General features: G+C 70.2%; 53 protein-coding genes (1 of these 53 cut by a window edge). 19 read left to right on the top strand and 34 right to left on the bottom strand.

What is annotated here, in order from left to right:
- The 9 genes from BLQ73_RS02055 to rimP form a co-directional block, all read right to left on the bottom strand.
- Positions 1 to 147, bottom strand: partial view of a bifunctional riboflavin kinase/FAD synthetase gene (locus BLQ73_RS02055; RefSeq protein WP_176955251.1) — the start only. Its footprint begins 810 nt before the window's first position; only the first 147 of its 957 coding nucleotides appear in the window; the start codon lies at positions 145 to 147; the stop codon falls past the left edge of the window.
- Between the two features lie 133 nt (positions 148 to 280).
- Positions 281 to 1180 carry a tRNA pseudouridine(55) synthase TruB gene (truB, locus tag BLQ73_RS02050; RefSeq protein WP_093167656.1) on the bottom strand — a complete coding sequence of 300 codons (900 nt, stop codon included), beginning with the start codon at positions 1178 to 1180 and terminating at the stop codon, positions 281 to 283.
- Positions 1177 to 2226 carry a DHH family phosphoesterase gene (locus BLQ73_RS02045; RefSeq protein WP_245690718.1) on the bottom strand — a complete coding sequence of 350 codons (1050 nt, stop codon included), beginning with the start codon at positions 2224 to 2226 and terminating at the stop codon, positions 1177 to 1179. Before BLQ73_RS02045 ends, truB begins: the two co-directional genes overlap by 4 nt.
- Positions 2223 to 2696 (bottom strand): 30S ribosome-binding factor RbfA, encoded by a 474-nt coding sequence (rbfA, locus tag BLQ73_RS02040; RefSeq protein ID WP_093167654.1) that lies wholly within the window; start codon positions 2694 to 2696, stop codon positions 2223 to 2225. Before rbfA ends, BLQ73_RS02045 begins: the two co-directional genes overlap by 4 nt.
- Positions 2697 to 2803: 107 nt before the next feature.
- Positions 2804 to 3103, bottom strand: a complete 300-nt coding sequence (locus tag BLQ73_RS02035) for a DUF503 domain-containing protein (protein WP_093167652.1) — start codon at positions 3101 to 3103, stop codon at positions 2804 to 2806.
- A 139-nt stretch (positions 3104 to 3242) separates the two neighbouring features.
- Positions 3243 to 6365, bottom strand: coding sequence for a translation initiation factor IF-2 (infB, locus tag BLQ73_RS02030; protein ID WP_093167650.1), 3123 nt, complete (start codon positions 6363 to 6365; stop codon positions 3243 to 3245).
- A gap of 141 nt (positions 6366 to 6506) precedes the next feature.
- Positions 6507 to 6812: a YlxR family protein gene (locus BLQ73_RS02025; protein ID WP_093167648.1), complete on the bottom strand. Its 306-nt coding sequence runs from the start codon at positions 6810 to 6812 to the stop codon at positions 6507 to 6509.
- Positions 6796 to 7788, bottom strand: coding sequence for a transcription termination factor NusA (gene nusA / locus BLQ73_RS02020; RefSeq protein ID WP_218125594.1), 993 nt, complete (start codon positions 7786 to 7788; stop codon positions 6796 to 6798). The genes BLQ73_RS02025 and nusA overlap by 17 nt, the downstream gene beginning before the upstream one ends.
- Before the next feature lie 24 nt (positions 7789 to 7812).
- The gene (rimP, locus tag BLQ73_RS02015; RefSeq protein ID WP_093167643.1) at positions 7813 to 8313 is read right to left on the bottom strand and encodes a ribosome maturation factor RimP; all 501 of its coding nucleotides are present in this window, start codon (positions 8311 to 8313) and stop codon (positions 7813 to 7815) included.
- 230 nt (positions 8314 to 8543) lie between these two features.
- Between rimP and BLQ73_RS02010 the strand changes: the two genes are divergently transcribed.
- Positions 8544 to 9038, top strand: a complete 495-nt coding sequence (locus BLQ73_RS02010) for a hypothetical protein (RefSeq protein ID WP_093167640.1) — start codon at positions 8544 to 8546, stop codon at positions 9036 to 9038.
- Positions 9035 to 9598, top strand: coding sequence for a ferritin-like domain-containing protein (locus BLQ73_RS02005; RefSeq protein ID WP_245690717.1), 564 nt, complete (start codon positions 9035 to 9037; stop codon positions 9596 to 9598). The genes BLQ73_RS02010 and BLQ73_RS02005 overlap by 4 nt, the downstream gene beginning before the upstream one ends.
- A gap of 109 nt (positions 9599 to 9707) precedes the next feature.
- Here BLQ73_RS02005 and BLQ73_RS02000 read toward each other — a convergent pair whose 3' ends face one another.
- The 3 genes from BLQ73_RS02000 to BLQ73_RS01990 form a co-directional block, all read right to left on the bottom strand.
- Positions 9708 to 11453: a proline--tRNA ligase gene (locus tag BLQ73_RS02000; protein ID WP_176955225.1), complete on the bottom strand. Its 1746-nt coding sequence runs from the start codon at positions 11451 to 11453 to the stop codon at positions 9708 to 9710.
- Between the two features lie 120 nt (positions 11454 to 11573).
- Positions 11574 to 12227 (bottom strand): hypothetical protein, encoded by a 654-nt coding sequence (locus BLQ73_RS01995; RefSeq protein ID WP_093167638.1) that lies wholly within the window; start codon positions 12225 to 12227, stop codon positions 11574 to 11576.
- Positions 12228 to 12386: 159 nt separating this feature from the next.
- The gene (locus BLQ73_RS01990) at positions 12387 to 12887 is read right to left on the bottom strand and encodes a hypothetical protein (protein WP_143020081.1); all 501 of its coding nucleotides are present in this window, start codon (positions 12885 to 12887) and stop codon (positions 12387 to 12389) included.
- Between the two features lie 274 nt (positions 12888 to 13161).
- On the opposite strand from BLQ73_RS01990, the gene BLQ73_RS01985 reads away from it, so the two are divergent.
- Complete coding sequence (locus tag BLQ73_RS01985; protein ID WP_093167636.1) at positions 13162 to 14484, top strand: FAD-dependent oxidoreductase; 1323 nt, start codon at positions 13162 to 13164, stop codon at positions 14482 to 14484.
- 119 nt (positions 14485 to 14603) lie between these two features.
- On the opposite strand, the gene BLQ73_RS01980 is transcribed toward BLQ73_RS01985, so the two are convergent.
- The 3 genes from BLQ73_RS01980 to BLQ73_RS01970 all read right to left on the bottom strand — a co-directional run bounded on the left by BLQ73_RS01980 (position 14604) and on the right by BLQ73_RS01970 (position 17150).
- On the bottom strand, positions 14604 to 15284 hold the full coding sequence (locus BLQ73_RS01980; protein ID WP_093167633.1) for a copper homeostasis protein CutC: 681 nt from the start codon (positions 15282 to 15284) through the stop codon (positions 14604 to 14606).
- Between the two features lie 182 nt (positions 15285 to 15466).
- Positions 15467 to 16165: a GNAT family N-acetyltransferase gene (locus BLQ73_RS01975; RefSeq protein ID WP_176955224.1), complete on the bottom strand. Its 699-nt coding sequence runs from the start codon at positions 16163 to 16165 to the stop codon at positions 15467 to 15469.
- Between the two features lie 235 nt (positions 16166 to 16400).
- On the bottom strand, positions 16401 to 17150 hold the full coding sequence (locus BLQ73_RS01970; RefSeq protein WP_093167631.1) for a GntR family transcriptional regulator: 750 nt from the start codon (positions 17148 to 17150) through the stop codon (positions 16401 to 16403).
- Positions 17151 to 17741: 591 nt separating this feature from the next.
- Here BLQ73_RS01970 and BLQ73_RS01965 point away from each other — a divergent pair.
- The gene (locus tag BLQ73_RS01965) at positions 17742 to 19049 is read left to right on the top strand and encodes a DUF2252 domain-containing protein (protein WP_093168117.1); all 1308 of its coding nucleotides are present in this window, start codon (positions 17742 to 17744) and stop codon (positions 19047 to 19049) included.
- A gap of 181 nt (positions 19050 to 19230) precedes the next feature.
- Here the strand turns inward: BLQ73_RS01965 and BLQ73_RS01960 are convergent, their stop codons facing one another.
- The 4 genes from BLQ73_RS01960 to BLQ73_RS01945 form a co-directional block, all read right to left on the bottom strand.
- Positions 19231 to 20055 carry an ATP-grasp domain-containing protein gene (locus BLQ73_RS01960; protein WP_093167628.1) on the bottom strand — a complete coding sequence of 275 codons (825 nt, stop codon included), beginning with the start codon at positions 20053 to 20055 and terminating at the stop codon, positions 19231 to 19233.
- Positions 20056 to 20183: 128 nt separating this feature from the next.
- Entirely contained in the window at positions 20184 to 20438 is a 255-nt protein-coding gene (locus BLQ73_RS01955) for a hypothetical protein (RefSeq protein ID WP_093167625.1), read from the bottom strand.
- Between the two features lie 292 nt (positions 20439 to 20730).
- Entirely contained in the window at positions 20731 to 22236 is a 1506-nt protein-coding gene (locus tag BLQ73_RS01950) for a glycoside hydrolase family 3 protein (protein ID WP_093167623.1), read from the bottom strand.
- A 161-nt stretch (positions 22237 to 22397) separates the two neighbouring features.
- Entirely contained in the window at positions 22398 to 23828 is a 1431-nt protein-coding gene (locus tag BLQ73_RS01945; protein ID WP_093167621.1) for an alkaline phosphatase D family protein, read from the bottom strand.
- A gap of 154 nt (positions 23829 to 23982) precedes the next feature.
- Here BLQ73_RS01945 and BLQ73_RS01940 point away from each other — a divergent pair, with 154 nt between their 5' ends.
- Positions 23983 to 24666, top strand: coding sequence for a TetR/AcrR family transcriptional regulator (locus BLQ73_RS01940; protein WP_176955223.1), 684 nt, complete (start codon positions 23983 to 23985; stop codon positions 24664 to 24666).
- 7 nt (positions 24667 to 24673) lie between these two features.
- Here the strand turns inward: BLQ73_RS01940 and BLQ73_RS32035 are convergent, their stop codons facing one another.
- Positions 24674 to 24847, bottom strand: a complete 174-nt coding sequence (locus BLQ73_RS32035; RefSeq protein ID WP_176955222.1) for a hypothetical protein — start codon at positions 24845 to 24847, stop codon at positions 24674 to 24676.
- Here BLQ73_RS32035 and BLQ73_RS01935 point away from each other — a divergent pair.
- The 3 genes from BLQ73_RS01935 (at position 24846) to BLQ73_RS01925 (ending at position 29120) form a co-directional block, all read left to right on the top strand.
- Positions 24846 to 25850, top strand: coding sequence for an N-acetylglucosamine kinase (locus tag BLQ73_RS01935; RefSeq protein WP_176955221.1), 1005 nt, complete (start codon positions 24846 to 24848; stop codon positions 25848 to 25850). The two genes, BLQ73_RS32035 and BLQ73_RS01935, sit on opposite strands and share 2 nt — an antisense overlap.
- A 104-nt stretch (positions 25851 to 25954) precedes the next feature.
- Positions 25955 to 27175 carry a serine hydrolase domain-containing protein gene (locus BLQ73_RS01930; RefSeq protein ID WP_245690715.1) on the top strand — a complete coding sequence of 407 codons (1221 nt, stop codon included), beginning with the start codon at positions 25955 to 25957 and terminating at the stop codon, positions 27173 to 27175.
- 265 nt (positions 27176 to 27440) lie between these two features.
- Complete coding sequence (locus tag BLQ73_RS01925; protein ID WP_093167618.1) at positions 27441 to 29120, top strand: serine/threonine-protein kinase; 1680 nt, start codon at positions 27441 to 27443, stop codon at positions 29118 to 29120.
- On the opposite strand, the gene BLQ73_RS32030 is transcribed toward BLQ73_RS01925, so the two are convergent.
- Positions 29117 to 29827, bottom strand: coding sequence for a PaaI family thioesterase (locus BLQ73_RS32030; RefSeq protein ID WP_176955220.1), 711 nt, complete (start codon positions 29825 to 29827; stop codon positions 29117 to 29119). The two genes, BLQ73_RS01925 and BLQ73_RS32030, sit on opposite strands and share 4 nt — an antisense overlap.
- Before the next feature lie 379 nt (positions 29828 to 30206).
- On the opposite strand from BLQ73_RS32030, the gene BLQ73_RS01915 reads away from it, so the two are divergent.
- On the top strand, positions 30207 to 32147 hold the full coding sequence (locus BLQ73_RS01915) for a CHAP domain-containing protein (protein ID WP_176955219.1): 1941 nt from the start codon (positions 30207 to 30209) through the stop codon (positions 32145 to 32147).
- Positions 32148 to 32193: 46 nt separating this feature from the next.
- On the opposite strand, the gene BLQ73_RS01910 is transcribed toward BLQ73_RS01915, so the two are convergent.
- On the bottom strand, positions 32194 to 32799 hold the full coding sequence (locus tag BLQ73_RS01910; RefSeq protein WP_093167614.1) for a TetR/AcrR family transcriptional regulator: 606 nt from the start codon (positions 32797 to 32799) through the stop codon (positions 32194 to 32196).
- Positions 32800 to 32931: 132 nt separating this feature from the next.
- Entirely contained in the window at positions 32932 to 33192 is a 261-nt protein-coding gene (locus BLQ73_RS34815; protein ID WP_093167612.1) for an HGxxPAAW family protein, read from the bottom strand.
- 201 nt (positions 33193 to 33393) lie between these two features.
- On the opposite strand from BLQ73_RS34815, the gene BLQ73_RS01900 reads away from it, so the two are divergent.
- Complete coding sequence (locus tag BLQ73_RS01900) at positions 33394 to 33576, top strand: hypothetical protein (RefSeq protein WP_093167610.1); 183 nt, start codon at positions 33394 to 33396, stop codon at positions 33574 to 33576.
- Positions 33577 to 33625: 49 nt separating this feature from the next.
- Here BLQ73_RS01900 and BLQ73_RS01895 read toward each other — a convergent pair whose 3' ends face one another.
- Entirely contained in the window at positions 33626 to 34372 is a 747-nt protein-coding gene (locus BLQ73_RS01895; protein WP_176955218.1) for a C40 family peptidase, read from the bottom strand.
- Positions 34373 to 34992: 620 nt separating this feature from the next.
- Here BLQ73_RS01895 and BLQ73_RS01890 point away from each other — a divergent pair.
- Entirely contained in the window at positions 34993 to 35499 is a 507-nt protein-coding gene (locus BLQ73_RS01890) for a ribonuclease domain-containing protein (protein WP_176955217.1), read from the top strand.
- A gap of 108 nt (positions 35500 to 35607) precedes the next feature.
- Complete coding sequence (locus tag BLQ73_RS01885; protein ID WP_176955216.1) at positions 35608 to 36036, top strand: barstar family protein; 429 nt, start codon at positions 35608 to 35610, stop codon at positions 36034 to 36036.
- Between the two features lie 60 nt (positions 36037 to 36096).
- Here BLQ73_RS01885 and BLQ73_RS01880 read toward each other — a convergent pair whose 3' ends face one another.
- Positions 36097 to 36672, bottom strand: a complete 576-nt coding sequence (locus BLQ73_RS01880) for a TetR/AcrR family transcriptional regulator (protein WP_093168109.1) — start codon at positions 36670 to 36672, stop codon at positions 36097 to 36099.
- 113 nt (positions 36673 to 36785) lie between these two features.
- Here BLQ73_RS01880 and BLQ73_RS01875 point away from each other — a divergent pair, with 113 nt between their 5' ends.
- From BLQ73_RS01875 to BLQ73_RS01865, 3 genes are read left to right on the top strand one after another with little or no spacing between them, the layout of a single operon-like run.
- Positions 36786 to 39032 carry an MMPL family transporter gene (locus BLQ73_RS01875; RefSeq protein WP_093167602.1) on the top strand — a complete coding sequence of 749 codons (2247 nt, stop codon included), beginning with the start codon at positions 36786 to 36788 and terminating at the stop codon, positions 39030 to 39032.
- A 43-nt stretch (positions 39033 to 39075) separates the two neighbouring features.
- Positions 39076 to 39897 carry a HipA family kinase gene (locus BLQ73_RS01870; protein WP_245690711.1) on the top strand — a complete coding sequence of 274 codons (822 nt, stop codon included), beginning with the start codon at positions 39076 to 39078 and terminating at the stop codon, positions 39895 to 39897.
- Positions 39894 to 40274: a DUF3037 domain-containing protein gene (locus BLQ73_RS01865; protein WP_093167600.1), complete on the top strand. Its 381-nt coding sequence runs from the start codon at positions 39894 to 39896 to the stop codon at positions 40272 to 40274. The genes BLQ73_RS01870 and BLQ73_RS01865 overlap by 4 nt, the downstream gene beginning before the upstream one ends.
- A gap of 2 nt (positions 40275 to 40276) precedes the next feature.
- On the opposite strand, the gene BLQ73_RS01860 is transcribed toward BLQ73_RS01865, so the two are convergent.
- From BLQ73_RS01860 to dxr, 4 genes are all read right to left on the bottom strand, one after another.
- On the bottom strand, positions 40277 to 41119 hold the full coding sequence (locus BLQ73_RS01860) for a GNAT family N-acetyltransferase (RefSeq protein WP_093167597.1): 843 nt from the start codon (positions 41117 to 41119) through the stop codon (positions 40277 to 40279).
- Between the two features lie 96 nt (positions 41120 to 41215).
- A complete protein-coding gene (locus tag BLQ73_RS01855) occupies positions 41216 to 42892 on the bottom strand; it encodes an alpha/beta hydrolase (RefSeq protein ID WP_093167594.1) in 1677 nt (558 codons plus the stop codon).
- 239 nt (positions 42893 to 43131) lie between these two features.
- Positions 43132 to 44304, bottom strand: coding sequence for a flavodoxin-dependent (E)-4-hydroxy-3-methylbut-2-enyl-diphosphate synthase (gene ispG, locus BLQ73_RS01850; RefSeq protein WP_093167592.1), 1173 nt, complete (start codon positions 44302 to 44304; stop codon positions 43132 to 43134).
- 154 nt (positions 44305 to 44458) lie between these two features.
- Positions 44459 to 45628 carry a 1-deoxy-D-xylulose-5-phosphate reductoisomerase gene (gene dxr / locus BLQ73_RS01845; protein WP_093167590.1) on the bottom strand — a complete coding sequence of 390 codons (1170 nt, stop codon included), beginning with the start codon at positions 45626 to 45628 and terminating at the stop codon, positions 44459 to 44461.
- Between the two features lie 387 nt (positions 45629 to 46015).
- On the opposite strand from dxr, the gene BLQ73_RS01840 reads away from it, so the two are divergent.
- Positions 46016 to 47080: a trypsin-like serine peptidase gene (locus tag BLQ73_RS01840; RefSeq protein ID WP_093167588.1), complete on the top strand. Its 1065-nt coding sequence runs from the start codon at positions 46016 to 46018 to the stop codon at positions 47078 to 47080.
- Between the two features lie 66 nt (positions 47081 to 47146).
- Here BLQ73_RS01840 and BLQ73_RS01835 read toward each other — a convergent pair whose 3' ends face one another.
- Complete coding sequence (locus BLQ73_RS01835; RefSeq protein ID WP_093168107.1) at positions 47147 to 48574, bottom strand: aldehyde dehydrogenase family protein; 1428 nt, start codon at positions 48572 to 48574, stop codon at positions 47147 to 47149.
- A gap of 234 nt (positions 48575 to 48808) precedes the next feature.
- Here BLQ73_RS01835 and BLQ73_RS01830 point away from each other — a divergent pair, with 234 nt between their 5' ends.
- On the top strand, positions 48809 to 49453 hold the full coding sequence (locus tag BLQ73_RS01830) for a TetR/AcrR family transcriptional regulator (protein WP_093167586.1): 645 nt from the start codon (positions 48809 to 48811) through the stop codon (positions 49451 to 49453).
- Here the strand turns inward: BLQ73_RS01830 and BLQ73_RS01825 are convergent.
- Positions 49422 to 50864: a PucR family transcriptional regulator gene (locus tag BLQ73_RS01825; RefSeq protein WP_338056584.1), complete on the bottom strand. Its 1443-nt coding sequence runs from the start codon at positions 50862 to 50864 to the stop codon at positions 49422 to 49424. The two genes, BLQ73_RS01830 and BLQ73_RS01825, sit on opposite strands and share 32 nt — an antisense overlap.
- Before the next feature lie 121 nt (positions 50865 to 50985).
- Here BLQ73_RS01825 and gabT point away from each other — a divergent pair, with 121 nt between their 5' ends.
- Entirely contained in the window at positions 50986 to 52335 is a 1350-nt protein-coding gene (gabT, locus tag BLQ73_RS01820) for a 4-aminobutyrate--2-oxoglutarate transaminase (protein ID WP_093167582.1), read from the top strand.
- A 375-nt stretch (positions 52336 to 52710) separates the two neighbouring features.
- On the opposite strand, the gene BLQ73_RS01810 is transcribed toward gabT, so the two are convergent.
- The 3 genes from BLQ73_RS01810 to BLQ73_RS33055 all read right to left on the bottom strand — a co-directional run bounded on the left by BLQ73_RS01810 (position 52711) and on the right by BLQ73_RS33055 (position 55802).
- Positions 52711 to 53934, bottom strand: coding sequence for a saccharopine dehydrogenase family protein (locus BLQ73_RS01810; RefSeq protein ID WP_093167580.1), 1224 nt, complete (start codon positions 53932 to 53934; stop codon positions 52711 to 52713).
- Positions 53935 to 54067: 133 nt separating this feature from the next.
- Positions 54068 to 55252, bottom strand: a complete 1185-nt coding sequence (locus BLQ73_RS01805; protein ID WP_143020078.1) for an extracellular solute-binding protein — start codon at positions 55250 to 55252, stop codon at positions 54068 to 54070.
- A gap of 241 nt (positions 55253 to 55493) precedes the next feature.
- On the bottom strand, positions 55494 to 55802 hold the full coding sequence (locus BLQ73_RS33055) for a hypothetical protein (protein WP_218125582.1): 309 nt from the start codon (positions 55800 to 55802) through the stop codon (positions 55494 to 55496).
- 445 nt (positions 55803 to 56247) lie between these two features.
- Between BLQ73_RS33055 and BLQ73_RS33050 the strand changes: the two genes are divergently transcribed.
- Positions 56248 to 56818: hypothetical protein (locus tag BLQ73_RS33050; RefSeq protein ID WP_218125581.1), on the top strand; the 571-nt coding region annotated here is incomplete at its 3' end.

Here is a 56818-nt window from a genome sequence, read left to right as displayed (position 1 = left end):
CGAGGGCAGGCCCAGCGCACGGGCGAGCTCGACCGTGCGCCCGATCAAGTGCCGGTGCCCGAGGTGCACACCGTCGAACACGCCCACCGTGACGACGGATCTGCCCCAGTCGTCGGGCATGTCCCGCAGCCCGTGCCAGCTGAGCACGTTGACCTCGTTCCTCACGTCGGTTTCAGCCCCCCAAGACTGCCATGGACAGCACAGCTCGCCCCAATCGGGTCGGCCCCAGCCGGACCCCCGCCGCCGGACAGCGCACGGCCGGACGTCCCGCCGCCAGATACTACGGTGCGAACACCGCGAGCGGCTTGGCGCCCCGCTCGTCTTCGGTGACGAGGGCCAGCAGCGCGCCGTCGGGCGCGAACACGCCGATGGGCCCGGATCCGAGACCCGAGGGCGCCAGGCGCCCGCCGTGGGAGACGAGCCGCGCCTCCTCAGCGCTCACATCCCGGCGCGGGAAGGCGGCCGAGACGGCGTCGGCGATCGGAAGGATCTCGCACGCCTGCGCGAGCTCGTCGAGCGTGCGGGCCTGTTCGAGCCCGTAGGGGCCGACCAGCGTACGGCGGAGCGCGGTCAGATGCCCCCCGACCCCGAGCGAGGCGCCGAGGTCGCGGGCGAGCGACCGGATGTAGGTGCCGCTCGAACAGGCCACCACGGCGTCCACGTCCACGACGGCGCCGCCGTGCCGTACGGCTGTCACCTCGAACGAACCCACCGTGACCGGCCTGGCCCGCAGCTCGACCTCTTGCCCGGCCCTGGCCCTCTTGTAGGCGCGCTCGCCGTTCACCTTGATGGCGCTGACCTGCGGCGGAACCTGCATGAGCCGCCCGGTGAGAGCGGACGTCCCCGCTGCGATCCGCTCGGCCGAGACCTCGGCAGCGGACACCTCCGCGAGGATCTCGCCCTCGGCGTCATCGGTCGTGGTCGTCACGCCCAGCCTGATCGTCGCCTCGTAGACCTTGTCGGTCAGGGCCAGGTGCCCGAGCAGACGGGTGGCCTTCTCCACGCCGATCACGAGAATCCCGGTGGCCATGGGGTCCAGCGTGCCCGCGTGCCCGACCTTGCGAGTGCCCGCGATGCCGCGAAGCTTGGCCACGACGTCATGGGACGTCCACCCGGCGGGCTTGTCGACGACGATCAGTCCGCTCGGCGGAGGGGTGCGGCGGGGCCTCTGGCTGCTCATTGCGGAATCCTCAAGAGACTGCGGAATCTGGCCATGGTGGTGTCGACCGTCTCGTAGGAGGTGAAGCCCGCCGCGGAGACATGGCCGCCACCTCCCAGGGCGGTGGCGATCTTAGCGACGTCCACGGCGCCCTTGGACCGGATGGACACCTGCCAGGCGCCCTCGTCGTCCTGTTTGAGCACGACCGCCACCTCGGCCTCGTCCGCACGCCGTACAACGTCGATGACGCCCTCCACCTCGTCGTACGGCAGGCCGTACGCGGCCCGGTCCGCATGCGTGATGTAGGTCCACACCAGCCCGAGCCCGCCGGCCGCCTCCCGGTCGAGGACGACCCTGTTCATGGCGGCCCCGAGCACCTTCAGGTAGCCGAAGGGGGAACGGTCCCACAGTTCACGGGCGATGACCTCCGTGCGCAGGCCCGTGGAGATCAACCTCCCGGCCATGGCGTGCGCGGACGGAGAGGTGGAGGAGTATTTGAACGATCCAGTGTCGGTCGCGAGCCCGGTGTAAAGGCACACGGCGATGTCCCGGTCGATCGGCACGCCGAGGCGGCGGATCAACTCCTCCACCAGTACGGCTGTCGCCGCGGCCGAGGGGTCGACCACGCAGAGCGTGCCGAATCCGGTGCAGGACGGGTGGTGGTCGACGACGATCAGCTCCCCGGCCCGGTCGGCGGACCGGCTCAGCAGACCGAGCCGGTCCGCCGTCGAGGCGTCGAACGTGAGCATGAGCTCCGGGGCGGAGGGATACGCGGACGGCGGGACCAGAAGGTCCTGTCCCGGGAGGAAGCGGAGCAGCCTCGGCACCCGGAAGACGCGGTCGCCGAAGGAGGCGACCACCCGCTTCCCGAGCACCCTCAGGGCCTGGCCGAAGGCCAGCATCGACCCGAGAGCGTCGCCGTCGGGCGCCACATGGCACGCCAACGCGATCTCATCGGCCGACTCGACCAGCGTGACCGCACGCTCCCAGTCACCCTCGGTGATCTTCCACTCGGGGTGTTCACGTGAGTCGCGGGCGGCCCGCCCACCGTGTGCCTGGGGTGTCACGTCGCCGGCGATCCCGCACGGCCGGACGGCTCGCCCTCCGGCTCCTCGTCGTCCGATTCCGGCTTGCGGTACGGGTCGGCGTCGCCGGCGTGGCTCGCGCCCTCCGCACGCCTGGCGATCTCCTCGTCCCTGGTCTTCGCCTCCACCAGGAGGTCGTCGATGTGCTTGGCGCTGCCGGGCAGAGGGTCGTGGGTGAAGGTCAGGGTGGGCGTATGGCGAAGGCCGGTCTGGCGGCCCACCTCGGAACGGATCACACCCCGCGCGCTCTCCAGCGCGGCGGCGGTGTCGGCCCGCTCGGCCTCCGAGCCGAACACGGTGTAGTAGACCGTCGCGTCTCGCAGGTCTGCCGTGATGCGGGCGTCCGTGACGGTCACGAACCCAAGGCGCGGATCCTTGATCCGGCGCTCCAGCATTTCGGCCACAACCTGTTGGATGCGGTCGGCGAGTCTGCGCGCACGCGCGGCGTCCATAGGCGCTCCCCCTATTTCAGAGTATGTGAGGAAGAGGGCGCTTCAGGTTCCGCGCCCTTCCCCGATGCGGGGGCCGGTGTGCAGGGCGGCTCCACACCGGCGGTGGGTCATTCGTCTTCGTCGTGAAATAGCCGCTGCCTGGCCGACAGGAGTTCGATCTCCGGGTGGAACGCCACCGCGCGTTCGCAGGCATCGAGCACCTCGCCGCAGTTGCCCGCCGTCGCGGACACCACGGCGATGCCGATCTGGGCCCGGCGATGGAGGTCGAGGTGGCCGGTCTCGGCGACGGCGATGGCGGGGAACCGCCTTTTCAGCTCGGCGACGAGGGGACGCACCACGGAGCGCTTCTGCTTCAGCGAACGGACGTCACCGAGCAGGATGTCAAGGGACAGGGCACCGACATACATCGTGGTTTGACCACCGCGTGGGTCAGGTATTGCCAGGGGAACGCACGCCCGGGCTGCCGACGGGCCGCGGCGGTAACCCTGCCGGAGCCCCGGCGTGCGAGAGGCGTCCGGCGGCGGACCCGCCGGACGCCTGTGGACCTTAGGCCCTCGGCTTCTCCCGCATCTCGAACGTCTCGATGACGTCCTCGATCTTGATGTCGCTGAAGCCGACCCCGATGCCGCACTCGAAGCCCTCGCGGACCTCGGTCGCGTCGTCCTTGAAGCGACGCAGCGACGTGACGGTGAGGTTGTCGGCCACGACGACACCGTCGCGGATGATCCGGGCCTTGCTGTTGCGTGTGATCGTGCCGGAGCGGACGATGGCACCCGCGATGTTGCCGATCTTCGGCACCTTGAAGACCTCGCGGACTTCGGCGGTGCCGAGCCTGGCCTCCTCGAACTCGGGCTTCAGCATGCCCTTGAGCGCCGCCTCGACCTCCTCGATCGCCTGGTAGATGACCGAGTAGAACCGCAGCTCGACGCCCTCGCGGTCGGCGAGCTCCTGGGCGTTGCGCTCAGGCCGCACGTTGAAGCCGATGATGATGGCGTCACCGGTGATGGCCAGGTTGACGTCGTCCTGCGTGATCGCGCCGACACCGCGGCGGATGATGCGCAGGCCGACCTCCTCGCCGACGTCGATCTTGACCAGCGCGTCTTCCAAGGCCTCCACAGAACCCGAGACGTCACCCTTGAGGATGAGCACGAGCTCCTGCGTCTCGCCGCGCTCCATGTCCTTGAAGAGGTCCTCAAGGGTACGGCGGGCGCGGCGCGAGGCCATCTCGGCGTTGCGCGCACGGGTCGTGCGCTGGTCGGCGATCTGCCGGCCGGTCCTGTCGTCCTCGACCACGAGGAAGTTGTCTCCCGCACCGGGCACGGCGGTGAGGCCGAGCACGAGCACGGGCCGGGACGGCGGAGCCTCGGTGACCGGCGTGTTGTTCTCGTCGAGCATCGCGCGGACACGGCCGTAGGCCTGACCGCAGACGATCGAGTCGCCCACGCGCAGCGTGCCGCGCTGCACCAGCACGGTCGCCACGGGACCACGGCCCCGGTCGAGGTGCGCCTCTATCGCGACGCCCTGAGCCGGCTGCGAGGGGTTGGCCCGCAGGTCGAGCTCGGCGTCGGCGGTGAGCACGACGGCCTCGAGGAGGCTGTCGATGCCGATGCCGCGCAGGGCCGAGATGTCGACGAACATGGTCGAGCCGCCGTATTCCTCGGCGATCAGACCGTATTCGGTGAGCTGCGCCCGCACCCGGCTCGGGTCGGCGCCCTCCTTGTCGACCTTGTTGACCGCGACCACGATCGGCACACCGGCCGCCGTCGCGTGGTCGATCGCCTCCGTGGTCTGCGGCTTGACGCCGTCGTCGGCGGCGACCACCAGCACCACGAGGTCGGTGGTCTCGGCACCGCGGGCACGCATGGCGGTGAACGCCTCGTGACCCGGGGTGTCGATGAAGGTGATCTTGCGCTCTTCCCCGTCGACCTCGGTGGCCACCTGGTAGGCACCGATGTGCTGGGTGATGCCGCCGGCCTCGCGCGCCACCATGTTGGTGTTGCGGATGGCGTCGAGCAGCTTCGTCTTACCGTGGTCGACGTGACCCATGACGGTCACGACCGGCGGACGCGCCACGAGGTCGGCCTCGTCGCCCTCGTCCTCACCGAACTCGATGTCGAAGGACTCGAGCAGCTCGCGGTCCTCGTCCTCGGGGCTCACGACCTGGATCGCGTAGTCGAGCTCCTGGCCGAGAAGCTGGAGCGTCTCCTCGTTCACCGACTGGGTGGCGGTCACCATCTCGCCGAGGTGCATCATGATCTGCACCAGGGACGCCGGGTTCACACCGATCTTGTCGGCGAAGTCGCTCAGCGAGGCCCCGCGGGGAAGCCTGATGGACTGGCCGCCACCGCGCGGGATGGAGACGCCGCCGATCGCCGGCGCCTGCATGTTGTCGAACTCTTGACGACGCTGGCGCTTGGACTTGCGCCCGCGGGTCGGACGTCCGCCCGGACGCCCGAACGCGCCCGCCGTGCCGCCGCCGCGACCGCGGCCACCGCCGCCACCGCCACCGGGACGACCGGCGAAACCGCCGCCGCCACCGGGACCGCCCGTGCCGGGACCGCCGGGACGACCGCCTCCGCCGGTGCCTCCACGGGGGGCGCCGACACCGCGTCCGCCACCACCACCGGGACGACCGGCACCGCCGCCCGGACGGCCACCGCCGCCGGGGGCTCCGGGACGGCCACCGCCGCCGCCGGAGGCCGGACGCGAGGGCATCATCATCGGGTTGGGACGCGGACCGCCGGGACGGGGACCGCCGCCGCCCGAGGCGCCGCCGGGACGGGGACCGCCCGGAGCAGCCGGACGCGGACCGCCGGGACCGGCGGGCGCGCCGCCACGGCCGCCCGCCGGACGCGGCGGAGCACCGTCGCGCGGGCCCCTGTCGTCACGGCGCGGCTCACGGGTGCCGGGGCCACCGCCGCCCGGACCGCGGTCGTCGCGGCCGGGCCTCGGCGGACGGGGCTGCCCCATGCCGCTCGCGGTCGACGAGAACGGGTTGTTGCCGGGACGCGGGCCGCGAGGGCCTGGACGCGGACCGGGCTTCGGACCCCCTGAGCCACCCTGGCGCTGCTCACGCTGCTCACGCGGCTCACGCGGCTCACGCTGCTCACGCGGACCGGCGGGGCCACCGCCCGAGGGACCGCCCTGAGCGGGACCCTGCTGGCGCGGCCCGGGACGCGGACCGGGCTTGGGGCCCGGACGCGGACTGTGAGCCGCCGGACGCGGAGCGTCCGCGCGAGCGGCGTCGGGACGCGGCTGCGGCGGCTGCGGCGCGTGCGGCATCGGCACCGGCGGCCGAGGCGCGGCCGGGGCCGGGCTCGGAGCCTGGACCTGAGCCGGGCTCGGAGCCTGCGGCTGAGCCGTCGGGGGCTGAGGCCGGGGACCCGGACGGGGACCCGGCTTGGGCATGCCCTGCCCCGGAGGGGCGGGCACGGGAGCGGCGCCCTGGCCGCCTCCCGGACGCGGCCCCCTCGGCGCCGGCCTGCCTGACCTGTCGGACGAGCCCTTGGACCCGCCCTGGAAAGCTTCCGTAAGTTTACGGACCACCGGCGCCTCTATCGTGGAGGACGCCGATCGGACGAACTCGCCCATTTCCTGGAGCTTGGCCATCACGACCTTGCTCTCGACCCCGAACTCCTTGGCGAGTTCGTAGACCCGGACCTTCGCCACTGCACTCCCTAACTCGGCCCGGGAGGCTCGCAGTGCCGCCGGACCGTCGCTACATGGACGTCTTCATCGCCGCGTGCTCATCAGGCGCTCATCGCAATCTGACCCATCAACTCGGCGTCCTACATGACCGTTGGCAACCACTCACCCGGCTTCTCCTTCACGTTGAAGCTCCTCAAGGCAGACCCGCACGCGCGACGTGTCAAGGGCCTCGGTGCCGCGAAACGCGCGCGAAAAGGCCCGGCGTCGCTCGGCGAGCTCCAGACACTTCAGAGTCGGATGCAGCGAGGCACCCCTCCCGTGAAGCCGTCCTCGCAGGTCGGGGACTATGACGCCCTCAACCTGCACCAGGCGGAGCAGCTCGGACTTAACCGTGCGAACCCGACAGCCCACGCATGTTCTCAGCGGGGCTGTCTGGCCACCATATTCCAGCTTACCTTGTGGACGCATCTGCGGAACCGGCTGCGCCTTCCGCTTGGGCGTCCGATCGGATGTCGATCTTCCATCCCGTGAGCTTCGCGGCAAGGCGTGCGTTCTGCCCCTCCTTGCCGATCGCCAGCGAAAGCTGGTAGTCGGGAACGGTCACCCTGGCCATCCGCGCGTCGTAGTCGACGACCTGGACCCGCGACACCCGCGCAGGTGAGAGGGCATTGCCCACGAACTCCGCGGGATCGTCCGACCAGTCGATGATGTCGATCTTCTCACCGTGGAGCTCGGTCATCACGTTCCTGACCCGAGACCCCATGGGACCGATGCAGGCGCCCTTGGCGTTGACCCCGCTGCGCCGCGAACGCACCGCGATCTTCGTACGGTGACCCGCCTCGCGCGCCACCGCGGTGATCTCCACCGTGCCGTCGGCGATCTCGGGGACCTCCAGCGCGAACAGCTTCTTCACCAGGCCCGGGTGGGTCCGCGACAGCGTCACGGACGGGCCCTTCGAGCCCTTCTTCACCTGGAAGACGAAGCAGCGGATGCGCTCGCCGTGAATGTATTCCTCTCCGGGAACCTGCTCGTTGCTCGGCAGGACCGCCTCGATGCGGCCGAGGTCCACCAGCACGACGCGGGGATCGCGCCCCTGCTGGATGACGCCGGCCACCAGCTCGCCCTCGCGGCTGGCGAACTCACCGAAGTTGATCTCGTCCTCGGCGTCCCGCAGCTGCTGGAGGATCACCTGCTTGGCGGTTGTGGCCGCGATGCGGCTGAAGTTTCCAGGAGTGTCGTCGAACTCCCGGACGATCTCGCCGCCCTCTCCCAGCTCGGCGGCCCAGATCGTCACATGCCCACTATCCCGGTCAAGCTGGGCCCGCGCCTTCGGCGCGGCCCCCTCCGTGCGGAAGTAGGCGATCAGCAATGCGTCCTCGATCGCCCTGACGACCAGGTCGAAGGAGATGTCCTTCTCCCGCTCCAGGCTGCGAAGGACACTCATGTCAATGTCCACGAGGCTCTCCCCTTAGCCTTCGTCGCCGTCGTCGTCCGCGTCATCGGCGTCGCCCGCGCGGCGGAATTCCACCTGCACCCGACCTCGGGCCAGGTCTTCGTATTCGATCTTGCGAGACGAGCCCGCCACATCCAGCTCCACACCGGTGCCGTCGGCCCCGGCCACCCGGCCCTCCAGCACACCGCCGTCGCTCAGCTCGGCCTTCACCAGCCGTCCCTTCGCACGACGCCAGTGGCGGGGCAGGGTGAGCGGGCGGTCCACTCCGGGGGAGGTGACCTCAAGGACGTAGGGGGTCGCTCCCATGGCGTCCTGATCGTCGAGCGCCGTGGAGACGGCGTGGCTGACCTCGGCGACGTCGTCGAGGCTCACGCCGCCGTCACGGTCGACGACGACGCGCAGCATGCGCCGCTTGCCCGCCGGGGTGACCGTGACGTCCTCCAGGTCGAACCCCTCCGCGCCGACAACGGGCTCGAGAAGCTTCATCAGGCGCTCCTGGGAGAAGGCGCTGCCCACCTCGACCTCCTCTTGTCACAATCTTCGACGGGCGTATCTCGCCCATGCCGTAAACCCTATCCACACCCAGGCATGGAAAGAGCGCCAGTCGGCCGCCCACCGGTTGGCGAGCCGTACGATGCTGTGTGGTGCCGCGCGCAAGCGACTCGCGCGCCGGGGCCCGCCCCGCGAGCGGGCCGCCGGGGCGGCCCGCCACTGTCGACCCGTCCCACCGGCTTGGGAGGCCACCCGTGCGTCCGCGTCCCTTCAGCAGGCGCGCCCTGCTGTCCGGCGGGGCACTCGGCCTGGCATCCGTCGCCCTGTCCGGCTGCGCCTCCGAGCCCACCGGCCCGGCCACGCCCTCCGCGGCCCCCGACCCCGACGCCGCCCTGCTGCGCGAGCTGATCGCCGAAAAGACGTCCGTCATCGCGCTGTACGGCCAGGCCCGGGCTCCGGGTGACGAGCTCCGGCCGTTCGTCGAACGCCACGAGACCCACCTCGCCGAGCTGCGCCGCCGACTCACCGGCGGCACCGCGGCCCCCTCCTCCCCCGCCGCCGCGGCGTCCCCCACCCCCGGTGGGTCGCCGGGCGAGGTGAGCCTGTCGCGCCTGCGCGACACCGAGCGCCGCTCCGCCGCCGAACGGCCACGTCAGATGGCCGCGGTCTCCCCCTCTCTCGCCCAGCTCATCGCGAGCATCGGCGCGTGCGAGGCCGTTCACGTCTCAGCTCTGTCGAGGCTCATGTGAGATACGAACCAGCGCGCGACCCGGCGCGCGCCACCGGCCGCCATCCCGGCGGAGCCACCCTGCGGGCCGCGGCGGTCCAGACGGGCCCCGCGGACGGCGCCACGGCCGCGGCCACCGGGCCCCACAGCGCGACCACCGGGCCCCACTCGATCGACGAGGCCAAGGCGCTCGACAAGGCCCTCGCCGCCGAGCACGCGGCCGTCTACGCCTATGGCGTCGTGGCCGCACGTTCCAAGGGGCGCACGCGACGCACCGCCACCGCGGCGTTCGACGCGCACAGGGCGCGCCGCGACCGGCTGCGCGGCATGATCAAGAGCCGGGGCGGCACCCCTCCCGAGGCCGAGGCGGCCTACTCCCTGCCGGTGGTCCCCCGCAGTGAGCGTGACGCCGTGGACCTCGCCCTCGACGTCGAAGACGGCATCACCGCGGCATACATCGAGCTCGCCGCCGTCAACGACCCCTCCATCAGAGAGCTCGCGGCCCTCGCCGTCCAGGAGTCCGCCACCCGGCGCTTCGCCTTCCGCCCCGAGATCCCCACCGCCCTGCCCGGCCTTCAGTGACCCGCTCTGCCCGCTAAGGCCACGGTCACGCCCGGCCCGCGCTCACGGCCGGCCGTACGGCCCTGGGCCGGGGCGGGCGCACGGCGGCGCCCGCCCCGGAGGGTGTGCGTCAACTCCGGCAGGCTTCGGCGACGATGCCGGCGGCCTCCCCGAGCGGGATCTCCTGCTTGGCGCCGGTCGCGCGGTCGCGGAGCTCGACGACGCCCTGGGCGAGGCCGCGGCCGATGACGACGATGGTCGGCATGCCGAGGAGCTCGGCGTCTTTGAACTTGACACCCGGGGAGACGCCGGGGCGGTCGTCGACGAGGACGCGCAGGCCCCTGCGCTCAAGCTCGTCGGCGAGGCCGAGGGCGACCTCGATCTGGTTCTCCTTGCCGGTGCCGACGATGTGGACGTCGGCGGGGGCGACCTCACGGGGCCACACGAGGCCGAGCTCGTCGTGGCGCTGCTCGGCGATCACGGCGACGGCGCGGGACACGCCGACGCCGTAGGAGCCCATGGTGACCCGGATGGGTTTGGCGTCCGGGCCGAGGGCGTCGAGGCCGGCGGCATCGGCGTATTTACGGCCGAGCTGGAAGATGTGCCCAATCTCAATGCCGCGGTCCATGAACAGCGGCGACGAGCATCGGGGGCACTCGTCCCCGGCGCGGACCTCGGCGGCCTCGATGGTGCCGTCGGGGTGGAAGTCGCGGCCGGCGACCACGTCGGCCGCGTGGCGGCCCGGCTGGTTGGCTCCGGTCACCCAGGAGGTGCCGGTGACGACGCGGGGGTCGACGAGGTAGCGGATGCCGAGGTCGGCCAGCACCTGCGGACCGATGTAGCCGCGCACGAGGCCGAGGTTGGCCGCGAAGTCGGCCGCCTCGAAGATCTCCGGCTCGCCCGGCGAGAGGGCGGCCTCCAGCCGCTTGAAGTCGACCTCCCGATCGCCGGGCACGCCGATGACGAGGGTCTCCTTCTTGTCGGAGCCGGGCATGGCGACCTTGACCACGACGTTCTTGAGCGTCTGGGCGGCGGTGATGCCGAGGCCGTAGTGCTCGTTGACGTAGGACACGAGGGATTCGATCGTCGGCGTGTCCGGGGTGTCGAGCACCTTCAGGGCGGGCAGGCCGTCGAGCTCGCGCGCGGGCGGGGCGGGCGTGGTCACGGCCTCGGCGTTGGCGGCGTAGCCGCAGCTGCGGCAGGCGACGAAGGTGTCCTCACCGGTCTCGCAGGGCGCGAGGAACTCCTCGGAGGCGGAACCTCCCATCGCCCCGGACATGGCGAAGCAGATCTTGTAGTCGATGCCGAGCCGGTCGAACAGGCGGATGTAGGTCTCGCGGTGCTGCTCGTAGGAGCGCTTGAGGCCGTCGTCGTCGAGGTCGAAGGAGTAGGAGTCCTTCATGACGAACTCACGGCCGCGCAGGATGCCCGCCCGCGGGCGGGCCTCATCGCGATACTTCGTCTGGATCTGGTAGAGCGTCACCGGATAGTCCTTGTAGGACGAGTATTCGCCCTTGACCATGTCGGTGAACATCTCCTCGTGGGTGGGACCCAGGAGGTAGTCGGCGCCCTTGCGGTCCTTGAGGCGGAAGAGCGCGTCGCCGTACTCGGTCCAGCGGTTGGTGCGCTCGTAGTAGTCGCGGGGCAGAAGCGCGGGGAACAGCACCTCCTGCGCCCCCATGCGGTTCATCTCGTCGCGCACGACGCGGGTGACGTTCTCCAGCACCGCCTTGCCCAGCGGGAGCCACGAGTAGACGCCGGGCGCCACCCGGCGGACGTATCCGGCGCGGACCAGCAGCTTGTGGCTCGGGACTTCCGCGTCTGCCGGGTCGTCCCGCAGGGTGCGAAGAAACAACGACGACATGCGCAGTAGCACGGCCACTCCTAAACCCGGCCCGATGTGGGCCACCTGATGAGGACATACAGGCTACCCAGTCCGGCGGCCCCGCGGCCCGCGCATTCCCACCTGTCGCCCCTGTCGCCCGTACGGCGTGCCTCAGAGCGTGATCGCGGCGGTGGCGCCGGCCATGGTGGCCGCGACGGCGAACGCCCGGGCCCGGCCGGCCGTCCTGCGCCGCATGACGAAGACCATGGCGACGGTGATCAGCCCCACGAGTGCGGCGGGCCACGGCCAGAAGTCCCTCCCCGCGGAGGAGGCCAGGCCGGGCGTGGCACGGTCGACGATATCGGCGAGCACGAGGCCCCCGGTGAGGCCGACCGCGACGTCTCCCCACACGTCCCGCCTCCGGGCGGCGTAGGCCAGAAGCGAGAGCGCGAACAGCCCCGCCAGGACGAGGTTGAGTCCGAGCGCACTGCCTCCGACGGAGTCGAAGTCCCACTGGCCTGTCACGGCGATCCCGCCCATCACGGCGACGAGCGGGGCGAGCGCGGCCAGGACGCCGGCGAGCACCGCCCAGGCGAACTCGGACGCGGTGAAGCCGACGACGATCGCGAGCGCGAAGTAGGCGTATGGATCGAAGATGTCCTGCAGCGGCCCAAGGTTCACCACGTGCACGAGCCAGCCGAGGATGCCGACGACCAGTCCCGCGATGAAGGCCGTCAGCAGATGTTGCACGATCGCCAGTTGGCGGCGGTCATACTCCGCGAAGTCCGCGTAGTCAACAGCGATCTTCTTAGGATGTTTTGACATATCTACTAGCCACCATCCCCCAGTCACACAACTTACGGTGGCAGTTAACGAGTTTATATACGTCGGCAAGAAATGGCAATTGGGATGGACCGTAAACTATCTCGCCGATCAAGCGACCGCTTGATCGGCGAGTGCGGGAACACCTGCCCGGCCGCCCGTTCAGCCGCTGAAGAGCTCCTCCCAAGGCCGCCGGATCGGGGTGCTGCGCGTGGTGTCGAGGGCCTCCGACAGCCGCCACCGGGTCGGCCGCGCCGCCGTCTCCCCCCGACCCACCGGGTCCACGGCGCGTAGGACGAACCGGATGCCCATCGCGAGGAACTCCGCGGTGGCACGCCCCGGACACCCCTCCTGCTCGACGAGGGGCTCTCCGGTGCCGGCGTCGTGGAGCTGCTCGGCGATGAGCTCGGCGACCTCGTCGGCCCTCGGCCCCTCACGCCATTCGAGATTCCAGCTCAGGTCGGCTCCGCGCCCCCATGTCAGGTCGCGGCACGTCTCGATCAGCTCCCTCTCGCCCGCGAGGGCGGCCATCACGCGGCCGAGCGCTTCGTAGCGCAGCGCGGCCGAGGCCGGTGTCTCACCGCCCGCGACGGGAATCTTCGCTGGTATGTCAGGGTGAACGACCCGGATGGGCCGAATCTCCGGGAACGTGCCATTCTTCACGCGCCTCGCACCCTGCTTACGTCGCCTCTCCGCCCCTGATCTCGCCACGAGGCACCATTGTTCACGCTTCGCAGCGTCCCCGGTGCAGCCCGCAGGCCCCGGGAGGCCGTCATCACGCGGCGACCTCGGGAAACGGCCCCACGCAAGGGGTGAACCACCGCGCAGGCCGCTCCCGGTGCGGCGGTGCGCGCCGAGGGCGCGGTTCACTGGTGAAAAGGACACTCGTGATGGACAATCACGAAGAACGTCGAGCACCATCCCCCGGGAGGCACCGGTGCCGCTCAGTGTGGCGATCGTCGGTTCGGGCCCCGCCGGCCTCTACACGGCCGAAGCCCTGATCAAGCAGACTCACGAGCCCGTCGAAGTGGACGTGCTCGAACGGCTCCCCACGCCTTACGGGCTGGTGCGGTACGGCGTGGCCCCAGACCACACGTCGATCAAGTCGATCGCCGACTATCTGCGCCGCGTGCTCGAACTCCCCAACATCAGGTTCCTCGGCGGGGTCGAGCTGGGGCGGCACGTGACGACGGCGGACCTGCTGGCGTGCTACGACGCGGTCGTCTACACCACGGGGGCCATGGTCGACCGGCACATGGGCATCCCCGGCGAGGACCTTCCGGGCAGCATCGCGGCCACGGACTTCGTCAACTGGTACTGCGGGCACCCCGACATGCCGTCCACGGCGTTCACGCTGGACAGCCCGGAGGTCGCCGTGATCGGGGTGGGCAACGTCGCCGTCGACGTGGTGCGCATCCTGGCCAAGACGGCCGAGGAGCTGCGGGACACCGATGTGCCCGAGGAGGTGTTGAACCGGCTGGCCGCGAGCCAGGTGAAGGCGATCCACATGGTGGGCCGCCGGGGCCCGGAGCACGCCAAGTTCACCCTCAAGGAGCTGCGCGAGCTCGGTGAGCTGACCAACGCCGACGTCTGCGTCCGCCCCGAAGAGGCGGCCACGGGCGACATCTCCTCGCTGTCCCGGCAGATCCGCGGCAACGTGGACGTCCTGCAGAGCTGGTCGAGGCGCACGCCCGAGGGCCGTCCCCGCCGCCTGGACGTGAGGTTCTGGCTCAGGCCCGTGGAGATCCTGGGGACGTCCAGGGTCGAGGGGATCCGCCTTGAGCACACGGTGCTGGAGGGCGGCAGAGTGGTCGGCACCGGGCGGTTCGAGACCCTGCCCGTCGGCATGGTGCTGCGTTCGGTGGGCTACCAGAGCGTTCCGCTGCCGGGGGTGCCGTTCTCCGACGCCACCAGGACCGTGCCGCACGAGGCCGGCCGCGTACGGCAGCGCGAATACGTCGCGGGATGGCTCAAGCGCGGGCCGACCGGCGTCATCGGCACCAACAAGTCCGACGCCGCGGAAACGGTCCGCACCTTGCTCGCCGACCTCGAAGGGCTCCCCCGGCTGCGCGGGGAGGGCTCGCCGCGTGCCTTGGACGCGCTGCTGGCCGCGCGAGGGGTCGCACCGGTCACCTATGACGACTGGCTGGCGATCGAGACGGCCGAGGCGGCGCTGGCGCACGCGCTCGGCCGTGGGCCTCGCGTCAAGCTCACGGGCCTTACCGCGATGTTCGACGCCATGGGCCGCGAGACCCCCTGACGCCCGCGGACCTCCCGCCGCCCCTCTGACGCCCGTCGACCTCCTGCCGGACATCCACCGTCCGTCGACCTCCCGCCGGACGTCGACCTCCTGCCGGACGTCTACCGCCCGTCGGACGTCTACCGCCCGTCGACCAGGTCCCGCCACCGGCGCACCCGTCCGGCCTCGACGGGCGAGGTCCAGGAGGAGCGTACGGCGCTGCCGACGTGGAAGGCGCGCACCCCGTAGTCGAGCAGCGTCGCGACGTGGACGGGCTTCAGCCCGCCACCGGCCATGATCAGAGCGGCGTCACCGGCTTCGGCCCGCCAGCGCAGAACGTCGAGCCCGTCGCCGACCCCGCCGACCGCCCCGGAGGTGAGCACCGTGGCGAGGTTCGGCAGCAGCCGTACGGCACGCCAGGCGGCCTTCCGGTCGGCGGCGTGGTCGACGGCCCTGTGGAAGGTCCACGGCAGCGGCGCGACCGCGTGGATGAGCGCCTCGGTGGCCTCCAGGTCGACGGCGCCCTCGGCGTTGAGGAAGCCGAAGACGAAGCCGGCGGCGCCCGCCTCGGCCAGGGCCTTGGCGGCCGTCTTGAGATCGGCCAGGGACTGCTCGTCGCACGCGAATCCCGCGGAGTGGCGAAGCATGACCATCTGCGGTAGGGCCGTCTGCGCGGAGATGGCGGCGACCGTCTCCACCGCGGGGGTGAGCCCGTCGGCGGCCATGTCGGCCACGACCTCCAGGCGGTCCGCTCCGCCTTCCTCCGCGGCCACGGCATCGCGCACATTGAGCGCGATCACCTCAAGCAATGATCCGGTCATGGTCTGAGGCTATCGGGTGGGGTTTGTTCCATGAACACCTCCGTGCCAGAAGATTTCCCTAGACTGCACCGCCCCCGGTCCGGACCTCCTCGGGGGAGAGGTCCGGACCGGGGCGGTTCAGCCGGGGCGGCACCACTGTCAGCGCACTTCGTACGCTTGGGGTGTTTTCTGCGGTGCGCGCCTCAGCTCTTCGCCGAGATCAGCAGCGAGCGCCCACCGTGGGTGGACAGGTCGCGGATGGAGATGGTGGGCCGGCCGCCGCGCATGCCCGCGGGCCGCTGGAACAGCGCACCGGAGGCGCGGTGCGGGAGGTCCACCGTACGCACGTGCCAGAACCGGCGGCCGCGGTAGTAGTCCTGAAGGCGCAGGTTGTCCTTAGAGCAGTCCAGGCGGAGCCAGCGCCCTCCGGCGGCCACCACGCGCAGACCCGCCCAGTCGAGCAGGGCGTCGCCCACGCCGTGCCCGGCCCAGCGGCGCGAGATCGCCAGCTTGTGGACGTACAGCGCCGCGCCCGGCTCGTCGGCGGGGGTCCAGAATTCGGCGTCGGCGTTGTCGTCGAGTGCGACGACCGCGGCGATGCCACCGTTCACACCCGGCCCCCTCACATCTACATCACTGTGCGGAGCGTCGTCGCCGACCCGGGCCGCGGGGATCCTGTCGAGCCTGTCGATCCGGGCGGCCGGGCCGTCGAGAACGTAGAGCACGCGGTCCTCGATGAGGGGCTCGATCCGCTCGGCGCCGAAGCCCTGGCGGGGCCACTGCCGTACGCCGAGCTGGTAGAGCCACTCGGCCGCCTCGGCGAGAACGCCGAGAACGGCGGAGAGGTCCTCCTGCCCGGCGCGACGGAGGGTGAAAGAGTCAAGGCGGGTACCAGCGTGCATGATGTGCCCTTTCAGGTGGAGGGGCGCTTCGAGGTGCGAAGCGTTCACGGGTGATGGAGTGAACACGGAACGTAGCCACGCGATAGCGCACGGCTTTCGTACGGATAAATCATGATTTGGGACCGAATGCACGGGCTTATGGGCGCATGCGAAAAAAGCGGCTGATCGCTACGTAGCGATCAGCCGCTCAAACAGTCCCGCGTCCCCCCGGACCACCCCCCGTCACACGGGGACGTCACCGGCGTGTCAGCTCATACCTAATCAAGTGCTTGTCCGCCGGAAGGACGGATACCGCGACACGGACCGGCAGGTCGTCGGGGTCGTAGCCGACCCGGATGTAGACCACCACCGGCGTGCCGGGTTCGAGCATCAAACGCTGGGCCTCCGCCGGCGTGGGCATGCGTGCGGAGATGTCGTCGACGATGCGGACCTGCGGATGGCCGAGCTCGTCCAACACCCGGTTGGCCCCTCGCATGATGTCTCCGGGCCGGGCGATCTCCGACCCCGCCACCAGGGACAGGGGGAAGAAAGAGTCGTTGGTGTTGTACGGCTGGCCGTCCACGAAGCGCAGCCTCTTGCGCACCACGGCGAGCCCGTCGTCGGCCAGCTCCAGTCGGATGGCGACGTCCTCGGGGGGCGCGACGATGGAGACCTCGATGACCTGACCCGGCAGACGCCCCTCGTGGGACACGGCGTAGGCGAACGCCTCACGCGGCCCGCCCTCGGTCTGGGGTTCGAGCTCCCGTTGGGGATACATCAACAGGGGTCGCCGGTCGCGCACGACCGTGCCACGCCTCGGCGTGCGCGTCACCAGACCCTCGTTGACCAGCTCGCCCAAGGCCAACCGGACGGTGTTGCGACTCACACCGTGCGACTGCATGAGGTCGGCCTCGGTCGGTAGCTGATCTCCGGGACCGAGATCACCGGAGTAGATGGCCCTCCGGAGTTCCGAAGCCACCTGCTGGTACAGCGTCGACCGTGCCACTTTCACCCCTTTTGTGCCAACAAATTTAGACGATCTGCTTCTAGCGTGGAACAACCTCTTGACCGCGACCCCTCAGACCCGCATTATCCAAACGTTGGTACAAATCCATCGAAAGGTCGGCGAGGAGTGACGATCGGTGCTGTCGGCGTGAACGGAGCCTCCGCACCCGCCCAGGCACGACCCCGGCGAGGCAACGCGTCTACTGCGTTACGGGTTGCATCGCGCGGGGCTCACCCACACCTATCAGAGCACCAGGAGTGGCTTGGGCCGGTTGTCGAGATGTCCGATGGGAGCAAGAACGGATCATTCCGCTTTTTTCCAGCGGAAATGTGATGGAGTTGTCACCCGTGAACGACCCGGCGGGAACAACTCAGCCCAACACCACGACGGCTCGGTCTGTCCGGCGCCTCTCCTGAGACGCCCTCACCGACTCCCCGTGCGACCAGGTGGCATAGGACCTCAACCCTCGCCGAGGTCCTGTGTCCCTCGCCGGGGTCGGCCGTGCTCTGGCGGGTCCCCCACGCCCGCCAGAGCACGGCCACACCTCTCCCGGTGTTCGCAGGTGACGGACGGTGTCCTACCGTGCCGTTCATGGGAAACGAGAGGCGTGCGGCGCACGTTCTAGAAGTGCTCGCGGCCGAGTTCGGTGAAGCGATCAAGCAGGACCCGGCGGCCTTCCGCCGGAAATTTCGTAAGATGGCCGCCTCCCCCTTCGCCTTCTACCGGGGCAGCGCCTGCGTCTTCTACGCGGACATGACGGGGGACTACGCCGACGATTCCTACCTCGACGCGCAGACCCGCCGGGTGTGGATGCACGGCGACCTTCACGCCGAGAACTTCGGCACCTACATGAACGCCTCCGGCGTGCTGGTGTTCAACGTCAACGACTTCGACGAGGCCTACGTCGGGCCCTACACCTGGGACCTCAAGCGCCTCTCCGCGAGCGTCGCCCTCATCGGCTACGCCAAGGCCCTGTCCGACGGCGTCATCACCGACCTCGTGGCGGAGTTGTCCCGGGCCTACCTCGGCGAGCTCACCGGCATCGCCCTCGGCGGCGACGGCGCCGTCGGGTCGCTCACCCTGGACACCACCACAGGCGCCCTGCGCAAGGTGCTCCAGCGCGCGCGGCTCCACACCCGTGTGGCGCTCCTGGACGTCGAGACCACCATCGACGACTACGACCGCCGCTTCGCGCTCATGGACGGGCGCGAACCCGTCGACGCCGCCCAGCGCGAGGCCGTCATCGCCGCGTTCCACGACTACCTCACCACCCTGCCCGCGCGCCCCGAGGGCGGCCGGGCCGTCGAGCACACCATCAAGGACGTCGCTCTCCGCAAGGGTGTCGGCATCGGCTCGGCCGGCCTTCCCTCCTACAACATGCTGCTGGAAGGGCACACCCAGGCCCTGGAGAACGACGTCATCCTCTACATGAAGCAGGCCCAGGTGCCCGCGGTCGCGCGCTACATCGACGACGACAAGGTGCACCGCTACTTCCGGCACCAGGGCCACCGTACGGCCGAATCGCAACGTGCCCTCCAGGCGTACGCCGACCCGTGGCTCGGATACACCTGCCTCAACGGCATCGGGCAGGTTGTCGCCGAGGTCTCCCCCTACTCCGCCGATCTCGACTGGGATGACGTCAACGAACCCGAGGAGATCTCCTCCGTCCTGCGCGACCTCGGCCGGGCGGTCGCCCGCATGCACGCGGTCGCCGACGACGAGTCCAGCCACGACCTGGTGGACTTCTCCACCGAGAAGGCCATCGTGGCGGTCGTGGGCGGCGAGACGGCGGGCTTCACCGGCATGCTGGTGGACTTCGCGCACGCGTACGGCGCCCAGGCCAGGGAAGACCACCAACTGTTCGTAGACCTGTTCAGGAACGGCAGACTGCCCGGCTGACCCCGCCGACCCGATACTCCGGACTCCCGAACCGCGGCCCCACCGCGGGTTTGGCGGGCACGGCCGCCATGGTGAACGAGCCCGTGGGGTCGGTGCTGCCGCAGTAGCGGCGCGCCCCGGGAGGCGGGGTCCCCGGCCGGCCACGGCCGGGGACCGTTCCCGGGCGGCGGCGACGCGGTGGTCAGAGCCGCTCGCGGAGGGCGTTGGCCAGGGCCGCGGGGCTGTCCGGGGCGAAGCTGAGATAAAGGTAGGGCTCGGTCAGTTCGAGCTCGATGAGCGCCGGAGTGCCGTCGGCCAGGCGCACCAGGTCGACCCGGGCGTAGAGCACTCCCTCCGGCAGGGACGCGAGCAGGGTCTCGGCCATGTCGCGCTGGTCGGCGTCGGGCTCGCGCACCGTGGCGCGGACGTTGTCGGCATCGGCCGCGGTGGCGCGGCCCGCCAGCATCGGGTTGCGGCGCACGGCATGGCTGAACCGGCCACCGAAGTAGAGGAGCGACGTCTCCCCCTCGGTTTCCACCATGTCGAGATAGGGCTGGATCATCGGCACTCGGCCCGCCGCGCGCAGCGAGGCCGCGTGGGCCAGGGCCCGCTCTCGGTCCGCGGTACGGATGGTGTCGCGGGCTCCCGCCGAGATCGAGGGCTTGACCACGTATTCCGCCCACTCGGGCAGGTCACCGTCGCCCCAATGCGTCGGCACGATGGGGATGGGGACATCCCGAAGGTAGCTTTTATCCGTATTGCGCTCAATCACCTCGGCCGGGTTGAACAGCCTGGTGGCGGCGGCCACCTGGTGGGCCCAGGCGGTGAACTCGTCCCGGCGGAGCACGTAGTCCCAGGTCGAGCGGATGACGACGGCGTCGAAGGCCGCCCAGTCCGCATCCGGGTCGTCCCACCGCACCGCTCGCCCGGCGATGCCGACCTGCCGCCACGCCGCGAGCACGATCTCGCGCTCGTCGTCGTGTTCCTGGGGGCCTGCCCAGGTCGCATAGGCCACAGAAATGCCCACAAACCGCTCCTTACCCAATTTCAGGATCAACCACATGGTATGCACCTGTCATCGGGGCGATCAGACCCCCATGCACACCACAGCGCGCCAGGTCCGGAAGGACCTGGCGCGCGTGTGGGGTGTGAGCATTAGCTCCAGCGGTAGATGACGGTGACCGCGCCGTTATTCGCAACGCCCGTGACGCCGTTGATGTTGTTGACCTGAGTGCCCTTGCCGGCACCGACGTTGGCCGCGCTGACGTTGCCGAACTGGTTGCCGGACTGAGACGAACCGCTGTTGCGGGTCCAGTTGCCCCAGGAGTCCGCGTGCGCGGGGGTCGAGACGAGAGCGGCGCCGGTCGCGGCTGCCAGGACGGCACCGGTCACGCACAGCTTCTTGATCACTTCAGGCTCCTTCACCAGTGGGGGTCGCTCTTGCGAGAAGCGGGAGGGCGCATGACCGGGCCCAGAAGATCCATGACACTCCCCCGACTCCGCTTGACCCGTCGGGGTCAAGACGCATGCGAGCATATAACCCTCTGTTAGTGATGGGTAGCCCTATGTAATCAGAGCTTTATTCCGTACGCTCTGACCTGCTAAATCATCACCTGTCGGCGATAGTCGGACACCGCTAGAAAAACGGTACGGCGCACGCCCGTGACCCCTCCGGACGTGCGCCGTACACGATCTGTGCCGCTCAGGCGGGGCCTTCGCCCACCCCCGCGATGACCTCGGCCGCGGCCTGGCCACATACGCGGGCCGCGCCGTGGGTGGCGATGTGCACCGCGCCGAGGTCGGAGCGGCCGGGCAGCCCCATCTCGACCACGACGGCGTCGGGCCGGGCACTGAGCAGGTGGTTGAGCGCGTCCGTCTGCCAGGCGTGCCGGTGGACGTCGCGCACGGCGAGGACCAGAGGCCGGTCGCCGGAGACGGCGAGCACGTTCTCGATGGCGGCCCCGGTGGCCTCTGAGGCGGCGAACCGCGTGACGGTGGTGCCCGGCAGCAGCTTGCTGAGGGGCTCACCGACACCCCACGGGGTGTGCTTGTCGATGGCGAGGTTCATGAGCGGAGCCAGCTCGACCACCTGCGGCGGCGCGCTCAAGGGCAGCACGTGCTCCCCCGAGCGCCGCGTGATGTGCAGGGCCCGGCGGGCGGCGGTCAGACCGACCGAACCGCGCTCGCCCCTGCGCGCACCGGACTGCGCGGAGGTCCAGGCCGCCAGCTCGTTCACCCGGCGCGCGGCCTCGGCCAGGCGGCCCTCGGTGAGCACGCCCTCGCGCACCGCGGCGACGATGGCGTCGCGGATGTCCGTGGCGCTCTGCTCGTCGGCGTGCTCTCCACCGACGCAGATCGCGTCGGCGCCGGCGGCGATGGCCAGGGCCGAGGCCCGGCCCAGGCCGTACTCGCCGGCGACGGCCTGCATCTCGATGGCGTCGGTGATGATCAGGCCGTCGTAGCCGAGCTCCTCGCGGAGCAGCGCCGTCAGCACGTGAGGACTGAGGGTGGCCGGCTTGTCGCCGTCGTAGGCGGGCACGAGCAGGTGCCCGGTCATGATCGACCGCACCCCTTCGGCGATGGCCTCCCGGAACGGCAGGAGCGCGATGTCGCGCAGTTCCTCGACCGCGGCGGAGACCAGCGGGACGGCGTGGTGGGAGTCCACCGAGGTGTCTCCGTGGCCGGGGAAGTGCTTGGCGCAGGCGGCCACTCCGGCCGACTGGAGGCCGCGGATGAAGGCCCGGGTGTGGCGGGCCACCAGGTGCGGGTCCGCGCCGAAGGAACGCAGCCCGATCACCGGATTGTCGGGGTTGGAGTTGACATCCGCCGAGGGGGCGAAATCGAAGTTGACCCCGATCTCGGCGAGGTCGTGGCCGAGATCTTTCGCGATCTCCTCGGTGAGACCGGTGTCGTCGACGACACCGAGGGCGAAGTTGCCGGGCCTGCTGCTCCCCTGCGCGGCTTCGAGGCGGGTCACCTCGCCCGACTCCTCGTCGATGCCGACAAGCAGGTCGGGCCTTTCCGCACGCAACGCCGCCGTAAGGTCGGCGACCTGGGCGGGCGTGCCGATGTTGCGTGAGAACAGCACCACTCCAGCGAGTCCGTCTGCGAGTCGGCGACGTAGCCAGTCGGGGGGCGTCCGGCCTTCGAAACCTGGAAGTAGAACCGTGTCGGCCAGGCGGTGAAGACCGCCTTCGGGCCGTGTCATGCGTCACCGCTCTTAGGCATGAGGGACAATCTAATAGGAAACTTTCCTATCTGCTAGAGGTCTGACCTCCTGATTTCACAATGGATACCTCCCCGTGTTCGAGCACAAGCCTCGTCGAACGCTCCACGGCCGGCCTCCGGTCGGACTCCGTTCGATCTCCCTCACACTTGCGGGGCGGACACGTCCTGGCGGCGCAGCGCCGTACCCTCGACCGCGAACGTCGCCGCCGTGCTCACCGGGGACTCCCTCACCTCGGTCGACTCCACCACCCGGTGAGACACCTGGAAACCGTCCCGGCTCGCCGTACCGATCACATAGCCGCGGCGCCCGTCGTGGAACTTCAGGTGCGGGTTGGCGGCGAGGACCGCGGCCGCATCGGTCGCGGGGGGCTTGCTGGTGACCGACGTGCCGACGAACTCCACCCCCGCGGACGGCGACGCCGGGTCGGCCGGGTCGGCTTTGATCTCGGCCGCCCAGTGGTCGTGCACGTCACCGCTCAGCACCACGAGCCCGCGCGGACGGGTCGCAAGGACGCGCTCCCGAAGGTCGGGATAGCCGTCCCAGGCGTCGGAGCGCACCTTCGGGTCACGCCCGGGGATCACGCGCGGGGAGAAGAACAGCGGCTGCACCAGGACCGACCAGCGGGCCGTGGTAGCGCGCAGCCGCGACAGCAGCCAGTCCTCCTGCTCGGCCCCCAGCATGGTCCTGTCGTCGCGGTACTGCCGGACGTCGAGCACCAGGAAGTCGGCGACCTCGCCGTACGGCCGCAGCCGATAGAGCTGCAGCCCCTTCACGCCGGGCGCCTCCCGCAGCGGCATGTGTTCGTAGTACGCCTGGTAGGCGTCGGTACGGCGGTGCAAGAACGCGGCCGGGTCCGAGCCGTCGCCCGGCAGCACGCCTCGGTAGTTGTCGCGCACCTCGTGGTCGTCCCATGTCGTCACCCACGGCGCAGCCGCGTGCGCGGCCTGCAGGTCGGGATCGGTGCGGTAGAGGGCGTATCTGTTGCGGTAGGCGTGCAGGGATCTGCACTCGGCCTCGCCGCCCGCCAGGGGGCGGACGTAGCGGCCGGGCTTCGGCGCCTTGGGCTTGCCGTACTCATAGATGTAGTCCCCCACCTGGAACACCACGTCGGGGCGTTCGGCGGCGAGGTGCCGCAGCGCGGTGTAGTAGCCGTGTTCGTAACGCTGGCAGGACACCAGGCCGAACGTCACCGGATCGGTGGCGTAGGACCCGGTGGCGGTGCGGGTGCGCCCGGCCGCGCTGACCACGGGCGCGCCCTTGTCGGCGAACGGGCCGGCCACCGAGAAGCGGTAGTGGTAGTCGGTCGCGTTGCGCAGCCCGTCCACCTGAACGTGCACGCTGTGCGCGAGATCCGCGGTCGCCCAGGCGGTCCCCTGGCGCACGATCTTGGTGAACGCCTCGTCCTCCGCCACCTGCCACGCCACCTCCACCGGCGGTTCGGGCATGCCGCCGGGTCTCTCGGGATCCGGGTGCAGGGGTTCGGGTGCGAGCCGGGTCCACAGGACCACTCCGCCGGGCAGCGGATCGCCCGATGCGACCCCCAGAGTAAATGGATAACCGAGTTTCGACATACAAATGATCCTTGCGTACGGTGACGCGAGGTGTGACCGATTTACAGCCGCTCAACCGGGCCCTCCTCAGCCCGGCACTCCCCCAGCCCCTAGCAAGTGCTTGGATAAAACAACCTTGAGTCGAAATTTCCACCAAGGGTCCATAATTGAGGGTGTGACCACGCGCAAGGACTCCGGCGGCACCGCGCCCACGACCAAGTCCGCCTCCCCCCGGCGGCAAGCAGGAAGGACCCGCGTCGCACCTTTGGGCCCAGCCTCAGACCGCCGCGATCATCTCGTGAAACTCGCCGCCGAGATCTTCGCGCGCAAGGGCTTCCAGGCGACGACGGTGCGGGAGATCGCCACCGAGGCGGGCATCCTGTCGGGAAGTCTCTACCACCATTTCGACTCGAAAGAGACAATTGTCGACGAAGTTCTCTCGACCTTCCTCGACGATCTCATCAGTCGCTACCGGGCGGTGATTGAGAAGGGCGGCAAGCCCCGCCCCACCCTCACCGAAATGGTGCGCATCGGATTCGGTTCCCTCGAACCGCATCGGGCCGCCATCACCGTGATGCAGAACGACTGGAGCTACCTTCGGCAGATCGAACGGTTCGACTACCTGGTGAAGGCCGAGCACGTGGTCGAGCGCATGTGGGTCGACCAGATCAAGCGCGGCCAGGCCGAAGGGCAACTCCGCGCCGACATCGACCCGAAGCTGACCTATCGCATGATCCGGGACGCCATCTGGGTGGCCGTGCGCTGGTTCCGCCCCGGTGGCAGGCTGGGCACCGCGCACCTGGCCGACCACTACATCAGTGTCCTGTTCGACGGCCTGGCCGCGGGCGAACCCGTGTGAGGCGCCGTCAGGCGCCCCACGCGCTGACGGTGTGGGTGTAGGACTGGGCGCTGACGGTGGGAGTGGCGGCCTCGCACAGGGCCCTCACCACCCGGTCGACCGTCGCCACATCGAGTTGCGCGGCGGTCTCCCGGACGAGCCTCACGTCGCTCGCGGCGACCATGAGAATAATTTTCCTCATGAGTCTGGTTCTCGGTGTCGACGCCGGCGGCACCTCAACACGCGCCGTCGTAGCCACAGCCGCAGGTGTCCCCCTCGGGTCGGGACGCGCGGAAGGCGGCAATCCCGCCGCCCAAGGCATCCCCCTGGCCTGCGCGAACATCGCCCAGGCCGTTTCGGCGGCGCTCCGGGGCGAAGACCCCGCGCGTGTCACCGCCGTCACCGTCGGCCTCGCCGGGTCGGGCGTGCTGCAGCACCCGCAGGCGCGGGAGGCGTTCGACGCCGCCTTCAGGTCGGTCGGTGTCACCGCCGCACCCCACGTGCTCGGCGACGTCGTCGTGGCCTTCGCCGCCGGTACGGCGGAGCCCGCCGGCACGGTCGTGCTCTCCGGCACCGGCGCCATATGCGCCCGCATCGCCGACCGCGAGGAGATGGCGATCGCCGACGGCTTCGGCTGGCAGCTGGGCGACGAGGGCTCGGGCTTCTGGGTCGGCAGGGCCGCCGCCAAGGCGGTGGTCCGCCACCTGGCCCGGGGCGCTTCGGCGTCGACCCCGCTGACCGGGCTGGTCGTCGAGCACCTGCTCGGTGACCAGCCGCCCGTGGTCGCGACCGGGCGGGACCTCGCCGACCTGGTGTGCGGTGCCGTACAGGCCGGCCCCCCGGTGGCACTGGCCGCGCTCGCGCCGCTCGTCGCACGGGCGAGCCTCGCGGGCGACCCGATGGCCGTCGTCATCGTGGAGGAGGCCGCGGCCCGCCTTGTCGCGAGCGCCTGCGAGGTGAGGGACCTCAGTGACGATTCGCCCATCGTGCTGGCCGGGAGCGTGCTCACCACGCCGGGCCCGTTCCAGGACGCGGTACGGGCACGCCTGGACGAGATGTGGAGGAGCCCGGTCAGCGCGGCGCTGGACGGCGCCTCCGCCGCGGCCTGGCTCGCCGCCTGCGAGGCGTTCGCGCTCGCCGAGGCCGAGGCCCGTTCGCTCCACGCCGCGCTGGTGCGCCCGAGGACGCTCCCGCCGATCGGGTAGGGCCCGTCCCCCTGGCCCCTCGTGCCTCCACGGTCAGGCCGCCCCGTATTCTCGGCGGATCAGGGGGCCTGGTGAGGGTCCGGAACCGCGATGGAAGGCACGGCATGGGCGGCACGGTGGACATGGGCGGCATGGCGGGCGGAGTGCACGGCCACTGCGACGCCCGGTTCGCTCGTGTGCGCGAGGTCTTCGAGAAGCACTTCGCCGATGGCGAGGAGGTGGGCGCCTCGTTCGCGGTGTTCCACCGCGGCCGTGTCGTCGTGGATCTGTGGGGTGGGCTCGCCGACCACCGCGCGGGACGGGAGTGGGAGCGCGACACACCCGCGTTCGTGTATTCGTGCACCAAGGCGGTCACCGCGGCCGCCGTGCTTCTGCTGGCCGAGGACGGGGTGCTCGACCTCACGGCGCCGGTGGCGTCGGTCTGGCCGGAGTTCGAGGCCCGGGGCAAGGCCGGGATCACCGTGGAGCATCTGCTGACCCACCAGGCGGGGCTGCCGGTCATCGAGGACGAGGTGCCGCTGGAGGAGTTCGACGACCTGCCGGCCGTGGCCGCCAGGCTCGCCGGGCAGGCGCCGCTGTGGACACCGGGCGCGGCGCACGGCTACCACGCGCTGACGTACGGCTTCCTGCTGGAGGAGGTCGTGCGGCGGGCGGCGGGGTGTTCGGTGGCCGACATGGTGGCGGACCGGATCGCGGGCCCGCTCGGGCTGGAGCTGTGGCTCGGCGCCCCCGACGAGGTGGCGGCACACGCCGCACGTCTCACGGCGGGTGACCGCGCGAATGACCGGGTGAACGACCGCGTGAACGACCGCGCGAACGACGGTGCGGGCGCCCGCGTGGACGCCCGGGCGAACGCCGTGTCCGCCGACGGCCTGCTGAGCCGGGCTCTCGGCAACCCGCCCATCCACCGCCTCAAGGGCGGGGCCAACCACCCGCTGATGCTGCGCGCGGGATGGCCGGCGGCCGGGGTGGTGGCGACGGCCCGAGGGCTCGCGGGCTTCTACCGGGCGCTGGTGGAGGACGCGCTCCTTGAGCCGTCCACCCTGGTGGACGCGACCGGCTCCCGGGTCCGCGGGCACGACCGCGTGCTGCAGGTCGAGACCGCCTTCGGCCTCGGGTTCATGCTGCCGTCGGCGGCCTACCCCGCGCCGCCGCGCGCACGGCGGTCGGCGTTCGGGCACCTCGGATACGGGGGTGCGCTCGGCATGGGCGACGCCGTACACGGGCTCGGGATGGCCTACATCATGAATCGGATGTCGCACGAGGTGGTCGGAAACGTGCGGGCTTACCGCTTGGTCGAGGCGGTCTACGACTCGCTACCCTGAGTTCCCATCCCGAAAAATCGACACATTTAGCCATGGTCAACGCATATATCCACCCTGGCCTGCGCAAACAGGGCCGGCCGTGAAACCTCGCCGGCCTCCAGGATGTGGCCCATGCGCCTCTGGAACGTCCCCATCCCCGGGTAGTGACCGATATCCGTACCAACTACGATTAGCGACCTCTTACCATTTGTGCCACCCCTGGGATTGTTTTGCTCCCTTAGGGGACCTACACCTTCGAGACGTTCACGGCCTTTCGGGGGGCGAGATGGGTTCCTGGTCTGTGCCGGGGTACCACGACGTCAGGCAGCTCGGCGACGGACCGAGCGGCAGGGTCTACCTGTCCACGCACATCGCCACCGGGGCCCACGTCGCGATCAGATACCTGAACGCCGCCTTGCGCAAAGACGAGGGCCTCCTCGCGGGATTCCGCGAGGCGACAGCGACCCTGGTCGAGCTTGACGAGTCACGAGTGATCCGTACATACGAGTACGTCGAGACGGCGACGCGGGCGGCGCTCGTCATGGAACTGGTCGACGGCGTGCCCCTCGGCGCGATGCTCACAAGACATGGCGCGACCAGCCCGGAGGCCGCGCTGGCCATCCTCAAGGGCAGCCTGCTGGGCCTCGCGGCGGCGCACGAGAGAGGACTCGTGCACGGTGACCACCGGTCGGCCAACGTCCTCGTCCAAGCCGACGGCCTAAGCCGGATCGGCGACTTCGGCCTGGCCGCCCCGCGCCTCGCCGCGGGCGACGGGGAGAGACCGGAGCGGACCCCGCGGCGAGGCGACCCCGCGTACGCCGCCCCCGAACTGTGGGCGGGCGAGCAGCCGACGGTGCGCACCGACCTGTACGCGGCGACCTGTGTGTTCTACGAGTGCCTGACCGGGCAGACGCCGTACTCCGGGCGGAGACCCGACGGCGAGGTTCCGCTCGACGACGTGCCTCCGGCGGTCAGGAGCCTGGTGCTCCGCGGCCTGGCGGTCGAGCCCGACGGGCGTCCCGCGAGCGCACGGGAGTTCCTCCAGGAGCTCGGCGCCGCGGCGGTCGCCGCGCAGGGGCCCGACTGGGAGAAACGCGGACGCCGCCGACTCGCCGAAATGGCCACGGCAATGGCGATGGACTTCCCCCTGGCCCGGCCGTTCCCGCGGCGGCGCACCCGCACGGGGAGGCTCAGCGGGCGCGCGGGGAGGATACGGCCGCGCGCATACGGGGTGGTCGCGGCCACTGCCGTGGCGGCGGTCGTCACAACGTTCCTGCTGCTGGCCGACCTCGTCGGCATCGACCCCGAGAGGGAGGCGTTCCTCGCCCCGCCGCCCCGCGAGCCCAAGGCGCAGGCCGCGCCGCTCAGCGACCCCGGCCCCGGCCCCGACGCCACCCCGCCCCCGACCGGCGCCGGGAGGGCCCCCACCGGCCTCGCCCCCTCCCCCCTGGTGACCCGTGAACCCGCCCGGCCATCCGTTCCCCCGTCCCCGGCACGCGTCACCAACGCGCGGATCGCCGCGTGGGACGGAGCGGACGGCACCATGCGGGTCAGGACCGCGGGAAGGGGTCCCGTACGGCTCAGCATGATGTTCACGCGCCGCGACGGCGGCGGCGCGGTGCGGACGATGCACACCGAGTCGGTCGTCCTGTCAGGGCGGACCGTCTACTCGGTCCCGGCGACGCATGATTTCGGGCACGTGGCCTGCGGTGCGCACGCCTACTTCGGCGTCGTCCTCATGACCGACCGGGCCGCGGCCAACGGCCCACAGGTGGCGGAGGTCCTGGTCAAAGGACCGTCCTGCGCGCGGCAGAGGCCGCCCACCGTCCGACCGCGACGGCCTGGGCCCCCGAGCGAGCCGGACTCCCCCCGTTCCCCGGAGCCATCGACGGAACCGGCGAGTCCCAGCGAACCGGACGAACCCGATGAACAGGCGGACTACCCCGAGTCGGGGAGCTCAGACTAGACGCTCCCGTTCTGCGCGGGGAGGCCCGTGTTCGTGTCGGCCGCCTGCTCGGCTGCCTGCTCGGGCGGGGCGAGGTCCAGCCACGCCGCCGGAGTGATGAACAATCCGGTCGCCTCCACCAGCGGCGTGCCGTCCGGCAGGGCGATGCGCCCCTCCACCCAGCTCTTGCGCCCCTCCGAATGCGTGTATTCCGCTGACCCCACCAGATCCGACCCGTACGGCACCGGCCGGCGGTAGCGGATCGACAACGTGCCGGTCATCGCGGGATAGTGCCCCACGACGACCGCCTCGCCGAGCAACTGGTCGAGCACCATGGCCGTCACTCCGCCGTGTACGGCTCCGGGCGGGCCCTCGTGGGTGGGGCGGAACCGGATGTCGGCCCGCACGGTGCGCTCGGGGGTCGCCTCGATGACGAGGGGCAGCGCGTGCGGGTTCGCCGTACCGATCACGGCGTTGCCCGGGTGCGTCAGCACGCCGTCCTCGGAAAGCCGGAAGGACAGCGGCGCGTCCCGCATCGCCGCGCGCAGACGCTCGGTGAGCGCCGTCACCTCCGCGGTCACGGCCTCGATCTCGCTCTCCGGCACGTCGGTCAGCGCCACGGCGTCGACAAGGTCGCGGGTCCGCTGCGCGAGCGCGGCGAGCACGGAGATCCGGGCGTTGCCCTCGGGTGTCGGTGCGGCACCGGCGAGGTCGAGATCAAGAGTCATGCGCTCCACCTTAGAACACGTTCTACCGAACGCCATTCGGTACCCCGTGGCCGGCGTGGAAGGAAGATTTTTTAGCGGGCCGATCTGGGGGCTTGTGAGACGAAAACTCCGTAAAAATCGGGGTTTCGGATACCGAAGGCGCTGCATGGGAGTCTTCCTGCCGCTTGAACTTCCTTGGTTCGTACTTGAACTTGACCTTGCGCGCGGTAGTCTCACCTGGTCACGGAAGCAACAGACCCGTGGTGCCGCCACACACGCCCCAGCCGTGTCCGGCTCTGCCGGTGCGTGTGACGCGCCATCGATCGACCTGCCACCCGGAAGCCCGGTCGCGAGGGCGGCGCGACCCTCCCCCAGGGCTGCCAGGGGGTCCCCTACCTCCATGACCCCTGAGACCAAAAAGTTCATCGAGCTGCTGGAAAGCGAACTCGGCTACGCCGAGAAGGCCAGCGGCTACACCAAGTTCGGCAAGTGGTACAACAGCGTGGAGTCCGATTCGGACTACACGAATCAGCCCTGGTGTGACATGTACATCTCCTGGGCCGCCAAGAAGCTGGGCTACGAGGACTGGATCGGCCAGTTCGCCTGGACCGTGTCCCACGCCCAGTGGTTCAAGGAGCAAGACGCCTGGGGGCACACACCCGCACCCGGCGCGCTCGTGTTCTACGACTGGGGCGGCTCGGACAAGATCTCGAAGATCGACCACGTGGGTGTCGTGACGCGGGTCGAGGGCAAGCGGATCCACACGATCGAGGGCAACATCGACGGCGGTGTGGCCAAGCGCAAGGTCCGCGACCAGAGCAAGGTCGTCGGCTACGGCTACCCGGAAAAGGTCAAGGAGCGGCTCGAAGCGCAGGTGCTCGACCTCGGCGCCACCAGCGCGGGCACCGCCGCAGTCCAGGGCGGGCCGGGCGTCGGCCTCCCCGGCCCCGGGATCGGCATAGCCGCCCCCGCGGCGGACGCCGTACGGCAGGGCGCGGGGCAAGACGTCGGGCAGGGCGTACGGCCGGGCCCCGCCACGACCGCCCCGGACACCGGCACCGCTTCCCCGCGCACCGCCGCCGAGGCGGGGACACCGTCCACGGCCTCCGCGCAGTCCGGGAGCGTGCTCACCCTCCTCCCGCCGCGCGCCACCACAGCCGTCCCGGACGCCGAAAGCGCCGGGGCCGCGGCCCCCCAGTCAGGCAAGGTGCTCGCGCTGCTCGCACCGCGCACCCCGGCGCAATCCGACGCACGCACGGCAGGCAAGCACCGCAAGAGCGCCGATGCCGCCCCGGCAGCCGCGGCCAACGCGGCGCCGAGCACGCCGAGTACCCCGGCCAGCCCCAGCACTCCGGGCAAACACCGGAAACCGGAAACCCAGGCGGGAACCGAGGCGGCGCGGCCGGCCGACGCCGTCGGCGGCACCCCGGTCTCCGCCGTCCGCGACCTGCCCGCCCTGCCCGAACTCGGCACCCAGGCCCTCGTCGGCTCACTCGTCCTCGCCGCCGTCGCCGTGCTCACCCATGCCAAGGCCCGACTCCGCCTGGCCCATGCCGTACGTGTCCCCCGCACCTCGGTCACCCCGGTCACCACGGTCACCGAGGCCCAGCGCGCTCACCGGGCCACCCGGAACACCCGCTTCACGCGTCTCGTGCCCCAGCACACCGACCTGGAGCTCACGGCCCCCGCCGTACACAGCACCGAGCCCGCGGACACGACCCTCGCCCCGGCCCTGGCCGGCCTCGGCCTCACCTCGGCGCTTCAGCCCGCGGACGTCGCCACGGCCACATCACGCCCGACATTTACCGACCTCGCCATACTCACTCCGGGGGACCAGCCCGCGGCGAGCGTCGGTGCCACGCCGGGGACGTCCGTGCCGTTCAGCGCCACCGGCCGATCCCGGCGCGGCCTACGCAGCCGCCGTGGGGCCGCCGGCCTCGACGCCGCCATCGCCTCCGCGCTCGGGAACCCCGCGGACTCCGGCGACACCCCGCGCGACGGCGAGCCCGGTCGCGGTGCCGTGCCGTACCAAGGCCGACGCCGCCGGCTCGAACGCCTCCCCGAGGACTACGGCTCCTTCAAGGCCGAGGCGCCTCTGCGGGGCCGCCGCCACCGCACCACCAGCACCCCGCGCGACACCCGCCCGTCTGGCAATCCGCGCCCGCGCCGCCAGCCCCTCTCCGCCCCCGTCTACGAAAGCGACGTGCTGGTGGCCTCCGCCGCGAACACTCCCCAGCCGGACTTCCGCCCCGATGTCCCGCTCCGGGGCCGCCGCCACCGCGCCACCTCCGAGCCCGCGCCCTCCCCCCGCCCCCAGAAGGGCCGCCACCGCCGCGCCTGACAACCGCCCGCCGTGCCCCGCACGGTCACGACGACGCACCGCACGGTCACGACGACGCACCGCGCAGGAAGAGGTCGACGACGGCGGGGACTAGGTCGTGGTGCGGCGTGGGGTCGGCGCGCTGGCCGGGAGGCATCGCGACGTCGGGCGGCAGGGGTTCGGCGACGGCGGCGAGTTCGAGGAACGCGGCGGCGAGGAACGACGGGTCGCCGGGGCGGAGTTCGCCGCGTTCGATGGCGTCGGCCATGAGGTCGGTGACGGGGGTGATGAGAGCGTTGACGTAACGGCTGGAGATGCGGGTGCGGGTGTCCTCGCCGACATAGCGCGTGCTGTCGTAGATGCGCATGCCCATCGCCGAGCGGTAGGCGTCGCCGGCGTAGCCGGCGACGATGGCGGACAGTTGGTACGGCAGGCCGCCGGGGGTGTCGAGGGCCCGGCGCAGGACGGCGTGGGCGTCGTCGATGTAACGCAGGGACACCTCGGCGAACAGCGATTCCTTCCCCTCCGGGAAGTGGTGGTAAAGGCTCGCCTTGCGGATGCCGATGGCCTGGGCGATCTCATTGAGCGAGATGCCGGGATAACCGCGTTCGAGGAGTTGGGCGGCGAACTCGTCGAGCAGCCTCTGCCGCGTGTCGCTCTGCCGAGGTGACAATTCAGACCCCTGTCCTGACTCGACGGCCCATGGCCGGTCCGGGTGGTCGCGCCTACACCAAAAAACTACCTACCGGAAGGTAGGTTGGCAACCCAAAAATCAGCCCCGCCGGTGGAGGCGGGGCTGCGGCGCTCAGAACACGCGCTGGACCATCGGGTCGGCCTCCGCCAGCGGCACCCGAGGCGCGTCCACGATCACGTCGGACATGATGTCGAAGACCAGGGCGAGCACGCCGCCGACGGCGCAGACTCCCACGCCCACCCAGACGAGCAGCCAGTTCGGCCCCACGGTCAGTCCCACCCCGCTGAGGGTGCTCCCCAGAAGGATCACGATTACAGCGAGCCACGACTTGGGGGTTCCTCCGTGGCTTCCGGTACTTCCATTCCCTGACATGACCCTCGTCCTATCTCTGCAATCGGTCTGCGCACTAGCTTCTCAGATCGGGTGCCCCGGTCCGTCCCTGGCCTCCCCGATGGTGTCGACCACCCTCGGGGAGGTCGGCGGAAAGTGCAACTACTATGGGCTGTAGACGATGCCCCCTACCCAGGCGCCCAAGCTGGACACGGCCGCGTCGCCGGCCGAGAAGGAGTTCCGGTGTTCCACCGCAAACCGCTTGAGGAGCGGATCGCCGAGCGCCAAGCCAAGCTGCCGCCGCTCAAGGAGGGCAAGCACTTCGAGCACGGTCCCGCGAAATTCGTCTTCATCTTCGTGATCGTGTTCGTGGTCGTCGGCCACTTCGTGGGCCTACTGGCGATGATGGCCATGGGCATGGAGTGAGCCTCCCTCTGATCACGTCCGCGCGAGGAGCACTGTCTGCCGCCCCGCCTCACTCGTCGTAGAGATACGGCGGCCGGTCGTAGAGATACCGCGGCCGACCCTCATCCCACTCGTCGAACTCCTCATACGGCACGCCACGGCCCTTGCCCCACTCCTCGGCGGGTTCCCTGGGCCGTTCCGACCGCGTGGACGATGAAGGCCTGGGAGTCGGAGAAGGAGTAGGCGTGGGAGTGGGAGTGGGCACGGGGGCCGATGCGGCTTCCCATACGAAGCGCATGAAGCCCACCAGGTCCTTCCTGCGCTTGTAGGAGGCGAGCCGCACCACGCCGCCCGGCCTCGGCGAGTTGATCATTTCGCCGCTGCCGACGACGATGCCCACGTGCGACGGCCCGCGCGCCTGCCAGCGGAAGAAGACGAGGTCGCCGGGCCGTTCCTGCCCCGGTTCGACGCGCATCCCCGCCCGCCACTGCTGATGGGCGACGCGCGGGATGGCGATGCCCCCGGCCTCATACGCCCGCATCGTCAGCCCCGAGCAGTCGAAGGCGAGAGGGCCCGTGCCGCCCCAGCGGTACGGCTTGCCCAGTTGGGCGTGCGCGAACGCGACGGCACGCGCCGACACGTCCTGCGACGACGGTCCCGCCTTCATCCGACCGCGGATGACGCCGTACTCAACGCCATGCACGGCACCGAGCCCAACGCCGCGCTCGACGCCGTACTCAATGCCGTGCACTCCACCATGTACGGCGCCCGCCAGCATGCCGCCGACCGGCAGCACGAGCATCACGACGGCAGTCATCCGCACCTCCGGAATGCCATGCCGCCCGTAAGCGACGAACGACCTCGCATGCTCCCGCAAACATTCATGTCCAGTGCATACCCGACAGTCGTCACGAAAGTGCCCAAAAGGAACATATCTTCCTTCATTGGACTTCACTTCCCACCGTCCCGCAACCTTGCACACGACAGCGGAACAGCGCACAAGAAAGCGCGAGGTGTTCGGCATGCTCGAAACACCTTGCGCGGGCGGCGTATTCGGGGTGTGACCCGGTCGACCGGGGCGGACCCCCTTCTCGGGGTGGACTACTCCTCGGGAGAGAAGGCGGCAGACAGAAAGGTGACGGCCTGCACGACGGCCGCACCGGCGGCATGGGTGCCACGCAAAGCGTTGAGCATGAAGACTCGAGTGGGATAAATCCAGACCGGCCGGGAAATGCGTGATCGGCTACCTACCTCACCACGTCGTCAAACCCAATAAAAACCCCTCCGCGTCCCACTATCCACAGCAGAACGGCATGGCACGCTGGCTTGAAGGGCGACGATCCAGCACCATCAAGAGCAGTTCCGATCATGCCCGGAACCGGCGTCACGTCGGCTTTTCCGGGCGGGTCTAAAAATCATCCAGCTCCCATGGGGAGGGTGAAATTGTCTTTCAAACTCAAGCTCGCCGCCGCCCTAGCCGCGCTCGCCGGATCGTGCGCCGCCGGTGGACCGTATCCCGCCGGACATCCCATCGGATCTGCGGCGACGCCTCCACCGACACCGCCCGCCACCTCCGCCACCGTGGCGCCGACAGTGCTCGACACGCCGCCGCCGTCACTCTTCGCCATCCGCGGGGTGACCGGTGACGCCCGGATCGCCTATCTACGGGCGGCGTATTTCAACTTTCCCAGGAACCGGGGCGTGAAAAGGTACTACGACCACGGATCAGTCCGCTACTGGCATCACGGCGGCAAATTTCGAAACTTCGAGCGCCGCCTTCCTCGCGGCGGCGACTACTTCGAATACGACATGTACACCCGGCGCAGCCCGGAGGAGCCCCGCGGTACGCGTCGCATCGTCGTCAACCTTAAAAGGCAACACAACGGTAAATATCCAACGTGGTATACAACCGACCACTACAATTCCTTCCACGTCATCCACTAGACGACATCACCCACGAAACGACATCGCCCACGGGATGGCATCACGCGCATGACGATGCCATCCATGAGACGGCGGAATCGTCCACCGGCGATGCGGCACGGGGAGAGCATGGGCGAGCAAGCCTGCGAGATCTGGCTCGTGGCGGGCACCGGTCCCGCCACGAGCGACGTCGGCCACCACTGGCTGGACGGCGCGCGCTGCCGCACGAAGCGGTCCCTTTTCGAGCACTGGGCCGCACGGCTGTCCTTTCCCGGTTACTTCAGCAGGAACTGGGATGCCTTCGCCGACTGCCTCGCCGACTTCACGCTGGCCGATACCGCCGGCGGCACCGGTCTCGTCCTCACCGTCGAAAACGCGGGCGACCTCCTCGCCGATGGTGAGGACGCCGACCTCGCGGTTCTCGTCGAGGTGCTGCGGGACACCGTCGAGGACATGCGGTCGAGCCCCGATCCGAGTGGACGGGCCGACATCACTGTGGAGTTCTCGGACACCCCCGCCCACCTGGCCAAGTTGCGGCGGCGTCTGCCCGGCGGCTGAGCCGCCCACCCGGAAACAGGGCAGTACAGGGCAGCACAGTTCGGCACAGGCCGGCACAGGTCAGCGCGGCCGGCTCTCCATCACGGCCGCCGCGGCCACGCGCAGGATGTCGCGCACCTCTTCCTCGGGCATGTCCATGGTCTTGACGATGGCCGTCTGCACACCGCCGAGGACGGTCCAGGCCAACGCGCGGTCGGCGGGGGTCGGGTCGGGGCCCAGGAGCCGGTTGAAGATCTCATCGCGGAAGGTGCGGATGGCCTCGCCGAGGGTGCCGGGGAGGACCTCGTCGGCGCCACCGAGGTCACCGAGGAGGTCGTCGACGAGGTCGTCGATGATCAGGCGTATGACGGCGCGGTGCCGTACGACGAAGGTGATGAACGCGTCGAGATAGGCCGCGCGGTCACCGGCGAAGTCGGTGCCGAGGAGGACGAGCATGTCCTCAGCCGCCGGGGCGATGATCTCGGCGGCGAGGCGGTCCTTGGGGTGGAAGTGGTAGGCGACCGCGGTCTTGGTGAGGCCGACGGCGGCACCGATGTCGGCCAGCGACGTGCCCGCGTAGCCCCGCTCGGCGAAAAGGGCCCGCGCCGCGGCGAGGATCCGGCTGCGGGTGTCGTTGCCCTGGTCAAGTGTGGCCATCATCTCATTCCAGATATGGGGGAGATTTCCTGATTCATCGCGCCTATTCTGCGATCCTCGTTCTGTACGGCCGTACAGAACGGGCGTTCTCATCTCGACTGTGGGGTCACAGCATGGCTTCCTTGCTCGGCAGGCTGGGCGGATGGTGCGCGAGGCACGGCCTCATCGTGCTGGCGCTGTGGATCGTAGCCGCCGTCGCGCTGACGGCCGGCACCGTGGTCTTCGGCCGCCCGACGAGCAACGATGTGAGCATCCCGGGCACCGACGCGCAGCGGGCCCACGAGCTGATGCGCGACGGGTTCGGCCCGGGCTTCGACCCCGGCGGCACCGTGCAGCTCGTGCTGTACGACAAGGACGGCCCGCTGACCGACGAGCCCGACAAGGCGGCCATCGAGAGGACGCTGACCGCGCTCCGCGCCGTACCGCACGTGGTGGAGGCACAGACCCCGTTCCGGATGGGGGGCATCGCGGCGAACCTCCGGATCGGGGTGATCATGGTCCGGATGGAGGGGCACGACCCCTCCAAGCTTGTCGACAACACCAAGAAGCTGTCGGACGCGGCCGAGGCCGCCCGCGCGGTGGGCATCGAGGTCGTGCCCGCCGACGCCTCGACACCCGCCGACAAGGAGATCAAAACCGGCCCCAGCGAGATCATCGGCGTGATCTGCGCGCTGCTGGTGCTGCTGCTGGCGTTCGGCACACTCGTGGCGGCGCTCATCCCCATCTTCGCCGCGCTGATCAGCATCGGTGTGGGCCTCGGCGTGATCGGTCTGCTGGGCCACGCGCTCGACGTGCCGAAGCAGGCGCCGATCATGGCCACGATGATCGGCCTGGGCGTGGGGATCGACTACGCGCTGTTCCTGCTGTCGCGCCACCGGCGCCTGCTCGCCGCCGGCGTGCCGGTGGACCAGGCGGTGCGCACGACGGTGGCGGGGTCGGGTGGTGCGGTGGTGTTCGCCGGCGGCACGGTCATCATCGCGCTGAGTGCGCTGCTCCTCGCCGGGTTCCCGCTGATGCGCACACTCGGCTGGATCACCGGCATCTCGGTCGTGTGCGCGGTGCTGACGTCGATCACCCTGGTTCCCGCCCTGCTCGGCCTGCTGGGGCACCGGGTCAACGCGCTGCGCCTGCCGTTCATCGGCCGCCGCGCGCGCCCCGCCCACGGCCCGGCCTCGGGCTGGGCGGCGCTCGGGCTGTGGGTCACGAAGCGGCCGTGGGCCGTGCTCGCGGGCAGCGTGGCGGTGCTGGCCGCTCTGTCCGCGCCGGCGCTCGGACTGAAGCTCGGGGCTCTCGACGACGGGTACGGCGATCGCGACTCGCCCGCGCGGCGCTCTTACGAGCTGCTTGAGGTGGGTTTCGGGCCCGGGATCAACGGCCCGCTGGTCGTGGTGGCCGAACTGAACCAGAAGGTGGAGAACACCGACCCCGCCGCCCCGATCGTGCAGGTGCTGGCCCAGCGGGTCGAGCACACCGAGGGCGTCGCCCACGTGGCCGAGCCCCTGCTCAACGAGAACGGCCGATCGGTGATGATTCAGGCCGTGACGGACTACGCGCCGAGCGATCCGAAGGCGCTGGACGTCGTGCGCGCCGTACGCGCCATCGACGTGCCGGGGGCGAGCGTGCACGTGGGCGGTGAGGTCGCGGGTATGGCGGACGCCACGCAGCGGATCTCGGAACGCACCCCGCTGGTGATCGCGGTCGTGGTGATGCTCAGTGCGATGCTCCTGCTGCTGGCCTTCCGAGCGCCGCTCGTCGCCATCAAGGCGGCGCTGATGAACCTCGTCTCCCTGGGCGCCGCGTTCGGGGCCCTGGCCATGGTGTTCTCCTTCGGCCTGGGCAGCGGCCTGGTCGGCATGGACGCGCCGGCCGACGCCAGCACGGGCTTCATCAATATGTACTTCTTCTCGGTGCCTATCGATAGCTATGTGCCGCTGATGCTGTTCGCGGTGCTGTTCGGGCTGTCGATGGACTACGAGGTGTTCCTGCTGACAGCCGTACGGCAGGCGTATCTCCGCACGGGTGACAACCGTCAGGCCGTCGCCGAGGGCCTCGGCTCGACCGGGCGCGTCATCACCTCGGCGGCGCTCATTATGGTCGCGGTGTTCGTCGCGTTCATCGCCTATCCGGATCCGCTGGTGAAGGTGTTCGGCGTGGGCCTCGCGGTGGCCATCGCAGTGGACGCCACGATCATCCGGGGCTTCCTGGTGCCGGCCACGATGGTGCTGCTCGGGCGCTGGAACTGGTGGTGCCCGAAGTGGTTGGACCGGTTGCTGCCGCCGATGTCCATCGCCGAGCACGACGACGACGTGCCGGAGGTGCCCGAGGTCGGCGCGAAGCCGGAGGCGGTCGGCCGTACGTGAGACGGAACGCGGCCCGTCCTCGAAGGGAGATAGCCTTCACCTCGTGTTGGATCAGATCACGGCGACCAGATATGTCACACCCCTCCGGGAGGGCGGGTCGCTGCCCGGGGTGATGGAGGCCGATGACCTCGGCACCTATGTCGTGAAGTTTCGGGGCGCCGGGCAGGGCCGCCCCGTCCTCGTCGCGGAGATCATCTGTGCCGAGCTCGCCCGGGCCCTCGGATTCCGCACCCCGGACCTCAAGGTCATCGAGGTCGACCCGCAGTTCGCCGATCGCGAGCCCGACGAGGAGATCCAAGACCTCCTGCGGGCCAGCTCGGGCGACAACCTGGCCGTCGACTTCCTGCCGGGCGCGCTCGGCTTCGAGCCGACCACCTGGAGGCCCGACCGGGACTTCGCCTCGCGCGTGTTCTGGTTCGACGCCCTCATCCACAACGTCGACCGCAGTTGGCGCAACCCCAACCTTCTGACGTGGCACGGCGACACCTGGCTGATCGACCACGGCGCGGCCCTGTGGTTCCACTACAACTGGCGGACGGCCGACCCGCTGCGCCCGTTCCGCGGCGGCGGCGACCACGTGCTCGCCCCCTGGGCGTCGCGCCTCGCCGAGGCCGACGCCGCGCTGTCGGCGGCGATCACCCGTGACATGCTGGAGAGCGCGGTCGCCCGGGTGCCGTCGGCATGGCTGACCGATGTCCCCGGATTCGACGGGCCGGAGGATCTGCGCCAAGCTTACGTCGATCATCTCCTCGCCAGGGTGCGCGGACCGCGCACCTGGCTCCCCATCCCGGGTGCGTCGAGCAGCGACGGCGGCGCAGGCGGCGGCATCGGCTCCGTCGGCGCGTTCTGGAAGGAAGGTCGTTGACCCGAGTCGTCTACGAATACGCCGTGATCCGCGTCGTCCCCCGGGTCGAACGCGGCGAGCTGATCAACGCCGGCGTGATCGTCTACTGCCAGCCGCGCGACTACCTGTGCGCCAAGGTCGAGCTCGACGGCGTCCGGCTCCACGCCCTCGACCCCCACGCCGACCTGACCGCGGTGCGGCACGCGCTCACCGCCTACGAGCTCGCCTGCGCCGGCCGGGACGGAGCCGTCGCCGGCCAGTCGCCGGGCAGCCGCTTCCGCTGGCTCACCGCCCCGCGCAGCACCATCGTCCAGACCGGTCCCGTCCATGCGGGGCTCACCACCGACCCCGCCGCCGAGCTCAAACGCCTGTTCTCGGTCCTGGTCAGTCCCGTCTGACGTCAGAACAGCACAGACATGAACGTGTCCACCTCGGTGAACCCCACCTTGCGGTAGACGGCGCGGGCGGCGGCGTTGAAGTCGTTGACGTACAGCGTGACGAGCGGCGCGAAGCACGCGAGGGCGTGTTCGACAATGGCCGCCATGCCGGCCACGGCGTGCCCCTGGCCGCGCAGCTCCGGATTCACCCAGACGCCCTGGATCTGGCATGCCTGGGGGGTCACAGCGCCGATCTCGGCCTTGAAGACGACGGTGCCGTCCTCGATGCGGGCGTAGGAGCGTCCGATGCGGATGAGCTCGGCGACGCGGGTGCGGTAGAGAGCGCCGCCGTCGCCGGTGTCGGGCGAGATGCCGACCTCCTCGGTGAACATCGCGACGCAGGCGGGCAGGAGGGTGGAGAACTCCTCGGGCCTCACCCGCCGCACCAGCGGATCGGCGGGGACGCGCGGCTTGTCGCCGATGGCCATGACCGGTTGCGACCAGCGGACCGCGCGGGCGGCCCCCCAGTACGGCTCAAGCCGTTCCCACATGCGTTCCACCGCGTCGGCGGGGCCGACGATGGACGAACATCGGCGGCCCTGCCGTCGGGCGCGGTCGGCGAAGGCGGTCGCGGCCTCCGGACCGGCGTTGACCGGGACCAGGTTGGCACCCGCGTAGCACAGGGAGGTGAGGGCACCGCGCGGACCATAGCCCCACATCTGTCCGCCGAGCCGTCCGGGGTTGAGACCGACGGCCCGAACCCTGGATGCGACGAAGACGTTGGCGACGGGATCAGCGTCGAGAAGTGCCAACACTTCCTCGCGATCGCTGTCGTCGAGCACGCGCGACGCCGATGTGCGCAGCATCACGGGCCCAGCCTACGCCACGGCTCCGAATTTACTAGGAACCACCGTAGAACCCGTAGTGTCACCACATGTCCGAGGCATGAGCCCCGGCTGTGGTCAGGTGCGGCCCTGGAGAACGTCGATCAACTCCAGGTGCCGCTGCTGGTCACCGCCTCCGGCCATGCGGGCCGCCGGGCGGGGCGGGGTGAGCCCGGCGCAGGCCACGTCGGCCTCCGCCGTACCTCGCTTGGCGGTGGTCGCCGGCAGGGTGCCGTCGCGCAGGTAGTCGGCGACGTGCCGGTCGACGCAGCGGTTGCCGGCGAGGGCCACTCCGTGGCTCCCGCCCGAGACGGCGAGGAGCCTGGCCGTGGGGAACAGCGTGCGCATCCGGAGCGCGCCGGGGTACGGCGTGGCGGCGTCGCGCCGGGACTGGATCAAGAGGATGGGCGGGAGGTTCTCTGCGGCGCGGATCGTGACGGGCGTGCCGCCGGACACGGGCCAGAAGGCGCACGGCGCGTTGTACCAGGCGTTAGGCCAGGTCAGGAAGGGCGAGACCTGGTGGGAGGCGGTCATGTCCGCCCGCCATGTGCCCCAGTCGCGCGGCCAGGAGGCGTCGCGGCACTGCACCCCGAGGTAGACGGCGTAGCCGTTCTCGTCGGCGGCGTCCTTCTTGCCGTGGCGCCGGTGCATCTGCAGGAGGCGGCGCCCCTCGCCCTTGCGCATGTAGGCGGAGAACGCCTCGGCGAAGTGCGGCCACACCGTGTCGCTGTAACCGGCCACGGTGAAGATGTCGTCGAGTTCGCTTGGGCCGACGACCCCGTCGACGGGCGCGACGCGGAGCCGGTCGCGCATGGAGTACCAGGCGGCGCGGACGACCTGCTCGGTACGGCCCAGGCCGTACACGCCGTCGTGGCTCGCCACCCAGGCGAGGAAGTCGCGGTGGCGGCGTTCGAAGGCGTGGTTCTGCGCGAGGTTGGCCGCGTACCACACCCGGTGGGGGTCGACGATGCTGTCGAGGACGAGCCGTTTGACGCTCCCGGGGTAGAGGGTCGCGTAGACCGCCCCGAGGTAGGAGCCGTAGGAGTAGCCCAGGTAGCTGATCTGCTGCTTGCCCAGCGCCCGGCGCATGAGGTCGAGGTCGCGAGCGACGTTCTCGGTGGTCATGTGGGGCAGCATCCAGGAGAAGCGGGACGCGCACCCGCGGGCGTAGCTCTTGGCCCGCTCGACCAGCACCGCCTCCTCGGCGGGGCTTTGAGGCACGTTGTCGAGAGCGGGAGGCGTGTAGTGGCGATCGGCGTCGGCGCAGCTCAAGGCGGGTTCGCTCTTGCCCACCCCGCGCGGGTCGAACCCGATCACGTCGTAGCGGGCGGCGAGGTCCTCGGGGAGCGCGGTGGCGACGAAGCGGGCGAGATCGCGCCCGGACGCGCCGGGGCCGCCGGGGTTGACGAGCAGGACGCCGAGGTGGCCGCCGCGCGGCCGTGCCCGGCCCGAGGTGGAGACGGCCGGAGTGGCGCTCTTGACGCGGGTGAGGGCGAGGGAGATGCGTCTGCCGTCGGGGTTGCGGTGATCGAGCGGGACCGGCAGGGTGGCGCATTCGACGCCGCCGGCGGGAGCCGAGGCGGCTCCGGGCTCGGCGGCGCACGGTCCCCATGAAAGGCCGGCGGACCGGTCGGCCGGCGTGGCGCTGCCGACCCGTCCTTCGAAGAGCGCTCCGGCCCGGGCCGGAGCGCCGCTCACCCCCACGCCCACGGTCAGCACCGCCGCACCCGTGACCAGTCCGAATACCCGTTTCACCGGCGAACTCTCCTCTGCTCAGACGACAGAGGCGATGTTCCCTCAGGCGATCGATCGACTACGCGGAGTATGCAAGTTTAGCTGTCACCATGTAATGGGTTGATAGCGCATTGTAATCACAGTGCTCGTTCTGTGCTCGTCCTGAGAGTCCCACAAGTCGACCTCGCGGGCGGAGCCGTACGAGTGCCGTATAGCTACCTGATCAGTGTTTTATCCCGGGAATCCCGTCAGTGGTGGACTTAGTGGACGGTGACCTCGGGACCCGGGCTCTCGTCGAGGTCGTCGAGGTCGATCTCGACGCCCATGGCCTCCGCGAGACGCAGCGCCTCCTCGATGAGGGTCTCGACGATCTGGGACTCGGGCACCGTCTTGATGACCTCGCCCTTGACGAAGATCTGGCCCTTCCCGTTGCCCGAGGCCACGCCGAGGTCGGCCTCGCGCGCCTCGCCGGGGCCGTTGACGACACAGCCCATGACCGCGACCCGGAGCGGGATCTTGAGCCCGGTGAGACCGGCCTGCACCTGCTCGGCCAGCGTGTAGACGTCGACCTGGGCCCGGCCGCACGACGGACAGGAGACGATCTCCAGACCGCGCTCGCGCAGGTTGAACGACTCGAGGATGCCGATGCCGACCTTGATCTCCTCGACCGGCGGGGCGGAGAGGGACACCCTGATCGTGTCGCCGATGCCTTCGGACAGAAGCGCCCCGAAGGCGACCGCGGACTTGATGGTGCCCTGGAACGCGGGCCCGGCCTCGGTCACACCGAGGTGCAGGGGGTAGTCGCACTGGGCCGCGAGCAGGCGGTATGCCTGCACCATCACCACCGGGTCGTTGTGCTTGACCGAGATCTTGATGTCCCTGAAGCCGTGCTCCTCGAACAGCGAGCACTCCCACAGCGCCGACTCGACGAGCGCCTCCGGCGTGGCCTTGCCGTACTTCGCGAGCAGGCGCGGGTCGAGCGATCCGGCGTTGACGCCGATGCGGATGGGCACGCCGTTGGCGGCGGCGGCCTTGGCGATCTCGCCGACCTTGTCGTCGAATTTCTTGATGTTGCCGGGGTTGACCCGGACGGCGGCGCACCCCGCCTCGATGGCGGCGAACACGTACTTCGGCTGGAAGTGGATGTCGGCGATGACGGGGATCTGAGACTTCTTGGCGATGACCGGAAGCGCCTCCGCGTCGTCCTGCGAGGGCACGGCCACGCGCACGATCTGGCATCCGGCCGCGGTCAGCTCGGCGATCTGCTGGAGGGTGGAGTTGATGTCCGCGGTAACGGTCGTGGTCATCGACTGCACGGAGACCGGTGCGTCACCGCCGACCGGAACCGAACCCACCATGATCTGCCGGGAAACCCGGCGGTCGGCGATCGGCTTGGTCCGAACGGAAGGGATGCCCAGCGCAACAGGTGTCATATTTCAGCCTCAGAATTGTTCGACGACACTGAGAGTCATACATCCACGCGGACAGAGGTGTCCGGCAGCGGGGGATGATGAACGCTCACCACAAGTCTAGGCAGTACAGGGCCCAACTCGGGCATGTCAGTCATAACGCACACATACATCACGTTTATCCTGCAGTGATCTCCTGAGCCCTCGCACGTGCCCATTGGTCGGCCGCGAGCACTTCGTCCACCGAGCCCACCGGAGAGACCTCGTGCTCCTCCACCACCTTGGCCACGGTGTCCACAATGCCGAGGAACGGCAGCCGCCCCTGAAGGAAGGCGTCCACGCACACCTCGTTGGCCGCGTTGAAGACGGCAGGAGCCGTACCCCCCTCCGAACCGACGTGGCGGGCCAGCGCGATCGAGGGGAACGCCTCGCCGTCCACCGGCTCGAAGGTCCACGTGTGAGAGCGGGTCCAGTCGATGGAGGGCGCCGCGTCGGGTACCCGGTCCGGCCACCCCAGGGCGAGAGCGATCGGAAGGCACATGTTCGGCGGGCTCGCCTGGGCGATCACGGAGCCGTCCACGAACTCGACCATCGAGTGGACCACCGACTGCGGGTGCACCATGACCTCGATGCGGTCGAAGCCGATGTCGAAGAGGAGATGCGCCTCGATAATCTCCAGGCCCTTGTTGACGAGGGTCGCGGAGTTGACGGTGACCACCGGCCCCATCGACCACGTCGGGTGGGCGAGCGCCATCTGCGGCGTCACCGCCGACAGCTCCTCCCGCCGCTTCCCCCGGAAGGGCCCACCGCTCGCGGTGACCACGAGGCGGCGTACGGCATGAGCCCGCTCGCCGTCCGGCCCGCCCGCCCACAGGCACTGGGCCAGCGCCGAGTGCTCGGAGTCGACCGGCAACAGCCGGCCGGGCCGGACCAGGCGCTTGACCAGCGGCCCCCCGATGATGAGGGACTCCTTGTTCGCCAGGGCGAGCGTCCGTCCGGCCTCCAGCGCGGCCAGCGTCGAGGTCAGTCCGAGGGCGCCCGTCACACCGTTGAGGACCACCTCGCAGGGTCGGCCGGCCAGCTCGGCGACCCCTTCCGGCCCCGCGAGCACCTCCGCGCGCGAGCCGTGGGCGGCCAACGCCTCCCTGAGAGCGGGCACGGCCCCCTCGTCGGCCACGGCGACCGCACCCGCACCGAACTCGGCCGCCTGCCGGGCCAGCGGTTCGACACGCGATCCGCCCGCGGCGAGTCCCGCGACGGTGAACCGGCCGGGGTTTCTCGCGATCACGTCAAGCGCCTGCGTGCCGATGGACCCGGTGGACCCGAGCAGGATCACCGAACGGCTCATGTCTGACTTCACTCCCTTATTCTGCCCGCCCCTACCCCCTCGCTGTACCCCTCGGGTGCCCTCAAACCCCATAGAACTCCCATGAATCAACCCACATTTCACCTGGAGTCACCCCGCGATCCACGGGGATCCACGGGGATCTGCAGCGATCTGCAAATGCCTGGCAATGTGGTGACCAACCGGACAGTTCACCGAATATCGCCCCACGCGAATCCGCCCGCACCTTCCGGGAGAACACCGAATCAGCACTCACGCACATGCCGATAAATCGGCTTGTGCCCGGCTTATGCCGTACCGAAATGAATTCCCCACAATGTCCAGTCCAGGACCGAGCGATTTACCGAAAGTAGCCACAAGAACACATGTTGTAGTCCACACTCGGTTCCCATGACCTCAAGCCTCCCCCCGCTTGCGGCCGTTCCGCTTGTCATCGGGCTCATGGGCGCGCCCTTGAGCGGCACGACCGCCCCGGTTCCGCCGCTGCGGACCGATCCGGCCTCCCTCGTCGACATCGTGGGGCACACCGCCGTGGACAACGGCGCCGAACAGCGCCGCGTGCTCGGCTACTGGACCCCGGAACGCATGGCCAAGGCCCTGCCCGCGGAACTGCTCGGCGGCGTGGGCCGCGCCGTACGCGGACTCGCCGCGGCGGGTCGGGGGCCCGCCGCGATCCGGCACACCGGCGCCGCGACCGACCCGGAGCCGGCTCCGGCTCCGGCTCCGGCTCCGGCCACCGTGCCCGTCTCGCAGTCGCGCGCTCCCGCCGCCTCCACCGCCGGGTCTCGGTGGACCGCCGGCGGCTCCGTGACACGCACCACCGGCCGGGTCTTCCTCACCTTGGGCGGTGTCGACTTCGTCTGCTCGGCGAGCACGGTCCGCAGCGCCAACAAGGACGTGGTGGTGACCGCCGGCCACTGCGTCAAAGACGGCAAGGGCGCCTGGGCCGACAACTGGACGTTCGTGCCGGGCTACCAAGCCGGGCGCAGGCCGCACGGCACGTTCACCGCGCGGCGCATGTTCGTGGCGGGCCCGTGGTCGCGCGACGGCGACGACAGCTACGACGTGGGCATGGTCGCCCTCAACACCTCGGGCGGCAAACACGTGACGGAGGTCGTCGGAGCGCAGGAGATCGCCTTCAACGGCGCCCGCGGCGGCGCGGTCTACGGCTTCGGCTACCCGGCGGACCGCCCGTACGACGGGCAGAACCTCGTCTACTGCGCCGGCAGGCTCGCCTCCGACCCGCATCGCCAGACTCGGGACCAGGGCCTGCGCTGCGACATGACGGCGGGGTCGAGCGGCGGCCCGTGGCTCAGCGGGTTCGACGCCCAGTCGGGGCGCGGCACCATCACGTCGGTGAGCAGCTTCAAATACAGCGACGACCAGAAGACGATGTACGGCCCTTACTTCGGCGAGTCGGCCAAGCAGCTCTTCACCACGGCCGAACGCGCCTGACGACCGTCCTCCCACCCGCCTCCGGGGCCGCGCATCTCCCCGGCCCCGGCTCCACGCAGCGGTGTGTCAGAGGGTGAGCCCGGTGAGCACCATGACCTTCTCGTAGGTCATGTCCTCCATGGCCGAACGCACGCCTTCGCGCCCCACGCCCGATTCCTTGACTCCGCCGTAGGGCATCTGGTCGGCACGGTACGAGGGCACGTCACCGATGATCACGCCGCCTGTCTCCAGTTCCCGGTTCGCCCGGAAGGCCACGTCCAGCGAGCGGGTGAACACACCGGCCTGCAGGCCGTACGCGGAGTTGTTGACCAGGGCGAACGCCTCGTCCATCCCGTCGACCTCCTGGATGACCATGACGGGTCCGAAGACCTCCTCACGCACCACGAGGGCGTCCGCGGGCACGTCCGCGAGGACGGTGGGGGCGACCACCGCGCCGTCGCGGGTGCCGCCGGCGAGCAGGCGGCCTCCGGCGGCGACGGCCTCGCCGATCCACGCCTCGACCCGCTCGGCGGCGGCGACGGAGACCAGCGGCCCGACCTGAGTCGCCTCATCGGCGGGGTCGCCGGTGACGAGCCCCTCGACCGCCTTGAGGAGCCGCTCGACGAACTCCTCCCGCACCGACCGCTCGACGATCACACGCTGTACGGCGATGCAGCTCTGGCCCGCCTGGTAGTTCGAGAACAGCGCGACCCGCGACGCCGCCCACTCCAGGTCGGCGTCGGCGAGCACGATGGCGGCGGCGTTACCGCCGAGCTCCAGCGTGACGTGCTTGCGCGGCACCCGGTCCATAATCGCGAACCCGACGGGCCCCGACCCGGTGAACGACACCACCGGCAGGCGGGGGTCTTCGACCAGCCCCGCCGCGCGGTCGTTCGGCACCGGCAGTACGGAGAACATCCCCGCGGGCAGCTCGGTCTCGGCCAGGATCTCCCCCAGGACCAGCGACGACAGCGGGGTGGCGGGCGCGGGCTTGACGATGACCGGCGCGCCCACCGCGAGGGCGGGGGCGACCTTGTGGGCGACGAGGTTCAGCGGGAAGTTGAACGGGGTGATCGCGAGCACGGGTCCGCGCGGGACACGGGTCACGTAGGCGAGCCGGCCGGTGGCGGCGGGTTCGGTGTCGAGGCGCTGCGTCGAGCCGCTGAACCTGCGGGCCTCCTCGGCGGCGAAGCGGAACGTCGCGACGCCCCGGCCCACCTCGGCGCGGGCCCACAGGATCGGCTTGCCGTTCTCGCCGGTGATCAGCCGCGCGATCTCCTCGGAGCGCTCGGCGAGCCGCCTGGCCACGTGGGACAGAGCTTCCGCACGCACGTGGATCGGAAGGGCCGCGGCCTCCTGCCGTACGGCATGAGCCGCGGCGACGGCCTCCTCGACCTGCGCCGGGGTCGGCACTGAGTAGACGCCGACGGCGCGGCCGTCGAGGGAGTTGGTCACAGTGAGCTCGCCGTCCCCGGTGGCGGGGCGCCCGGCGAGCCAGAAGGGGCGCACGTCCATGTCCTCGACGCTATGCCACTCCGGCCGCACCGGCCTTACTCCACAGTGAACAACAGGTGGGCGTGACCTCACCGTTACGCATAAAAGTTATTGTTGAGAAAATCCACAACTGAACTTGGTCTATATCCTGATGTTTCCGCACGTATGACGGTTTGAACGATCTCCTGCACGGTTAAGTCACGATTGGCGGGTCACCAGTGCGGGGGACCCAGGAGTAGAAGGGCACAGCCAGCCATGACCTCGTCGGCCCCGCTCGGGCTGCAGGGTGCCTACCTCGTGGGGGAAAGGGCATCCCACGACGAGCTTCGGACCCGCTTACTCGAAGTGGCAGGCAACCTACTCCTCACCCAAGGCCCCGACAGTCTGTCCATGCGCCGCATCGCCACCGAGGCCGGCTGCTCCACCACCGTCATCTACACGATGTTCGGCAGCAAGGAGGGACTCGCCGAAGCGCTCTACCTGGACGGATTCGAGCGGTTCCGACGCCGCATGGAGGCCGTCCCCGTCCGCAAGGACCCCCTGGAATACCTGGTCGCGCTCGGCCCCGCCTACCGGGAGGCGTGCCTGGACGAACCCGGTTACTACAGCCTGATGTTCGAACGCGCCATTCCGGGATTCGAGCCCAGCGAACGGGCACGCACCCTGGCCAGGGCCGCGCTCAACATCCTCGACCGGGTGATCGCCGACTGCATCTCCGCCGGATACATCGTTCCGACCCAGCCGCGGAAGATCGCCGACGCCCTCTGGGCCGCGGCGCAGGGCGCGATCAGCTTGGAACGTGCCGGACACCTGCGGGGCAGTGACGTCTACACCGCCGTCACCACGGCCACCATCAACAATTACCGCGTCAAGAAACCGGGACCCGGGGCCACACGCTGAGCGCGATCCACAACTCCGCCCGGGTGCTCGGATCGTCGAGGTCTCGGCCGAGCAGTTCGGCGACCCGGCGCATGCGGTAGCGCAGCGTGTGCCGGTGCACCCCGAGACGCTGCGCCGCGGCGTCCCAATGGCCGTTCTCGGCGAGATAGGCGCGCAGCGAATCGACGAGGTCCGCGCGCGAGCCGTACCCGGAAAGCGGCGCGAGCAGCGCCGAGGCGAACGTGGCCGCGCTCTCGGCGTCCACCAGGGACAGCAGTCCCCGGCCCGCGAGATCGGCGAAGCGCACGACCGCGACCGGGCCCCGGCGCGCGGCGGCGAGCGCGCGGTTCGCCTGGTCGAGCCCCGTGACCAGAGCCGCCGGCGACACCGGCTGCCCGACGCCGGTCGGTCCGAGCCGACCCAGCGCCCGGGCGACCCCGTCGGCCTCGTCCTCGGCCGCGAGCACCACCACCTCCTCGCCGGCCGCGGCGGCGAACACGGGCGGCGGAACGGCATCCAGCATTACCTCGGCCTCCCCCTCGGCGGCGACGACCGTGATCTGCCCGGCGGGCAGCGTCTCGTCCAGCCCCGCCAGCACCTCCACCGCCGATTCCGTCTGCCCGGCGAGCAGCAGCGAGAGTACGGCGGAGCGCACCCGCCTCTCCGCCGCCACATGCCGCCGGCCCTGCTCCAGCGCGAGGGTGAGCAGCGAGGCCGCGGCGTTGACGACAGTGTGCGCGATCGGCGTGAACGCGTCCCCCCCTCCGACCGCGAAGTAGCCGCGGAGGCGGCGAGGCCCGCCGAGAGGATGCACCACCACGTGTTCGCCTGGCGCCACCAGGGACAGGCTGGCCGGTGCCCCCTGCGACGCCAGCCGCTCCCACTCCAGCGCGAGCGCCTCCGTCCTCGCCCCGCGCGTCGCGTGGACGACCCGGCCCTTCTCGTCGAGCAGCGCCGCCCACCCGCCGACCTCCCTGGCCAGCCTGTCGACGACGGCGAACGTGCCTTCGGGCTTCAGCGCGGCGCGGGTCAGCCTGCCCTGCGCGGCGAACGCCCGGCTGATCTCGGCGTACTGCTCGGCGGCCAGCAGCTCGCTGACCACCTTGCCGATCGCGATGAACGCCGTCTCACGCGGCACCTCAAGCAGCGGTAGGCCCGCCTGTGCGGCGGCCTCCACCAGCTCCCCCGGCACGTCGTCGTGCCCGATTCCGACCCCGAAGCCGAGCCCGGCGGCCCCGCCCCCGACGAGCCGCGCGACGTACGGCGTGGCGTCCCCCTCGGCCATACGCATGCCGGTGGTGAGGACCAGTTCGCCGCCTTCCAGGAAAGGGGTCGGGTCCTCAAGCTCACTCACCGCGACCCAGCGGACCTCCCGGTCGAGCCCACGCTCGCCGGCCAGCACACGCAGCCGGAGCGAGGAACGTCGCACCACAGTGTGCAGCGTCGGCGCCATGCCCAAGCCCCCGAGTTGTACATTCCGGCCAACCAACTCCGACCTATTGTGCCATAGCGACATATCGGCAGGTGGAGATGGTGCACGTAATGTCAGCAGCATGAGTAACCCGCAGGGCAGCCCGTCACTGCCGCAGGAGCGCCGACTCGTCACCGAGATCCCCGGCCCCAAGTCCAAGGAGCTGTTGGCCCGCAAGCAGTCCGCGGTGCCGCCCGGCATCGGCACGACACTGCCGGTCTTCGTGACGCGGGCGGGCGGCGGCGTGCTGGTCGACGCCGACGGCAACTCCCTCATCGACTTCGGTTCCGGCATCGCCGTGACCAACGTGGGCAACGCGGCCCCCCGCGTCGTCGAGCGGGTGCAGAAGCAGGTGGCCGACTTCACACACACGTGCTTCATGGTCACGCCGTACGAGTCCTATGTCGCGGTTTGCGAGCAGCTCAACCGGCTGACCCCGGGCGACCACGAGAAGCGGACCTTCCTCGTGAACACCGGCGCCGAAGCGGTGGAGAACGCGGTCAAAGTGGCCAGGCACGCGACCGGCCGCCAGGCCGTCGTCGTGTTCGACCACGGCTACCACGGCCGCACCCTGCTCACCATGACACTCACGGCCAAGAACATGCCGTACAAGCACAGGTTCGGGCCCTTCGCCCCCGAGGTCTACCGGGTGCCGCTGGCCTATCCCTTCCGCTGGCCCGGCGGCCGGGAGAACTGCGCCGCCGAGGCCGCCGCACAGGCCATCGACGCGATCAACAAGCAGATCGGCGCCGAGAACGTCGCCGCCGTCGTCATCGAGCCCATCTCGGGCGAAGGTGGGTTCATCGAACCGGCCAAGGGCTTCCTGCCGAGGATCGCCGAATTCTGCCGGGAGAACGGTATTGTCTTCGTCGCCGACGAGGTGCAGACCGGCTTCGCGCGCACGGGCGACCTGTTCGCCTGTGAAGACGAGGGCGTCGTGCCCGACATCATCTGTACGGCCAAGGGCATCGCCGGCGGCCTCCCCCTCGCCGCCGTCACCGGCCGGGCGGACCTGCTCGACAAGGTCCACGTCGGCGGGCTCGGCGGCACCTACGGCGGCAACCCGCTGGCCTGCGAGGCCGCCCTGGCGGTGCTGGAGTCCATCGAGGAGGACCGGCTCGTCGAACGCGCCCGCCACATCGGCGACATCATGCTCCCCCGCCTGCACGACATGGCGGAGCGCTACGACATCATCGGCGACGTCCGCGGACGAGGCGCCATGATCGCCATCGAGCTGGTACGGCCCGGCACCACCGAGCCCGATCCCGCCGCCACCGCCGAGGTCGCCAAGCGCTGCCACGCCGAGGGACTCCTCGCGCTCACCGCGGGCACGTACGGCAACGTCCTGCGTTTCCTGCCCCCGCTGGTCATCCCGGACCACCTCCTTGAGGAAGGGCTCAACATCCTGGACAAGGCCATCGGCTCCCTCTGATTAACCCCAAAAAGGGGCACCCGGCTTGAGGCTGGGTGCCCCTTTTGTGGTTTTGGCGCGCACAGAGTGGCCGTGATTTAACCCGGTCTTGACGTCTCACTAGACGATCTCAAGAAGGCGCAGGGTTATAACGGTTCCGGTACAAGGCAGGCCGATCACCGAAAGGGAGCGTGATGAACTTTGATCCGACCGAAACGGCACGGATCATGTTGACCTTCGACCCTGTGCCTCTCAGCTGGGCACAGCGCGACGGCGACGCCTGTGTCGTCTGCCATAAGAAATGGCCCCGTCCCCGCGTCCGCGTCGGCCGGCTCCCCGACAGTGCCGTCGTGTTCGCGTGCCCCGACTGCGCCGACGCGCTACTGTCGCCGCCCGTCAGGCCCGGACCGGCTCCGGCGTCTGCTCGCGCACGCCCCACGGCGAGCCGTACTGCTTGAGCAGGCCCAGGAAAGGCGCGGCGTCGAACGCCTCAGGTCCGAAAACCCCCGTCCCCGCCCAGACCCCACCCGCCACAAGCTCCAGCGCGACCACGGGATGCACCGCGGTCTGCCACACCACGGCCTGCGAGCCGTACTCGTCCATCGTCCACGCGTTGTCCACCACGTGGTAAAGGTAGACCTCACGCGGACGCCCGTCCTTGCCCGTGCCCTTCACCCACGTGCCGGCGCAGGTCTTGCCCCGCATCCGGTCACCCAGTCCCGCCGGATCGGGCAGCCGCGCCGCGACCAGGTCGCGCGGCGAAACCTCGACACCACCGACCCTCACCTTGTCGGTGCTGTCCAACCCCAGCTTGTGCAGGATCTTCAACACCCCGATGAACTCCTCCCCCAGCCCGTACTTGAACGTCACCCGCCTCACATCCAGGAAGCGCGGGATCAGCAGCACCTCCTCATGCTCGACGTTCACGCACTCGACCGGCCCGATGCCCTCGGGAAAGTCGAACACCTCGGGCCCGCTGAACGGCTCTGTCGTGCGCCAGGATCCGTCCTCCCAGATCACGGGCGGGTTCAGGCACTCCTCGATGGTCGTCCAGATGGAGAACGTCGGAGCGAAGTCATAACCGTCCACGACCAGGTTCGACCCGTCGCGGACACCGATCTCGTCGATCTCCGAGAAAAGCTGGTCCGCCGCATACCGCGCGAACACATCGGCCAGGCCCGGCTCCACCCCCATCCCCACCAGGGCCAGCCGTCCCCGGTCCCGCCACCTGCCTTCCAGCTCGAACTGCTCGTCGCCGAGTTTGACCCCCGTCAGCTCGTACGGCCTCGCCGGATGGGGCCTGGACAGCGACATCGCCATGTCGAGGTAGTCGACTCCGGCCCGTAACGCCGCCCTGAACAAGGGCATGGTGAACCGCGGATCGACCGCGTTGAAGAGCACGTCACAGCGGTGCTCGCGCAGCGCGGCCACGACCGCGGCCTCGTCCGCCGCGTCGAGCGCGATGGCGCTGAAACGAGGGTCGGCGACCTTGGCGACCGCGGCGGCGGCCCGGCCCTGTTTACAGTCGGCGACCACGATGTGTTCGAAGAAATCTCGGCGGCACGCGATCGGCACCACGGCGGAGCCCACCCCGCCGGCACCTACCAGAAGGATCCTCATGCACCGACCGTAGCAACTGACTGGTCAACCAGTCGATAGTGAAGACAGCGCCAACCAGCACCACACAGCACGAAATCAGTTGCCAAAATCAGCGATCACCAAGGAAAGCGAACCCCGGAGCAGCGCACGCCCCTCAGGAGCCGGCCGTCGGCCTCACCAGATCGCGCCACTCGCGGCTCCACTCCTCGAAGTCCGTGCACGTGCCGTCCTGGGCCTTGCACTCCTTGGCCGGCGGAACCGCGAAATAGACGTCGCGCAGCCGCCGCTCATCCCCCGCCGGATAGATCTCACACATCCGCCGGGCCTCCCCCTCACACGCCCGCGTGTTCGCCGGGGCCAACCCCGTCCACGCCGCCGCCCGCCCCTGCACCTCAGCCGAGGTCATGTGAGAAATCCACCGATACACACACGTGGGGCTCGACGCCTGCGACGACATCATCCAGGAATCCACCCACCCCGTCGTCGGCAACCCGCCCGCCACACGCAACCGCGTGCCGGCCTTGCCCAACACGCCGCGCTGGTGAGGCAGCACCTGCCCCGTCACGGCCCCGCGGCCACCGTCCGGCACGAACGCCTCCACCGCGTCGACCGCGTCCTTCCAATACACATGGCGTGCCTTCCCCGCCTTCAGCAGCCCCACCGCCCGGTCAAGCTGCCGCTCACTCAACTGGAAAGGATCCTTGATCCCAAGTCTGTCCTTCAGCGCCAACGCCGCCAGCGCGATGGTCAACGGGGTGTCCCTGAGCGCCACCTTGTCCCCCAGGAGAAGATCGCCCCAGCTCTTCGGCTTGCCGCCCGTGCCCACCGGCTCATACGTGCCCCACAGGAACGGCACCCCGAACACCTTGTCGCCGTCCGCGAGCGGCTTCAACTTGCGCAGCCGCTTCGACAACTCGCCGTACCCCTTGACCTGCGACGTGTCCAGCTCCTTCACCTTGCCGTCCGCGACCAGGCTCCCCGTCATCTCGGGCGGAGCGGACACCACGTCATAGGTGCCCCCACGCATATAGGCGGCCATCTCCTCCGCGGTCTGCACCGAATCCAACTTCGCGATCCGGCACCCCGACTCCCGCTCAAAAGCCGACACCCAGTTCAACCTCGGGTCGACCCCACCCCACTCCGCATAACTCCGGAACGTCAAAATGCGTAGAGTCCCCTGGCTCGGCGGCGTCGGAGTCGGAGTCGCCCCCGGCTTCGGCGTCACCCTCACCGACGTCGCGTTCCGGGCCTCCCCCTCCACCCCGCACGCGGCCAGCAGCACCCCTGCCGCACCCACAACCGCCACCATCCGCGTACGGCGAAGCCGGCCACCCGCCACCACAACCCTCCCCTTCCTCCAGCCGCCACCGCGAACCCACGCCACCAAGCGGCCATCCGCCGTACGGCACAGCCGGGAGCCTACCGGCCCCCGCCCCTCCCACCCGCCACACACAGCAAAGGGGTGCGGGCCCTTACGAACCCGCACCCCATCCCCTATCTCAAGGAGATCGCCCACCTACACGGCTAGGACATCTTCCTCACCGCGCACGGCGGAACCTCAGCCGCCACCGGAGCCTCGGTCACACACTGCGGCAACGGCTCCTCCTCGGCACATGGCGGCGTGTCACCCGCCCCGTCCGAGCAGGTGTCCGCCCCACAGCACTGCGCCTCAGCCCCAGCCGGACCCTGCGGCCCGGCAGGCCCAGCCTCGCCCCTCGGACCAGCGGGCCCAGCAGCTCCGGCAGGTCCGGCCTCGCCCTTCGGACCGACAGCTCCAGCGTCGCCCTTAGGACCAGCCTCACCAGCGTCGCCCTTAGGACCAGCCTCACCAGCGGGACCCTGCGGACCGACAGCTCCAGCCTCACCAGCCGGACCCTGCGGACCAGCATCGCCCTTCGGACCCTGCGGGCCAGCCTCACCCGTCAGACCGATCGCTCCCTGAGGACCTGCGGGCCCGACAGGACCGACCGGTCCAGCAGTGCCGGGCATACCGCTAGGCCCGGAAGGACCGGCGAGACCGCGGTCTCCCTTGGGTCCAGTGGGGCCGGCAGGCCCGGCAGGACCAGGCTCTCCCTGGGGTCCCTGAGGACCAACAGGACCGATGTCGCCCTTGTCGCCCTTGTCGCCCTTCGGCCCAGCAGGACCCTGAGGTCCGGCCTCGCCCGTGTCACCCTTCGGACCGTCCGGGCCGGGAATACCCTGCTCGCCCGTGTCGCCCATGTCACCCTTCGGACCGGCGGGACCGGCAACGCCTTGCTCACCCGTGTCGCCCTTCGGACCGACCGGACCTGGAGTGCCCTGGTCACCCTTGGGACCGATAGGGCCAGCGGGGCCTTGAGATCCTGCGGGACCCTGCGGACCGGCGACACCCTGCGAACCGGTCTCGCCCTTCGGACCCTGAGGACCAGCCTCGCCCGTCAGACCCGTGTCACCCCTCGGTCCAGCAGGACCCTGCGGACCGACAGCACCCGCCGAGCCGGCCGGACCCTGAGGACCGGCCTCGCCCTTCGGACCCTGAGGACCAGCGACACCCGCCGAGCCGGCCGGACCCTGAGGACCGACCTCACCCTGCAGACCCGTGCCACCCTTCGGACCGGCAGGACCCTGCGGACCTGCGGGACCGGTGAGGCCGATAAGACCGGCCACACCCTGCTCACCCTTCGGACCAACCGGACCCATCGGCCCAACCGGACCCTGCGCACCGGTCTCGCCCTTCGGACCCTGCGGACCAACCTCGCCCATCAGACCCGTGTCACCCTTCGGACCGGCAGGACCCTGAGGACCTGCGGGACCAGCCAGGCCCTGCGCACCCGTCTCGCCCTTCGGACCCTGCGGACCAGCGACACCCGCCGAGCCGACCGGACCCTGAGGACCGACCTCACCCTGCAGACCCGCGTCACCCTTC

The organism is Sinosporangium album, from assembly GCF_900100605.1.
Taxonomy (GTDB): Bacteria; Actinomycetota; Actinomycetes; order Streptosporangiales; family Streptosporangiaceae; genus Sinosporangium; species Sinosporangium album.
This window is presented reverse-complemented; position numbering and strand designations above follow the sequence as displayed.

What these genes read in the sequence shown, in the direction of transcription:
- truB (WP_093167656.1), bottom strand. Translation starts at nt 1,180, where the DNA reads ATGAGCAGCCAGAGGCCCCGCCGCACCCCTCCGCCGAGCGGACTGATC.
- rbfA (WP_093167654.1), bottom strand. Translation starts at nt 2,696, where the DNA reads ATGGACGCCGCGCGTGCGCGCAGACTCGCCGACCGCATCCAACAGGTT.
- BLQ73_RS02035 (WP_093167652.1), bottom strand. Translation starts at nt 3,103, where the DNA reads ATGTATGTCGGTGCCCTGTCCCTTGACATCCTGCTCGGTGACGTCCGT.
- BLQ73_RS02025 (WP_093167648.1), bottom strand. Translation starts at nt 6,812, where the DNA reads ATGCGTCCACAAGGTAAGCTGGAATATGGTGGCCAGACAGCCCCGCTG.
- nusA (WP_218125594.1), bottom strand. Translation starts at nt 7,788, where the DNA reads ATGAGTGTCCTTCGCAGCCTGGAGCGGGAGAAGGACATCTCCTTCGAC.
- BLQ73_RS01995 (WP_093167638.1), bottom strand. Translation starts at nt 12,227, where the DNA reads ATGTCAAAACATCCTAAGAAGATCGCTGTTGACTACGCGGACTTCGCG.
- BLQ73_RS01980 (WP_093167633.1), bottom strand. Translation starts at nt 15,284, where the DNA reads ATGACCGGATCATTGCTTGAGGTGATCGCGCTCAATGTGCGCGATGCC.
- BLQ73_RS01975 (WP_176955224.1), bottom strand. Translation starts at nt 16,165, where the DNA reads ATGCACGCTGGTACCCGCCTTGACTCTTTCACCCTCCGTCGCGCCGGG.
- BLQ73_RS01965 (WP_093168117.1), top strand. Translation starts at nt 17,742, where the DNA reads ATGGGAAACGAGAGGCGTGCGGCGCACGTTCTAGAAGTGCTCGCGGCC.
- BLQ73_RS01950 (WP_093167623.1), bottom strand. Translation starts at nt 22,236, where the DNA reads ATGACACGGCCCGAAGGCGGTCTTCACCGCCTGGCCGACACGGTTCTA.
- BLQ73_RS01945 (WP_093167621.1), bottom strand. Translation starts at nt 23,828, where the DNA reads ATGTCGAAACTCGGTTATCCATTTACTCTGGGGGTCGCATCGGGCGAT.
- BLQ73_RS01935 (WP_176955221.1), top strand. Translation starts at nt 24,846, where the DNA reads ATGAGTCTGGTTCTCGGTGTCGACGCCGGCGGCACCTCAACACGCGCC.
- BLQ73_RS32035 (WP_176955222.1), bottom strand. Translation starts at nt 24,847, where the DNA reads ATGAGGAAAATTATTCTCATGGTCGCCGCGAGCGACGTGAGGCTCGTC.
- BLQ73_RS01930 (WP_245690715.1), top strand. Translation starts at nt 25,955, where the DNA reads ATGGGCGGCACGGTGGACATGGGCGGCATGGCGGGCGGAGTGCACGGC.
- BLQ73_RS01925 (WP_093167618.1), top strand. Translation starts at nt 27,441, where the DNA reads ATGGGTTCCTGGTCTGTGCCGGGGTACCACGACGTCAGGCAGCTCGGC.
- BLQ73_RS32030 (WP_176955220.1), bottom strand. Translation starts at nt 29,827, where the DNA reads ATGACTCTTGATCTCGACCTCGCCGGTGCCGCACCGACACCCGAGGGC.
- BLQ73_RS01915 (WP_176955219.1), top strand. Translation starts at nt 30,207, where the DNA reads ATGACCCCTGAGACCAAAAAGTTCATCGAGCTGCTGGAAAGCGAACTC.
- BLQ73_RS34815 (WP_093167612.1), bottom strand. Translation starts at nt 33,192, where the DNA reads ATGTCAGGGAATGGAAGTACCGGAAGCCACGGAGGAACCCCCAAGTCG.
- BLQ73_RS01895 (WP_176955218.1), bottom strand. Translation starts at nt 34,372, where the DNA reads ATGACTGCCGTCGTGATGCTCGTGCTGCCGGTCGGCGGCATGCTGGCG.
- BLQ73_RS01885 (WP_176955216.1), top strand. Translation starts at nt 35,608, where the DNA reads ATGGGCGAGCAAGCCTGCGAGATCTGGCTCGTGGCGGGCACCGGTCCC.
- BLQ73_RS01880 (WP_093168109.1), bottom strand. Translation starts at nt 36,672, where the DNA reads ATGGCCACACTTGACCAGGGCAACGACACCCGCAGCCGGATCCTCGCC.
- BLQ73_RS01875 (WP_093167602.1), top strand. Translation starts at nt 36,786, where the DNA reads ATGGCTTCCTTGCTCGGCAGGCTGGGCGGATGGTGCGCGAGGCACGGC.
- BLQ73_RS01860 (WP_093167597.1), bottom strand. Translation starts at nt 41,119, where the DNA reads ATGCTGCGCACATCGGCGTCGCGCGTGCTCGACGACAGCGATCGCGAG.
- ispG (WP_093167592.1), bottom strand. Translation starts at nt 44,304, where the DNA reads ATGACACCTGTTGCGCTGGGCATCCCTTCCGTTCGGACCAAGCCGATC.
- dxr (WP_093167590.1), bottom strand. Translation starts at nt 45,628, where the DNA reads ATGAGCCGTTCGGTGATCCTGCTCGGGTCCACCGGGTCCATCGGCACG.
- BLQ73_RS01840 (WP_093167588.1), top strand. Translation starts at nt 46,016, where the DNA reads ATGACCTCAAGCCTCCCCCCGCTTGCGGCCGTTCCGCTTGTCATCGGG.
- BLQ73_RS01835 (WP_093168107.1), bottom strand. Translation starts at nt 48,574, where the DNA reads ATGGACGTGCGCCCCTTCTGGCTCGCCGGGCGCCCCGCCACCGGGGAC.
- BLQ73_RS01830 (WP_093167586.1), top strand. Translation starts at nt 48,809, where the DNA reads ATGACCTCGTCGGCCCCGCTCGGGCTGCAGGGTGCCTACCTCGTGGGG.
- gabT (WP_093167582.1), top strand. Translation starts at nt 50,986, where the DNA reads ATGAGTAACCCGCAGGGCAGCCCGTCACTGCCGCAGGAGCGCCGACTC.
- BLQ73_RS01810 (WP_093167580.1), bottom strand. Translation starts at nt 53,934, where the DNA reads ATGAGGATCCTTCTGGTAGGTGCCGGCGGGGTGGGCTCCGCCGTGGTG.
- BLQ73_RS33055 (WP_218125582.1), bottom strand. Translation starts at nt 55,802, where the DNA reads ATGCTGGTCCGCAGGGTCCGGCTGGTGAGGCTGGAGCTGTCGGTCCGC.